The organism is Sphingopyxis sp. 2PD (genome assembly GCF_005503695.1).
Taxonomy (GTDB): Bacteria; Pseudomonadota; Alphaproteobacteria; order Sphingomonadales; family Sphingomonadaceae; genus Sphingopyxis.
The window spans coordinates 1-55,967 of record NZ_SCMU01000006.1; the positions used below are offsets into that span (position 1 = coordinate 1).

Here is a 55,967-nt window from a genome sequence, read left to right on the forward strand (position 1 = left end):
AGCAGAGGCAGAATGTCGCCTTCGGCTGCTACCCACCCCCAGCCCCTCCCTAAAAGGGAGGGGAGAAGACACGTCCGCAATCGGTCGAAACTGGACAAAGCGTTTTTCATCGTCCCCCCCCCACCTCGCGCAAGCCCACCGATGCACGCCCGATTGTCGCGGCCTCGCCGCATCGCTATGGGAACGCATGTGACCGCGCTCCTCCCCCGCATCGCCGCTTTCGCCGACCGCTGGCCCAAGCTTGTCGCCCTTGCGCTCGGCGCCGTTTCGGCAACGGGTTTTGCGCCGCTCAACCTCTGGCCGCTGACCCTGCTCGCGTTCGCGGGCTGGATGGCGCTCGTGGCGCGCAGCCCGAGAGGCTGGCGGACGTTCGGCGTCGGCTGGGCGTTCGGAGTCGGGCATTTTGTCGTCGGACTGAACTGGATCGCGACGGCGTTCACCTATCAGGCGGCGATGCCCGCGTGGCTGGGGTGGATCGCGGTCGTGCTGCTGGCGCTGTATCTGGCGGTGTATCCGGCGCTGGCCGCGTGGGGTGCTTGGGCGATGACCAAATTCGTCGCCCCCGCGAAGGGTGTCGGGAGGCACGTGACTCCCGACACGGCCGCTCGCAGTTTACACAGCAGCCAAGGCCCAACACTGACAACGGCCCCCGCATTCGCGGGGGCGACGCTGTCCTTCTTCCTCGCCTTCGCCGCGCTTTGGACGCTCACCGAATGGCTACGCAGCTGGGTCTTCACCGGCTTTGCTTGGAATCCGCTGAGCGCGATCCTTGCACCGATGACGCCGATGCTCTCACCGACACGGCTGGTCGGCACCTACGGAATGTCGGCGATCGTCATGCTAGCCGCCGGGTTCATTCTTGTCCAAGCGATGCGATGGCTTCCAGCATGGCGGCGAGCGCTCGGCCCGTCACTGAGGGATGGCACATTTCCGACCATCATACTCGGCGGCATATTGGTCGCAGCGGCAGTGATCACTCTGGTTTTTGCCCAAGCGAGCGCCGTGGGAAATTTCGTCGATACCGCCGTCAACGCTACGGCCACACCGCAACCCAAGGCCGTCCCCATCACCGTCGTCCAGCCCAATGTCGGGCAGGCCGACAAATGGGTCGGTGCCAAGGCCGACGCCAATTTTGCCAAACTCGCGGGGTTGACTGCGCCGAAGGACGACACCCCGCGCCTGATCCTGTGGCCCGAGGCGGCGGTGCCCGACTATCTCGAATGGGGCTATCCCGCGGTCTATTATGACCGCTCGCCCGCCGCGGCGCGGGCGCGGCTGACCGCGCTGATGAACCCCGGCGACCTGATGCTGCTCGGCGCGCTCAAGCTCGAACTCGACAAACAGGGCGACGTCGTCGGGGCGCGCAATGCGGTGATGACTGTCCATGCCAACGGCACCCTCGGCGCGCGTTACGACAAAGCGCATCTGGTGCCTTATGGCGAATATCTGCCGATGCGCCCGATCCTGTCGGCGATCGGTCTGTCGCGCCTTGCCCCTGGCGATATCGATTTCTGGCCCGGCCCCGGGCCGCGCACCCTCGACCTCGGCGCCTTCGGCCGCGCGGGGCTGCAAATCTGTTACGAGATCATCTTTTCGGGGCAGGTTGCCGATCGCGACCACCGGCCTGATTTCATCTTCAATCCGTCGAACGACGCCTGGTTCGGCAGCTGGGGTCCACCGCAGCATCTGGCGCAGGCGCGGCTGCGCGCGATCGAGGAGGGTCTCCCCGTCATCCGCGCCACCCCGACCGGGATCAGCGCGGTGATCGACGCCGATGGCCGCATCCGCGAATCGCTGCCGATGCACGCCGCGGGACGGATCGACACGACGATCCCGCCCGCCCACGCCCCGACGCTGTTCGCACGTTATGGTAATATTCTGCCGGTCGGATTTGCGCTGCTATTGCTTGCCGCAGCCATTGCCTTTCGCCGCCGCGGACGCTAACAGCGCCCTCACATAAAGCTTCCTTTATATCCGATTCACAGAAGGTTTCCCATGCGCAACAGCTTCCTTTTCACCTCCGAAAGCGTGTCCGAAGGGCATCCCGACAAGGTTGCCGACCAGATCAGCGATTCGATCGTCGACCTGTTCCTGTCGAAGGATCCCGAAGCGCGCGTCGCCTGCGAAACGCTGACCACGACGCAGTTGGTGGTGCTGGCGGGTGAAATCCGCGGCAAGGGGATCATGGATGAGGACGGAAACTGGGCGCCCGGCGTTCCCGAGGAAGTCGAAGCGACGGTGCGCGCCACCGTCCGCGAAATCGGTTATGAACAGTCGGGCTTCCACTGGCAGACCTTCCGTTTCGAAAACAACCTGCACCCGCAGTCGGCGCATATCGCGCAGGGCGTCGATGCCGGTGAGAACAAGGATGAAGGCGCCGGCGACCAGGGCATCATGTTCGGTTACGCGTCGGACGAAACCCCCGACCTGATGCCCGCGACGCTCGATTACAGCCACAAGATCCTCGAGCGCATGGCTGCTGACCGCAAGGCGGGGATTGCACCGTTCCTCGAGCCCGATGCCAAGAGCCAGGTGACGCTGCGTTACGCCAATGAACGCCCGGTCGAAGCGACCGCGATCGTCGTGTCGACCCAGCACGCGCCCGGCTATTTCTTCCACAACGGGGACGGCGACGAAGCGAAATATAGCGAGCTGCGCAAATATGTGCTCGGCGTGATCGCCGATGTGCTGCCCGCCGAGTTGCTGACCGCGAACACCGTCTATCACATTAACCCGACCGGCTGTTTCGAGATTGGCGGCCCCGACGGTGACGCCGGGCTGACCGGCCGCAAGATCATCGTCGACACCTATGGCGGCGCATCCCCGCACGGCGGCGGCGCGTTCAGCGGTAAGGACCCGACCAAGGTCGATCGCTCGGCGGCGTATATCACCCGCTATCTCGCCAAGAATATTGTCGCAGCCGGGCTCGCGCGCCGCTGCACGATCCAGCTCAGCTATGCGATCGGCGTCGCCGAGCCGCTGTCGATCTATGTCGACCTGCACGGCACCGGCACCGTCGAAGAAGGCCGCATCGAAGCCGCGATCCCGCAGCTGGTGCGCCTGACCCCGAAGGGTATCCGCACGCACCTCGGCCTCAACAAACCGATCTATAAGCAGACCGCCGCCTATGGCCATTTCGGCCGCACCGCCGACGGTGACGCCTTCCCGTGGGAGCGCACCGACCTCACCGACAAGCTGAAGGCCGCGCTGGCCGCCTGACCGCGATCGGGGGCGCTTGCCGCCCCCGTGTTGCGCGGCTAGGGGCGCCGCATGACTGCTTATAAATCTGGCGATCCGACGACGATCAACCGCCTTTATGGCCGGTCGAAGGGCAAGCCACTGCGCGCCGGGCAGCAGGAACTGGTCGATACTTTGTTGCCGCAGATCGCGGTGCCGGATGCTGGCGAAGTTTCCGCGCAGCGTCTGTTCGGACAGCCATGTCCGCTGCATTTCGAGATCGGTTTCGGCGGCGGCGAGCATATGGCGGCGCGCGCCGACATGCTGCCCGATCATGGTTTTATCGGTGCCGAGCCGTTCATCAATGGGGTTGCGCAGGCGCTGGTCCATGTTGCCGGCGATCATGGCGCGAAACTGCCGCTGGGCAATGTCCGCATCCACCATGGCGACGCGCTGGAGGTGCTGCAGCGAATCCCCGACGGCGCGCTGAGCTTTGCCTATCTGCTCCACCCCGATCCCTGGCCCAAGGCGCGCCATGCCAAGCGGCGAATGATGAACGACGGCCCGCTCGACCTGATCGCAGCCAAGCTGAAGCCGGGCGGCGAGTTCCGCTTCGGCACCGATCATCCGATCTATCTGCAACATGCGCTGATGGTCATGCGCCGCCACCGCCACCAGTTCGAATGGCTGGCGAAGGACGCATCGGATTTCCAGAACCGCCCCGGCGGCTGGCCCGAGACGCGCTACGAAGCCAAGGCGCGGCGGCTGGGGCACGAAGTCTGGTATATGCGCTGGAGGCGTAGATAAGAGTGCTATAGAGTTGAAAAGGCTAGTTTTTTCTAGGCCTTCCCTATGCTATCTTTTCTCCAATTACGCGGCAATTTCCGTCACGGTGATTGCCCGGTGATTGCTGGAAACGCCGTATTGGGAGACCCATTTATGGCACGCGGAAAGATCACAAAACGCTCTATCGATGTTCTCATCGCAAGTAGCGAAAATGACATCCTCTGGGATGATAGCATAAGAGGCTTCGGCGCCAAGCGAACAAAATCGGGGGCCGTTTCATACGTCCTGCAATTTCGAATGGGCGGACGAGAATCAAAGACCCGCCGATATACGATCGGCAGTCACGGCTCGCCTTGGAGCCCAAGCACGGCGAGAGCCGAAGCGGAACGGCTGTTCATTCTAGTCGCCCAAGGCACGGATCCAGGAGAGGCGGAGCGGCAGCGCCGGCGTGAGGCGGTCGATCTGGCATTCGACAATTATGCCGATCGATTTGTCGACTCTTGCGTTGGCAAAGGTTGGAAGCGGCTCGCGGAGCAAGGCCTGAGACTCCATGTGAAGCCGGTGTTGGGCTCAAAGCCCCTGCCGCGGCTTGTTCGGTCCGATATTATTGCGGTGATGGACCGAATGCCGAGGGAGCAGATCGGCAATATCCGAAACGTCTTTGCAGTGATGCGCCGGCTCTTTCGCTGGGCGGTGGGCCGTGGGGACATCGACCGCAGCCCGATGGAAGGGATGGAGACTCCGCCTGCCGTTACCCCGCGCGACCGCTGGCTGTCGGACCAAGAGCTCGCCCGCGTTTGGCTCGCGGCGCCGCACACGCACCATTGCTTCGGCCCAATCATTCGGCTGCTGATCGTCACTGGACAGCGACGAGAGGAAGTTTCGTCGCTCCGCTGGGAGGAAGTCGACCAAGTCGAACGTATGTGGACCTTGCCAAAGGAACGGGCAAAGAATGGCAAGTCGAACCAGATACCACTGAACGATCTGGCCGTAGCCGTTCTGGATCAGGTGGCTGGCGCAGCAAAATGGCCGCGTGCCGGGAAGCTGTTCGCGACGGCGCGCGGAGGCGCTTTCACGGGCTACAGCAAGGGCAAAGACAAGCTGGTTTTGCTCTTATCGCAGGACGGCGGCGAGCCTGTGCCCGACTGGCGTCTGCATGACCTGAGGCGCACGCTCGCAACAGGGTTTCAGAGGCTCGGGATTCGCTTCGAGGTTACCGAGGCTGTGCTGAACCATGTGGGAGGTTCGCGTGCGGGTGTAGCCGGAATATATCAGCGCCATGATTGGAAGGAAGAAAAGCAGGAAGCGCTAAAACTTTGGAATGATCATGTTTCCTCGGCCATCCAGGCAGCAACGAATGCCTTGCGAGCTTTTCCGCAGCCTGCTCCAGCTTCGGACCCGACGGACCGTCAAGATGCTCGCGCCAACGACGCATCGCGCAATGGCGAAATACAACGCCGAATGGTCTCTAACACCAGGAAGGTTGAAAAAGTGCCCGCCCGACGAGGACGCGGGCGGGCAGGAATGAAGGTCTAGCCCTTGCAAGAAAGGCGAGCTCTTCTGGGTCGCCCAGCGCCCTTAGGCGCCGCCCTTGCCTGCCGATTGTATGAAAACGCCAAAAGCGACGCGCATGATGCGGAATGCAGCCCTCAGCGCTGCCGCCGCGCACTCGCGAACCCGCGGTCAGCGGAAATGAAGCGCTCGATCATTGGGACCGCAATCTTCTCGGGCGCCAGCGGCTCGGCGAGGCCCGTGGCCTTCGCGTGGATCTCGGCATAGACAAGCAGATCGCGGTGCAGCCGTCCCGGAACCTCGATCGTCAATTTGACCGGCTTGTCATCGGCGATCGGTCCAAGGCGAAGCGCGCTCATCCTTCGCTGCCCTTGTTCTCGAAGACGAGGTCGCGCGTCACGATGACGCGCAGCGTGTGGCCGGGGCGGATCGTGAGCGTAGGCGGCACCTTCATCTCGCGCTCCACGATCCGCTGACCCGCCTGGTTCACGCTGTCCTGCGCCCCGTCCCGGAGCGCCCGAAGGAGGGCGTCATCGCCGCCCGATCCCGTTTCGACACCGATGCCGAGCAAGGTCGATATCAGCGCGGCGCGCAAGACCCGACCCCAATGATGGTCGGTGCGATCGGCGAGGCCTGCCCGGCCCGACGCGTCGGCCCCTGGCTGGCGATCGAGCGCGAGCGAACGGCCGCCCGGAAGGATGAGCCTCTCCCAGACGAGCAGCACCCGGTTCTGCCCGTCAGCGATCTCGCTGTCATATTCGCCGATCAGCCGAGCACCCTGCGGGATCAGCAGGATGCGCCCGGTGGGGCTGTCATAGACATTCTGCGTCACCTGCGCCGTGACCTGCCCCGGGAGGTCGGAGCGGATGCCGGTGATGAGCGCGGCCGGAATCACACTGCCCGCCTGAACCACATTGGGCGACGAGGGCGCGACGATCCGCGCCGCGCTTTCCGTCGGCCGCGCACTGTCGCCACCGAGGAAATCCCTCCGCTTTCCGGCCAACGTTTGAACGGCTTGGGGATTGCCGGGCGCAGGTGGCAGTGCCGTATCGCCCAAGACCGGCACAGGCGATGGAAGAGATGCCCCGCCACCAAGAAATATCTGGCTGGCCCGAGCACTGTCGCGCTCCTGTGCTACCCTCGCGCGTGCCTGTTCGGCGGCAGCTGTCCGGGAGTCAGTATGCGGCGCGCCTATCGGGGGCATGGGTACCGCCTCGCCTTTCTCGCGCGCCGAGAGAATCGGTCTCCCGAGGTCGCCGGGGAGCGGGTCGCCGAGCTTTGGAATCTTGTCATAAGCACCCGGCGCACCGGTCACGAGTTCGGACCGGTTTGCGCGATCGCTGTTATGGAGGTTTTCTGCTACCTTCGGTTCCGTCGACTGCAGCGCGTAGAGCAGCGCGCCGCCAATCGCGATGCCCGCGGTACCGCCCATGATGGCAAGCGCCTTGCGAGAAAGACGCACGACCTTCGGAGGTTCAGCGCCGAGCCGGAAAGGTTCGGCACCGGAGGGGGGGGCTGCTGCGGGCCCCGTCACAATCGCATCGTCTCGTTCCGGCGCGCTCATGAGCGGCCCCCGCCGCGCGAGGCGCGTTCGATGATCACCTTGCGCGCCGCGCGGCCGGCACCCATCCGCAGTTCGCCGCGCTCGAACAGCCGGTCGACGATCATGTAGCGTCCCTGGACACGGTAGTTGAGAAGCTCCGCCTCTCCTTTCGCACCGGTGGCGAACAGCGGCGGCATCTCACCTGTCGCGATATCGTCGCCGAATTCCACGAAGGTCTGCCGTCCGTCGTCGAAGACCCTTACCGGGCGCCACCCGGGCTTGTCGCCAGAGAGCCGATAGCGAAAGTTGAGGGCGCCGAGGTCGAGCCCCGCCGCGACCGGGGCGGTCCGCTCGCGCTCTGCTTCGGCCATGCGCAGCGCGATGAGCTCGGCTTCCGGATAGGACCAGGACACCGATGCCATATAAGTTGCGGGCGTTGCGCGCAGCTCGATATGATAGGTCCGCCTGCTCGTGTTGATGACGATATTCGTCACGATGTCGGGCCGCGTTGGTTTCACGAGGATATGCACGCGGCGCGCGGAGCCGCTGCCGCTCACCGTGTCGCCGATGATCCAGCGCACCGTATCGCCGGCGGCAACGGGCCCCGGCCCGACGAGCTCCTCACCCTCCTGCAGCACGATATCGGTGACCTGCCCCGGCGATGCGTAAACCTGGTAGAGTGCCCCTTCGGCCCAGGCATATTTCTGGATAGCATTGAGGAAGGTGGCCCGCTCGGGCTGGACACGGGCGGCATCATTCGCGCGCCCGACATTCTGGCGCGGATCGCGGCTTTCAGCGGCAAGCGAAGGCGACGCGAGACCAAGCAAGGCGGCGCCGGCGAGAAGAAATTCGGAGGAAACTGGCTTCATTGATTGAGCTCCTTGGACCATGAAATAGCGGACACAAAAACGCCAAGCGGATTGCGGCGCAGCGCGTCCGGGGTGCGCGGCGGTACATGGGTGACGGTGAGGATGGCGGACCAGCGCGATGTCTCGATCAGGCTGCCGTCCTGATAGCGGCGCTCGGTCCAAGCGATCCGAAAGCTGTTCTTCGAGGCGCGGATCACGCTCGACACATCGACCGCGACCTGGACCTTGCCGACCTCGGCGAAGGGGTCGTTATTGCGCGCATGGTCGTTGAGCGCCTGGGCGCCCGTCGCCGTGGTGAAATCATAGGCCGAAAGCCAGTCCTTGCGCAGCACGACCGGATCGGCGGGGATCGAGCGGACATGCTCGATGAAACGCGCGAGGTGAAAGGCGGTCTGCGGGTCAGTCGGCTTATAATCCCCGTCCGCCGGGGCGACCGCGCGAGCCTCGCCGAGTTTGTCGACTTCGACCACCCAGGGCGTGATCGTACCGCGCGCCGAATGCCAGACGAGGCCGCAGGCGAGACCGCCCGAGAGGAGGAGCGAACCGAAAAAGGCGAGGCGCCAGTTCTTCGCCTGCACCCGCGCCGAACCGATGCGATCGTCCCAGACCTGCGCGGCGCGCTGATAGGGCGTGACGGGCTCCGGCGTGCGGCCATAATGATTGCTGGGTCTTCTGAACATGTTCGATCAGTCCTTTTCGCTGATGTCGGGAGCCGAGGCGCCGCCGTGGCTGTCGCCGCCCTTGAGAGTATGGGCACCGATGGTCGCACCCTGCGTCATCACCTGGCGGCGGCGCATTGTGGCCGCCCATGCGGGAGGGCCGTCGGCAGGCCGGGAAGGCGCAGCGCTCTCGGCGGACCCGCTGCGCCCGGCCTCGAAGTCGGCCCGCAGCTTCTCTGCGGCGCGGCGGAGCGGCGATGCGGCGCCGCTGGCGGCACTGCGCGCGACATTGGCCAAGCCGGAACCGACCGCCCCTGCCCCGCTCTTCCCGGCCTCTCCCGCGGAATAGGCCGCCGAGGCGCTGCCGGCCCCGCGCGCGCTGGCTGAAGCGGCGCCGCGTGCCGCGGTGGCCACCGCGCCGCCGGCGAGCGTCGCGCCGGCCGCACCGGCGGCGAGCGTGGCGCCCGCCGCGACGGCGGTCCCTGCAGCCGCACCGGCGCCGAGCTGCGGCCCGCCCGCGACGATGCCGTTGGCGACGCTGGGGCCGAAGATACCAAGGCCGAGAAGCGTCAGCGCGCCGAGCGCGATCGCCATTGCCTGTTCGATATCGGGTTCAGGGCCGACGCTGGCGTCGAGGAAGCGGTCGAACAAGGTCGTTCCGATGCCGGTGATGACCGCGAGCACGAGCAGCTTGATGCCCGAGGAAATGATATGACCGAGCACGCGCTCGGCCATGAAGGCCGTCCGCCCGAAGAAGGCGAAGGGGATGAGGACGAAGCCCGCGAGCGTCACGAGCTTGAACTCGAGGATCGTCACGAACACCTGCACCGCGAGGATGAAGAAGGCGAGCACGACGATGATCCAGGCGACAAGCAAGATCAGTATCTGCATAAAATTGACGAACAGGCCGATCGGCCCCAACAAATCGGCCGATGCATCGAGCAGCGGCTCGGCGGCTTCGAGCCCGGTCGCCGCGACGAACCCCGGACGCATGAAGTCGCCGATCGCCATGGCGCCGCCGCTCGCTTTCAGGCCCAGCCCAGCGAAACTTTCGAGCATGATCGTCGCCAGGCTCTGGAAATTGCCGATGATGAAGGCAAAGACGCCGATATAGAGCGTCTTCTTGACGAGACGCTGGAGGACATCCTCGTCGGCGCCCCACGCCCAGAAGAGCGCCGCGATCGTTACGTCGATGACGATCAGCGTCGAGGACAAGAAGCCGACTTCACCTCCGAGCAGCCCGAAGCCGCTGTCGATATAGGTCGAGAAGACCGACAGGAATTGATCGATTACCCCGGTGTCGTTCATTTTTCGTCCTTCTCTTGACCAAAGAAGTGGCGGCGCTTCGTTTCCCAAGCCGCCTCGCATTCGGGGTCCGCGACCGTGACGGTTCGGCAGCGGCGGAGCGTCTCGCCAAGCTCGGGCCCTGCATCCGCTCTGGAAATGTGACCAGAAACGGACGCACGCGGCGCGGGCGGGTCGACCGCCGCCAGAAGCGCAAGCGTCAGCGCCATGCCGCCCACGATCGCTCCGGCGACGAGCTTCCCCGCCCGGCCCATCTCAATTGCCCTTGCGGAAGCGACGGAAGCGCTCACGCCCTTCGGCCTCGGCCGCCGCCGCGCGCGCGGCATCCAGCATTTCGGCGCGGCCCTGCGCCGCGATCGCGGCGGCGAGGTCGCCGAGTTGCTGCGACTGGAGCGCGAGCAGTTGGTTGCCCGCCTGCGCCGCCTGCAGCGCGCCGGTCGCCGACTGGCTGGCGGTGACCAGCGTCGAGATCGACTGGCGGGCCGCGCCCATATGGCAGCACAAAAAGGACGGCCCGTCGGACCGCCCTTCGATGTCTTGCAGCGATCGGCTCCGCCCGAAGGCGGAGCCGGGGATCCCGTCAGGCCGGCGGGTTCCAGATGATGACCTTTTTCATCGGGTCGTCGCCAGGGGCGTTGGCGACATTGCCGTAGATGGTCCCGAATTCGGGGGCCGACATCGTCACCGACACATATTCGGCGCCGTTGCTCTGCGAGAAGCGCTTCCAACCGGCGCCCAGTTCGAATCCGTTCTTGCGGCTGAGGATGCGATAATCAGGCTCGTTTTCCTTGATCTTGCGGCCATTCGGCACGATCGCGATCGGCGCGGTGACGTTGAGGGTGGCCAGCGTACCTTCGAAGCTGCCGTCGGCCTTGACGTGGAGATTGGCGATGGTGGGCATGAACTTTCTCCTTCGGTTGCTCGGGGACTTTCCCGATGGCGCCGGAAGAAGGGACCGCGAGCTGCCGTCACCGAGCGGCACGCGAGGGCGAACCCCGCATGGGGTTGACGGCCAGAGGCGAGCCGGGCCCGCAGAAGGGCGACAGGAAGGGACAGGCCTCGAGCGACGGAGACAAATGCCCTCACGGCCATCGAGGGACGGGCACCGACAGAATTGGCGGGCCACTCCCAACTACCGCTCCCGATTCCGTTCGATCAGTCGCAGCGATGCGAGCCCCAATATTTGGCCCACTGCGCCGTGAGACCGCTGCGGACCATCGCGCAGGAGACATCGCCCGAGCGGGGCGACGTGCAGAAGGCGGCGGTACGGGTGCCGCCGGCCCCGCCGCGCGACACACAGCGCATGGCCGGCCCGCGAACAAGAATATGGCCCGTCCGGTTCCGCCCCTGCGGCTCCCCCAGCAGACGGGCGAGATGATCGCGCGCCGCTATGGGGTCGGCATCGGGACAGGGATGGCCTGCGCTGCAGCTGCCATCCATCTCGCGCGCCGCGACGCCCGAGAGACGGACATGCGGCCCTTCGGCGCACCAGATCGGCCCGTCGCCGTCCCACACTGCGAGCGGAGTACATGTGAAGGACTGGCCGGACGGAACGACCGAGGCGAGCAGGAACAGAGCGAACATCAACCCGCCCTAACGCTGAGGATCGACCGATTCAAACGCCCAAACCGACCCAAGCGCCAAAGGATGGCGCGAAGCGCCCACAAGAAACGCGCTCTTGGCGAGCCCGCCGCCGGGCGGCGTGCGCGCGGGCTTGGGGGCCAGCCGCCGCCCGGCAAGGATGGCGAGCCAAGTGCGCTGCGCGGCCAGAACATCGCGCGGCCCCTGGCGCCGCGTGCCGGCGCCAGAGCACGCCCAATCGAGCCGCGCTCGATCCGGCAGCGGCAACTGCCCGGCGTTCAACTCTTGGAGCGAATGACGTGTCGCGGTTCGCCGCACAGGCCGCATGGGGCTTTCAACAATTCGAAGCCGCGAGCACCGCCGGCAGCCTGCGTTGCGGTGCCGGCCTGCGCAACGGACGAGAGATCGAGCCGATCCGCGATGCATTCGTCGCAGAGTGGCGTTCCGTCCATGCGCCGGACCAGCGCCTCGACACGTTCTGCCGTTGTTGATCTTGTAGCCATGCGTGTGCCGTAGAGATGTATCGGGATTCGCGAAAGCCACGAGCGTGCGACTGCTAGTGGCCGGAAGGAGACGGTCTTCTGTGGATGGCTCCCGCGTTGCAAGCATAAATTGACGTTCGGCGTTCTGGTCGGTTGCAGTCGTCTGTCCGGCCTGTTGATGCAGTCGGTAGGGACTGCTGGCCCTGATGGAGTCCGCGAACCGGGTCCCGATCGGCTTATCAGGCTATAGCGCCTTTGACTGTCCATGGGTTGTCCCGGCTCCCGGTCTGACCGGTATCGCCATCACATCGCATCGCGCTTACAACATCGTAAGGCTGATCTCCTCAGCCAAGCTCCTTCTATTATCCTGCCAGCATCGGGGCATGATGGCGCTGATAAACTTGCCCGCGCGTCATGAGCGCCCAAGCGATCCGGGCCATCTTGTTCGCCATGGCGACCGTGGCGACCCTCACCGGCTTGCGGGCCAGCAGGGCGACAAGGCGCGGGTCTGCCGTGTCAGGCTTGTATTTCGCGCGGCGGACCAATGAGGTCGCGCCTATGACCAGCAGTCGGCGCAGATATTTAGCCGTTGACACTCCGCTGGCATGCTAACGGAGCGCCCGGCGCCAACTCGCCCAGACCGAGTTCCGCGGCGAACGAACTTCCCAAGGCGACATATTCAGGGTTTCCGACCGGCTTGCGATGGCCTTGATACATCATGATCCCAAGGACCGCCGTCGCGCCCAGCGCGAGTAACAACGCCGCTCCAACAATCGATCGTTTCAGACCGCGGGGCATGCTCGGTTCTTTCGCCAATACCGGATGTTCGTTCGTCATAGGGCGGCGCGACACGTGCGACGGCGACCTCGGACGCGCCTAGGCTGCTGATAGCGGAGCGACCGAAAGACAATCCGCGTAACGTCCGCGCAAAGCCTTCTTGTCGATTTTGCCCGTAGCGGTGAGCGGAATGTAGTCGAAAATGACCCGGTCGGGCAGCCACCAGCGCACAAGCCTGGGCTCGAGCCAGGCCCGAACAGCCTCCTCATCCAAGACGGATTCGGGCATGCGCTCGATGACGAGGAGCGGCCGTTCCTCCCACTTGGGATGAAACACGCCGACAACGGCCGCGATTTTGACGCCGGGGCAAGCGACGGCGACATTTTCGATGTCAATCGAACTGATCCATTCGCCGCCCGATTTGATGACGTCCTTCTTCCGGTCGGTGATGCGCATAAAGCCATTCGCATCTACAGTGGCGATGTCGCCGGTATCGAACCATCCGTCGGCGTCGAGCGCACTGACCGACTGCCGGTAATACCGTTCCAGAACCCAAGGCCCACGGACGAGCACGTTGCCTGCCGCGACACCGTCGTGCGGCAAGTCCTGACCATCATCGTCGACAATCTTGAGCTCGACGCCGAACTGGAGCCGGCCTTGCCGCGTCCAGATGATGTCGTTCATTTCATCATGGCCTAGCGCTGCAACCTTGGGCGTCGGCGTTGCGAGCACGCCGAGCGGCGACATCTCGGTCATGCCCCAGATCTGGCGAACCTTGACGCCATATTGGGTCTCGAACGTCTCCGCCATCGCGCGCGGCACGGCCGACCCGCCAATCACGACACGCTCGAGCGTCCCCGTGTCCTCGCCCGTGCGGGCGAGGTGATCGAGATACATGGTCCAGATTGTCGGCACGCCGCCCGAGAAGGTGACGCCCTCGGACTTGATCAGCTCTTGCAGGCTCGCTCCGTCGAATTTGTCGCACGGAAATACGAACTTCGCTCCGTTAATCGCTCCCGCGAATGGGAGGCCCCAGGCCGTCGCGTGATAGAGCGACTGGCACGGCAAGATCACGTCGAAGGCAGAGAAACCGAGCGCGCCCGACAGACCGGCGACAAGCGCGTGCAGCACCACCGAGCGGTGCGAGTAGAGCACGCCCTTCGGATCGCCGGTGGTGCCCGATGTGTAGCAGAGAAAGGCCCCGCTGTTCTCCTCGAGGTCGGGCCAAAGGGTTGTCCCGGAAAATTCAGCGATGCGCCGATCATAGTCATCCCCGGTCAGCATCACGAAATGCTCGATCGTATGGAGCGCGGGTTTCAGCCGCTCGACGATCTCGTGCAGATTGGCGTCATAGAGAAGCACCCGGCTTTCGGCATGGTTGATCGTAAATGCGATATGTTCGTCCGGGAGCCTCGGATTGGCGGTGTGGAGAACAAGCCCCTTCCCGGGCGCAGCAAAAAACAGTTCGAAATGCCGGTGCGTATTCCAAGCGAGCGAGCTGATCCGGTCCCCCGGTTCGAGCCCGAGGCTCATGAGCCACTCGGCCCCCGCCGCCGCTCGCGAGAGCGCACCCGCATAATCGTAACGAAAGAGCTTGCCGTCGCAGTCCTTCGATACGATCTCGCGATCGCCGTGCGCTGTCGCTGCAAAGCGCAATATCTGCGAAATGTTGAGCGGCAGGTTCTGCATCAAACCCGGGATTGTCATCTAGCATGTCCTCAACCTGATCGCGGCCAGCCGCAGTCTACCCATTCGCCAGCAAAGCTTGCAGCCGCGCGACGACCTCATCGGTCGCCTCGGCGGCAGCCGGTATGATCCCGGCAAAATGCACGAAACCATGCGTCAGATGATCGAACTCCAGGAGTTCGGAGCGAACCCCCGCATCTCGCAGGCGTCCGGCGTAGGCAACGGCCTCGTCGCGCAGCGGATCGACCGATAGGACGACCGTCAACGCACGCGGCAAGCGCGAGAGATCGTCTGCCTTGAGAGGCGAAAGGCGCGGATCGGCGGTGTCGGCGCCCTGCGCATAATCGGCGACACACACCGTCAGACTCGCGCGGCGGAGCGTCGGATCAGCGTCGCGAACGCGGGACGGATAGTCATTCTCGCCGGCGTCGAGGTCGACGGCCGGGTAGAGCAGGAGCTGTGCATCAAAGGGCCGTCCCTCTTGGGGCTCGTCGCGCATAGCGATGCAGATTGCGGCCGCTAGATTGCCGCCGGCGCTATCGCCGCCGATGATCGCTGGCAAACTATCACCGCCGAGGGACGACCGATTGGCGGCAATCCAGCGCGCGGCCGCGAGGCTGTCGTCAAATCCCGCCGGGAAGGGATGCTCGGGGGCGAGACGATAGCTGCTGGCCACCACCACCATCGAGAGATCCCGGCATAGCCGGCGGATGGTATGATCGACGGTGTCGAGGTCGCCGATGGCCCAGCCGCCGCCGTGAATATAGTGCAGCGTCCCCGTCGGCTCGGTCGATGGACGGTAAATCCGGAGTGGGACCTTGGCGTCGCGCGTTTCGATCTGCCGGTCTTCGATCGAAGCAACGTCTATGCGGCCGCCCGGCCCAACGATCATCGGGATCATCGCGGCAGCCTGCGCCCGAAGCGTCGGATAGTCGACGGGCCCCGGCGGCACGGAAGGCAGTTGGTCGACAAGTTGCTGCAATACTGGGTCGAGCGCCACGATAAACTCCGTCAATAAGTTGGAATGGAAAGGCCGAGGATGCGCGCCAGCGCATCGACGACGCGGTACACTTGTGGGTCCCTGACGCCGGGTTGGCCGGTGCGGTTGCGGACATAGGCAAAGCTGACACCCGAGGATGGGTGGGCAAAGGCGAGCGAGCCCCCCGCCCCGTCATGGCCGAACGATCCCTCGCCGAGCATCGGCTGGATCGCCCATGGCAGCATGAGGCCCGCGCCCCAGGTCGGACCGGCGAAGTCCTGACCGAAAGGCGTTCCCGAAGACACGGTACGACAGGCGTCGCGAAGGCAATCCTCCGAAACAAGCGGAGCCTGGCCGACGCTACCGATCGCCTTCGAATAGAGCCGCGCGAGCGAGCGCGCGTCGGCGACACCATTTGCGCCCGCCAGTTCGACGCGCTGCACGGCGGGATCGTTCATGGCGTCGGCGAGACCGCTCATCCGCGCGGGGAAAAGGCCATTCAGCGATATCGCGCGCGCTGCGATCGATGACGGGTCAAGTTCGGGCGTGTCATATTCGGCCGGAACCTCGACGGCGGCAATGGGCGACTGCGCGTCGCCGCTGCGGCCAATCTGTATGTTGAGTTCCAACGGCCCAGCAAGATTGGCGCGGAACCATTCTCCGATGGTCTGGCCGGTCACCCGCCGCATCAGTTCCGACGTGATCCAGCCCACGGTGATCGCATGATAGGCGTGTGCCGTGCCCGGTTCGAACAGCGGAGCTTCCGCCGCAAGCCTTGCTGCCATCGCGGCTATATCGGCCAGGCCTGCGATCGTGATCGGTCCGCTTATCAGGGGAACGCCAGCCTGATGTGCGAGCGCCTTGCGGACACTGATATCGCCCTTGCCGTGCGCCGCGAACTCGGGCCAGTAGTGCGCGAGCGGCAGATCGAGATCGATCCTGCCGTTCGAGACCTGCGACAGGACGCACAGTGCCGATATTCCCTTGGTGACCGAGAAAACGGGGACGGCGGTATTGCGATACCAGGGGGTTTGATCGCTGGCATCTGCCGAGCCGCCCCAGAGATCGAGCACCGGCTGGCCGTCACGATAGATGGCGCAGGCGGCCCCGCGTTCGCCGCCCTCCTGGAAGTTCGCTTCGAATGCGTCGCGGCACGCCGCGAATTGCGGATCGACGGTGCCCTGAATTTGGGAACGGTTGGTCAAAATTTTCCCTCCTTGGTTCGGGCATCGATCAACACGGCTTCGCCGAGCGCGACGGCGCCAAGCGGCCCGGCCCGGTCTCCGAGCGCCGGAAGCGTGACCAGATCTTCGGCCGCGTCGCCCGGGACGAAGGGAAGATAGCCAGCCAGGTCCGCGACGACATGCTGCCAGGCGCGTTCGAGCAGAAAGGAGCGGCCCATGCCGATCCCGCCGCCTATCAGGATTTTCTGCGGGCTCGTTACCAGCAGAAGAGCACCGATCAGCTGGGCCAGGTCGTGCGCGACAAACGACCAGCGCGGATCATCTGCCCGTATTTCCTCGCCCGCCCTGCCGAACCGCGCCTGCAGCGCAGGACCCGACAACAGGCCCTCGATGCAGTCGCCATGAAACGGGCAGCTACCCGAAAACTCGTCGCCGTTTGCGCGCCGCAATCGGAGATGCCCGATCTCGGGATGGAGCGCCCCGTGCACGGGGCGCCCTCCGAGCAGCAAGCCCCCGCCGACGCCGGTGCCGAGCGTCAGATAGCAGAGGCTGTCGAGGCCCTGTCCAGCGCCCCAGCGCCATTCGGCAAGGGCCGCGGCATTGACGTCGGTATCGATACGCCACGGGCAATCCGCGACCGCGCCCAGCGCACCCGCGATATCGGCTCCGCTCCAGCCTGCCTTGGGCGTGGCGAGCATTGTGCCAAAATCCGTTGCACCCGGATCAAGCCGCAGCGGACCGAAAGAAGCTATTCCGAGCGCGGCAAATCCTTCGCGCCGCTTCCACCCTTCGAGCGTGTCGACGAGGGCGCCGAGCGTTTCATTTGGCGTCGTCGTCGCAAATCGCGCGCTCGCCAGAATTTCGCTCCCGCGGGCAAGGACAGCCAGCGCTTTCGTCCCCCCCAGTTCGATGCCGGCGATTGTCTTCATAGGGACCATAGCTATCGCGCGATCCCTGCCTTGTCGCCTGCCAGCCACAGATGAACGAACGGCGCAAACGCGCCGCCGAAGTTCCGGTCATCGCCGCCGCTCCAGTCATCGACAAAGCTCGTGACGGACAAGTCGGGCAGTACGAACCAGCTATAGGCCTGCGCCGGCGCGGCTTCGGGATTGGCGAACACCAGCCCGCTACCATTGACCGGGCGCCAGCCCTCGAAGAGCGCGGGGGATACCATTGCGTAGAGCCCGGTCGGGCCGGCAGGCCCCGACGGCGCAAAAACATGACGCTGCGTCGACCAGAAGAGATAATAAAGGCCGGCGTGGAAAATGATGTGCGGTCGCTCGAGTTCGTTGTTGAGCGTGTCTGCGCTGACGATCGGCGGAAGGAGGGTCCAGCCCTGCTCGCCGCATTGTCGGCGAACAATTCCGATGACGCCGTTATATTCGGACCGCGAGCGCGCCTGCGATCCCGCGAACAGCAGATAATCATCGCCTCCCGCCGGATCACGGAAGAAGGCCGGATCGCGGAACGCCTTGATCTTCCCAACCTCGCTCGGGCCGCCGCAGGTGGACATATAATGCTCGAGGTCGATCGGGACGATTTCTTCCAGCTCGCGCCAATCGCCAAGCCTGGGTGCCTCGCCCGACAGGTCGAGCGTCGCCAACGCTGAAAATAAACGCTGCTCGAAGGTCAAAATCTGCTCGCCGCGACGCCCGGTAGCGGTAAAATATAGGGCGACGGTCGCAAGGTCCGCGGAAGCGACGGCCGACCCCGACCATTCGCGGCTACCGGGTGAAAAGCCGTCTGGCATGGCCGGCCCGAGGTGCCGCCATCCTTCCGCGCTGTGCAGCAGCAGGTGGATGCGTGCATGCCCGTGGCGCTCGTCCGGGTCGGCGAAGCGCGGCGCGCCGAGTGCCATCCACAGCTGCCTGCCACCGGCCAGGATGATCGGCTTTCCGGCCTCGTCCTGCACAGGCCAGGCGTCCCAGACGCCGAGATCGGGAGCGATCGGTGCGAAATCTTCCTCGCTGAGCAGCGGCGCCCGCAGAACGGGCGCTGCGTCGATCGCCTCGATATGATCACCCGTCCAGCGAGCCGGAACCATCATGATAATTTCACTCTCAAATATTCGAAAACCGGACGGACGCGCCGTCGAACATCGGAATCAAATGAGGGGGCGAGCGCCGCTGCGCTCGCCCCTCCTGATCAATCGATGGTGGTGCGCAAGCGCAGGCCGATGGTGCGCGGATAAGGTCCGGCGAGCAGCAGACTGTTGCGAACGAAAGACGGACCGCGTTCGTCGGCGAGATTCTCGCCGAAGATCGAAAGTTCCCAGCGGTCCGTGCGGATTCCCGCACTGGCATTGTAGAGCGAGTAGGGCCGGACGACATAGCCGTCGTACATGACCCGGCTGCTGGTGCGGCTGGCCGCACCGTTGAGGAAGAAGCGCAGGTCGCCGCTGCCGAGCGGCCGCTCGAAATCGGCATCGAGACGATAATTATACTTCGCTGTGCTCGAGAGGCGCTCGCCATTGGCGACGTTGGGAAGCGAGGCGGTGACGGCGGGATAGATGTCGCGGAATTCGCTGTCGTTCCAGTTGGCGACCGCGCCGAGATTGAGGCCATCGATCGGGGTGCGCCACCGCGCTTCGAGATCGACCCCCGTCGTGCGGGCTTTGCCGACGTTCGCGAACGCGGAAACGCCGAACGGCGTGAGACCGAATTGCAGATCCTTGAAGTCGATGCGGTAGACGTTGAGCCCGAGCTGGACGCGGCCGTCGGCGAGCTTCGCCTTGATGCCCGCCTCATAGTTGGTGAGCGTATCGGGAGCGAGCGCGATCGAGGACGGAATTCCCGAGGCCTCGACCAGCGAGGCCTGGAACGGCGTCTGGGTAATGCCGCTCCGGAATCCCGTGCTGACCGTCACGAAGGCGGTCAGATCGTCGGTCGGGAACCAGGAAAGGTTCGCGCGCCACGTCACCTTGTCGGGTTTGGTTTGCCCCGAGCCCGTTCCGGTCAGGATCGAGTCCGCATCGAAGCGTCGATTGTCCTTGTAATAGCGGATGCCGACCAGCGGCACGAGCTTGCCGCCGAACAGATCGTAGCTGATTTCGCCGAAAGCGGAATAGTTGCGGGTCCGCGTATCGTTGAACCCACTGATGGTGAGCGCGGTCAAGTTGGCATCGAAGCTGAAGAGCGCCTTAGCATTCTGGTAGAAACCGCCGACCAGCCAGTGGAACGGACCATCGCCGTTCGAGCGAAGCTGGATTTCCTGCGCGAAGCTGCGCGCATCATAACCGTTGAAGAGCGCGCCGGTGCCGAGCGGTCCGAAGGTCTGTCCGGTCAGATAGCCATATTCGGCATCGAGATAGCTGGTCGAACTGCTGAGGATCGCGGCGCCGGCGTCATATTCGACCGACACGCTGTAGAGATCGAAATTCCCGTTCTCATATCCGCGCGTGGTTCCGCTGAACCACTGCTGGGCAGGCTCAAGCTGGTTGATGCTCTGCGTATAATTCTGGCGCGGTTCCCAGTGCGCGGCCTGCGCCCGGATGCGCAGCGCGTCGGTCGGCTGCCAGAGCAGGACCGCCCGCACGTCGCGGTTGGTGACGTCGTTGGCATTCTTGAACGACGGCCCACCGGTCGCCGGCGTCTCGCTGAAGATATCGACATAGCCGGCACGCTTGTCATAGCCGCCGCTGATGCGGATCGCGAGCCGATCCTTGATCAGCGGCACCGAGATCGCTGCCGACACCCCGTAGTTCAGCGCGCTCGCATCATCCATCTTCGCGATCGTCGCCTCGCCGCGCATCTCGAAATTGTCGAGATCGGGCTCGCGCGTATGGTAGATGATCGTGCCCCCTGCCGAACCCTGCCCATAGAGTGTACCCTGCGGCCCGCGCAGGACCTCGATGCGGTCGATATCGATGAAGCGGAGCGGCGGCGCGATCGGCGAATTGGGAATCGCGAAGGGAACGTCGTCGATATAGTAGCCGATCGGCGAGTCGCCGATGCCGCCCGCGGCTCCCACGCCGCGCAGCGAGAAGGTCTTGATCACCGAGCCGACCTGTTCGCCCGGCGAAGCACCCGGGATCGAGTTCACAAGATCGGTCGTCTCGCGGATTCCGCGCTCTTCGAGCTGCTCGCCGCTGAAGGCCTGGATCGCGAGCGGCGTGTCGATCAGCGACTGCGAGCCCTGGCGCGACGCCGTCACGACGATGTCGCTGTCACTGCTTTCCGTCGTGGAAGCTGCATCTTGCGCCATCACCGGAGTGATCAATGCGATATGTGCAATGCCGGTAAAGGCGGCGGCGGTCAGGCGGCGTGTCATAGGTCCTCTCCCCATAAGCTGCGAATCCGCGATGGAATACGCAATCGATTGCGTGCGGTTTACGCAATCGATTGCGCAGTTGTCAACTCTCTGTTACCCGGCGGCAACGAATGTAGGTGGAGAGCACGCATGACAGGACCGACCGACCTTCCGAAAGGCGCCAAAGTCGGCACTTCGACGAAGCTTTATTACGGGAGCGGTCAAGCCGTCGACGCCATCGTCCAGGCGATCGTCAACACCTTCCTCCTCTTCTATCTCACCGCCGTATGCGGGATGTCGGGGGCTGCCGCCGGCAGCATTTTCCTGATCTCGCTTGGCGTCGACGGGTTGCTCGATCCGTTCATCGGGCGGCTCTCGGACAATTGGCGGTCGCGCTGGGGCCGCCGCCTCCCCTTCATGACGATCGCGCTTCCGCCCATGATGATCGCCTCGGCGCTGCTGTTCACGCTCCCCGCCAATCTCGCCGGCGGCGCCCTCTTCGCTTATGTGCTGGCGCTCAACATCGTCCTGCGTGTCGGCCTGTCGGTTTTCGCGCTCCCTCATTCGGCGCTGACCGCCGAACTCAGCGACGATTATGGCGAGCGCTCGATTATCAGCACCTACCGGGCCCTGTTCATCGTGCTGGGCACCGCGGCCGCGCTTCTCCCCGCCTTCGGCTTCCTGTTCGCCGAAGACGGCGCGCTCCAGACCCGGCCGCCCTACCAGTGGCTCGGGCTCATGACCGCCTGCCTGATCGGCGGGTTCGGGTCGGTCTGCGTGGGGGGGATCTTCAAGACCGTGCGCAGGCTGCCGATGCCGCCCGGCGAGGCGACGGGCACCGGCTTCCTGTCGGACATGGCACAGCTGTTTCGCAATCCGTCCTTCGTGCCGATGTTCGGCGGCGCGGTGCTGGTGCTGGTCGGCCAGGGCGCGACGACGGCGCTCAACCTTCACGCGTACCGCTATTTCTGGGAGCTGCCGACCGCCTATATGCAGCTGCCGCTGCTCGTTCTGCCGCTCGGCATGCTGCTCGGAACCCTCGCCGCAGGCCTCTTGCTGCGGCGCATCGAAAAGCGCGACGGCGTCGTCGGCGCGATCACGCTGCTCGGCGTCTACCAGATCGTCATCACCCTGCTCGCCGTCACCGGCGTCATTCCCGCGGGGTCGATGATCGCGGTCGTTCTCGTCGCGATCAGCGGCTTGCTCTTCGGCGGCTGCGGCGCGCTCTGCTTCGTCTGCTTCTACTCGATGATCGCCGACGCGGTCGATGAGCATGATCACCTCTTCGGCGTGCGCCGCGAGGCCCTCTATGCCGCGGCGCTGATGGTCGGAGCCAAGGCTGCCACCGGTCTCGGTGCCTTCCTTTCCGGACTCGGTCTCCAACTCATCGGGTTCGTGGCGCCGGCGAAAGCGAGCGGGATCGTCCCGCCGGATATCGCCACGTCGGTGGGTCTCCTATGGGGCCTCGGCGGCGCGCTGGTCGTGCTCGCGGCCATCCCCTTTCTTCGGCGATACAGGATCGATCGGTCGCATCATGCGGCGGTCCTCGAAAGCCTTGCGGCGCGCAACGCCGATCACAACACGGCACCGAATTTGACGCCGGACCTTGCGCAGGCCTGATCGGCGGTGCAATCGATGGCGTAACGCAGACGGGCGAGTGGAATGGAACTGGAAAAGGTGCGCCCAAAGTCGGGCCGGGCAGTCAAGATGACGGACATTGCGCGGATCGCGGGGGTATCCTCGTCGACCGTGTCGCGGGCGCTTGCCGATCATCCCACCATTCCCGAGGCGACGCGAAATACGATCCAGGCGCTGGCGAGAGAGCATGGCTATGTCGTGAACCGCGCCGCGCGGAACCTGCGCCAGAGCCAGACGCAGACGATCGCCGTCGCGGTCCCGCTTGGCCACGAGCGCGAGCAGCTGATTTCAGACCCCTTCTTCCTGCGCCTGTTCGGACATCTCGCCGACGAGATTTCGCAGCGGCGCTACGACATCCTGCTCGTGCGCGAGCCCTCGCCCGACGCGCATTGGCTAGGGCGCCTCGTTCAGTCGCAGCGCGCCGACGGCTTCATCATCGTCGGGCAGAGCGACCAGCATCAGGCCCTTAACCTTGCGGCCCGCGACTACCGCCCGCTGGTCGTCTTCGGTTCAGAACTGCCAGATCAAATCTATTGCTCCGTCGGCTCCGACAATTTCGAGGGCGGCCGGCTTGCCACGGACCATTTGCTCCGATCCGGCCGCAGGCGCATCCTGTTCCTCGGTCCCGCCGAACTGCCGCAGATCGACCTCCGGCTGGACGGTTACCGGCAGGCGATCGGCGATCATGGCCTGTCGGTCGACGAGAGCTTCGTCCTGCCCGCGCATTTTACGGGACCCTCGGCCCATGACGCGGTGCGCGATCTTCTCGCGCGGGGGGTGGAATTCGACGGCATCTTTGCGGCCTCTGACGGCATCGCGCTGTCCGCGATCCGCGCGCTTGAGAGTGCAGGCATGCGCTGCCCTGACGACATCTCCGTCGTGGGTTTCGACGACAGCGATCTCGCCTCGCAATCCCATCCGGCGCTAACCACCATTCGGCAAGATGTCCCCGGTATCGCGGCGACGATCGTCGATCATCTGTTTCGACGGCTGGAAGGGGAAGGCACCTATTCGTCGACGCTGCCGGTGAGCCTCATCCTCCGGGAATCCGCTCCCGGCTGAAAACACAGATGGCCGAAACCAGACTTTCCGCTAAGCGATGAGGCGACGGCAAAAGCGGCCCATAAGCGCTCGCTATCGCGGCGCGTCGAGCTGGATGATCGTCGCCATCCGCACCAGATCGGACAATGTCTTCGCCTGCATCTTCATCATCGCATTCGCGCGGTAGACCTCGACCGTCCGCGCGCTAATTGAAAGATCGAAAGCGATGGCCTTGTTCGCCTTGCCGGCAACAAGACCGTCGACGACTTCCCGCTCACGCGCCGAAAGCGCGGCCATCCGTTCGAGGATTGCCTGCCGTTCGGCCCGCGCACTTTCGCTCCCGGCCTGCACCGTCAGCGCGCGCCGGATGGCGCCGAGCATGACCTCGTCATCGAACGGCTTCTCGATGAAATCGGCGACACCCGCCTTCATGGCCTGAATGGCGAGCGGAACATCGGCATGGCCGGTGATCATGATGACCGGGACTGCCGCGCCTCGCGCCTTCAGCGCCTCGACCAGCTCGATACCGCTCGTGCCCGGCATCCGCACATCGGTCACCACGCACGCGCCTTCGAGCGGCGGCGAGGCTTTCAGGAACGCATCGGCGGACGCGAAACCCCGGACGCGAATTTCGGCACAATCGAGAAGAAACTCGAGCGAGCCTCGAGCGCCGTCGTCATCGTCGATCACATAGACGATCGGATCACTCGCCATCATATAACTCCTCTTGACCCATCCTCGGCAAGGTGAAGCTGAACTGTGCCCCGCCGCCAGGTGCCGGATCGACCCAAATCTTTCCGCCATGCGCTTCGATGATCGTGCGCGAGATCGACAAGCCCACGCCCATACCGGTCCGCTTCGTGGTTATGAAGGGCTGAAACAATTGCGCCGCGACGGCCGGGGCAATGCCGGGGCCATTGTCGGTCACGGTGACCCGGGCCATGTCACCATCGGCCTCGATCGCTATCGTCAGCTTGCGGTCCCCGGCAGCCGTTTCGGCAAAGGCGTCGACCGCGTTGCGGACGAGGTTCAGCACCACCTGCTGTATCTGTACCTTGTCCACGAGCACCAGATCGACGGCGGTATCGAAGGCGAAGCGAATGCGAATATCATGTTCGCGCGCGCCGACCAGCGCAAGCGCGCTCGCTTCTTCGACCAGCTTGGGCAGGCTTTCGACGGCGCGCTCGGTTTCGCCGCGCGCGACGAAATCGCGCAGCCGCCGGATGATGTCGCCCGCGCGTAGCGCTTCCGCGGCCGCTTTTTCGACGGCGTCGGCCAAGCGATCGTGCGGGACATCGTCGCGCGCAAGCAGCATCCTGCTGCCCCTGAGATAGTTGGCGACCGCCGACAGCGGCTGGTTGATCTCGTGCGCCAGCGCCGATGCCATCTCGCCCAGACTGGTAAGGCGGGAGACGTGGACCAGTTCGTTCTGCAGTTCCTGCAATCGCACCTCGGCCTCCTGACGTTCGGTGAGGTCGCGAATGAAACCGGTGAAGAAGCGCTCGCCGCCGGCTCGCATCTCCCCGACCGATAATTCGATCGGGAAGGTCGATCCGTCGCGCCGTTCGCCGACGACCACCCGACCGGTTCCGATGATCCGCTTCTCGCCGGTCCGGTAATAACGATCGAGATAATCGTCATGCGCGGCGCGATAGGGCTCGGGCATCAGCATCCGGACATTCTTGCCCACCGCCTCTTCTGCCCGCCAGCCGAACATGCGTGTCGCCGCCGGACTGAAATCGCGGATCGCTCCCGCCTCGTCGATCACAACCATGGCGTCGGGGACGGTTTCGAGGATCGAACGCAAATGAGCCTCGCGTCCCGCCAGCGCCGCGGCTCCCTCCTCGGTTTCGACGCGGGCGTGTTGGAACCACTCGCCGCCCAGCGAGATCGCGAGCGAGATCACAAAGAAGGATCCGGCGGCGATCAGGCTGCCGCCCTCGACGGGTCCGATGCGGCTGTCGCACCATAGGCCGGCGGCCGCCCCAGCAAGCGCGGCGAGCGTGCCCGCGCGCAGCCCGGAAAGCGCGCCCGCGACCACGACCCCCGGCACGAAAAAGATGAAGGTCGCGCGCTGACCAAGCTCGGCCGCGAATAGGAGGCGAACCGCCATGCCGGCCGCGACGAAAAGCAGGGCGATGCCAAAGGCGGCCAATACCGGAAGGCGCGGAAGAAAGCGGCTCGTCAGGCGGGCACGGCGGACCTCCGGTAAATCCCTTAGGGGAGATACGGTAGGGACATCATCCAAATTTCCGTGCTCCTCGTTCAGGCCTATTTCGTCTCCATCGACGGCATCTATGAACCCCTGCCGCCGGAACGGAGATGTTCCAATGACTGCACCTTTCATCGATCTCAGCGTCCATCACAACCCCAAGGGCATGTCCGATCGCGTCGCTTATGGCTTCACCAAGGTCCTGCGCTGGTGCGCCGACACCTTTTTCGCCGAGCGTTACGGCCACCGCGCTGTCGTTCTCGAAACGGTTGCCGCGGTTCCGGGGATGGTCGGCGCAACGATCAACCATCTCGCATGCCTGCGCCGCATGTGCGACGACAAGGGCTGGATCAAGACGCTCATGGACGAGGCCGAGAATGAGCGCATGCACCTGATGACCTTCATCGAGATCTCGAAGCCGACGCTCTTCGAGCGGGCCGTGATCATCGGGGTGCAGTGGGTGTTCTATGTCTGCTTCTTCGCGCTCTACCTGATCAGTTCCAAGACTGCGCACCGCGTCGTGGGCTATTTCGAGGAAGAGGCGGTGATCAGCTACACGCATTATCTCGCCGAGATCGACGAAGGCCGCAGCGCCAATGTGCCGGCACCGAAAATCGCGAAGGACTATTGGGGCCTCCCCGCCGATGCGACGCTACGCGATGTCGTCCTGGTGGTTCGCGCCGACGAAGCGCACCACCGCGACGTCAACCACGGCTTCGCCAACGAGCTTGCCGGCCTGCCCGTCGGCCCGGTGGCCGAGTGCCCGCCGCACGTGACGCTGGAACCCAACTGGAAGAAGGCTGCCTGACCGCGGCTCCGGGCAACGGAGGAAGGACATGGACCACCCTGTGATACTCTTCGCGAGCGATCCTGCCCTTCTTTCCGCACTCCGGTTTTCGCTGACGCTCGAAGGGTTCGACGTTCGCGGCGACGCCGAACGCCCCACAAGCCGAATGTGCCTGGTCATCGACCAGGGTTTTCGCGGCGACGGACTGGCATGGCTCGCCAGCCTCCGCGCGGAGGGGAACGCGTCGCCGGCCATTCTGCTTGTGACGCACCCTGACCGCACCCTCCGCGCCTCCGCCGCGGCGCTCGGCGCCCGGCTGATCGAAAAGCCGCTGACGGGCGACGAACTGACGGACGCCCTGACCGATATCCTGACCTATCATCCCGCCGCCTGACAGCCGCGGCACCAATCGAGACAAAGGAACACAGCATGCGCACCGCCTCTCCCCATGCCATGACCATCGTCAAATCGACCGCGCCGGCACTTGAGAAGCATGGCGTCGAGATCACTACCGCCATGTACGCGCGGCTCTTTCGGGATCCCGCCATCGAGGCCCTGTTCGACAAGGCCGCGCAGAGCAGCGGCGAGCAGCCGCGACGGCTTGCCGGTGCGATCCTTGCCTACGCCCGCAACATCGACAAGCTCGCGAACCTTGGCCCGGCCGTCTCGCGAATGGTCGCGCGCCATGTCGAAACCGGCGTCAAGGCCGAGCATTATCCCTATGTCGCCGAAGCCTTGCTTCCTGCGATCCGCGATGTACTCGGCCCCGATGTCGCGACCGACGAGGTGCTGGCGGCCTGGGGCGAAGCCTATTGGATGCTCGCCGACATTCTCATCGCCGCAGAGGCGCAAGCCTATGAAGACGCCGTGGCGGCCTGATATGGAAGACAGGATGAGACTTGAGCTCTCGGAGCAGGACCTCACGAAACTCGTTCCGGAATTTTACGCGCGCGTCAGGGCCGATCCGGTTCTGGGTCCAATTTTCGATGGCGCAATCGACGACTGGGACGAGCATATTGAAAAGTTGCAGGCCTTCTGGTCGTCCGTCATGCTCACGAGCGGGCGGTATAGAGCTCGATGCTCTTTTGGGTTCGCATCAGATAGGCTGCATGAACGGTCTTTCCGGGCAGAATGTCACGCGGCGGCCGGAGCCAAGGGTGCGTGGCCCCGGCGGCCCGTGCCACCCTCGCGGCGTCCGGCTGCAGCCCCGCTGCGTTGAACCGGATCTGATGCCGTCCCCCGTGGCGGCGATGGCGATCCCAGGCATGGCGCAGGACCGTGCGTCGGTCGGCGCCGGTCAGCAGGCATATGTCGCGCAGCGTGGTTCCGAGCCGTGCGGACGGGCCCTCCGCCAGGACGCGATCGAGAAGGGGAATGGTGCTCCGCAGGCTGCACAGAACAGCGTCGCCGCCATTGCCGGTAAAATAAGCATCTACCGGCATTTCTCTGGCTAACCGTTCGTGGATCGCCTCGTTCGTCTGGCGCCCGATCGGCACGATCGGCCAGGGATGATTGGGCGCGGAGGCGCGGCCGACGTCGATATCGCCAATTTCGCGCTGCACTTCGCGAATATTGAGCCCGAGATGCGTCGCCATGGCCAGCGCATATCGTCGTTCGTCGCCATCGGCATCGGGCCCGAACAGGGTCAGACACGTCAGCCCGCGCGCGGCAGGTGCGGCGCCGGCGGCGACGATCGATGAGTCGAGACCTCCGGATACGCCCAGCAATATCGACGAGAAGCAGCGCGACCATGTCCCCGCGACCCCGCAAACGATGTTGCGCAGGTCCTCAGCGAAAGTCTCGAAGTCCTTGTTCGCGCGCGGCGTGACATGGTCCCATGGGGTCCACCAGCTCTCGAGTGCCACCTTGCCATCGGCAACGGCAAGGCATTCGCCGGCTATCAGTTCCTCGATCCCCTCGATACATGTGCGACGCCCGCGCGCGTCGCCGCTTGAAAGCACGCGCGCGACTTCGCCCAAATCGACGGCGCCGGAACCCGGCGAAGCGAGTTCCGTGATATCGCCGGCGATGCTTATTCCGTCGGCCTCCCGTTTTACGTAGCAGGGCAGCGCGCCGGACGGGTCCCGGAATATCGTCACCGCCCCGTTCCGGCCGATATGAACAAAAACATAGCCGCCCCAAAAATCCGTCAGCAGCTTTCGTCCTTTTTCGGCCGTGAGGACTTGGCCGGGGCACTCAATGGCAGGCGGCACCGCGCTAAATTTTTCGAACAGGCGACCAATGATGATGCTCCGCGCATCCACGTGCTGCAGCGGCTCGCGCGACCAAACCGCCACATTTCCGCAACTGAAATCAGCCGCACCGCGAGCTTGCGAGCGACGACGCAAACCATCCTCTGCGAAAGCGATCTCGATGCGAAATCCACCGGTCATCAGACCGCCAAGATCGGCTTGTAGCGAAGGATGACATCGAGCGGGTCGGTCAGCACCGCTTCGCCAGCCTGAACCCAGCAATGGGCAGCAAAGGGCAATGTCACGCCAAAGACAAGACGGGCGTCGCACCTCGCGCGCGCAAGGATCCGGCGCATCGCAATGCCCCGCTCGAGGCACCGATCCGTGGCAAGCGCGTAACGCCGGGCACGGTGAAACGCGGCGGCGACACGAATATAGGTCTCTTGCCGACTCTCGGGAGAATGTTTTTCGAGGCGCTCACCCATCCGCCGCGTGATCTCGAAAACCGGAATACGGCCAATGTCAAAGCGCGCTCGCCTTTGGGCCGCAATCGCCCTGAGGGTATCGAGCCAAGGCGTATCGGGGAGAGGCTGGTCGATGAGGCTCGCTGTGACGGCCGGCGGCAGGGGCAGATTCCCGATAGCCAATCCGCCAGCGGGACCGATGAGCTGCTGATCAAGCAGAACAGCCTGTTCGTCGTCGCTGGCGCGCTGGTCGAGGAAATGCGCAAAAGCTTGCGACGTCCGCCCCTGGATCAGGAAATAGCGGCCAGCAGGCAAGTCCAGAAACACATATTCGCTTTCGAAGCGGCAAAAGTGCAGCCCTGGCCGGATGTCGTAAGATGGGTCCATGCGATGGCTGTGCCAGAGGTACGGCGCGCCGCAGCGCGGCGCGCCGCCCTGAGGGTCAGTCTTCAGCGGTGATGCCGCCGACGAGCAGGAAGTGCTCGTTGGTATCTTCATCGCGGGGACCGACCGGTTCGATGCCTCGGGTCTCGACGCCGACGGCGCCGAGGTCGATCAGGTCACTGCTGTCCTGCTGTTTCATCACATCTTCCTTCCGAAATCGCGACCGAAATGAGTCGCACTTGGGAAGTTATGCCTCGGAAATTCCGGCCGCTATTTAATAATCTGAAAATAATCGAGCATCGTTTTCAAAAAAAGAGTGACCGCGCAAAGGAAACGCACATCGGGGCACGAACCGCTACCTTTAGCTTGCGCCTGGACATACGTAGCGGAACCCGGTCACACGCCTGCAAATGTGGCGTGACCGCGATCATGCGTTTGATCGGGAGATGTGCAACTCCAACTGGCACCGGAACTGGATGTATCTTTGCCGCACAGGGTTACGTACAAACGCCGAGGCGCGCATCGAACCTCGGTCCCGAAAACGCCTCTGCGATCATCAAAGGAAGCATGATTTCGGCACAGGCCCGTTTTGACAACGGCCAGTTGCGCGCGTCCTTTCTGACTACCGACGATGGCAAAGAACGCAGTGCTGCCGTCCATCATCGGTACGCCGGCGAACCGGGCGGACATGCCGGATGCTGACCTGAGCGACTGGATTTCGCCCCAGGCGGCCGCTCGCGTCGTCGCCTTTCTGCTTTCAGACGAGGCGGCGAGCATTACCGGAGCCCAGCTCAAACTCTCCATGGGGCAATGAGCCAATCGCACGGCGGTGTGCCGGTTTGGCCGGCGCAGCGGCGCGATCAAGCCGCATCGATCTTGCCGGGAGTGCGAGCCTTGCGCGGCAAGGTCAGAGCTTGGCGGCGATCGTCATCAAAATGGCGCCCCAAACGAGGAAGGTGACGGCGTAAACCGCAATACAGTCAGCCTCTTGGCGCAGTCTGGCGCGCATGATCTTCTCTCCTGCTCCTTGCCCCGCCCTTGTTTCGGGCGGTGGCTTCACACAATGCCGTCATCGCGCGGAATCTGGCTTCGGATGCGGGATTCGAGGCCCGCACCAAAAGCGGTCATCCGGAGATGGATCGGCGGATTTCTTCGCTCTGTTCGCCTATCGCCGGGGCGACCTTGCCGGCTCCTCCCAGCGATACGCCAAAGCGGACAGGATGCCCCATCCGGAAGCACCGTCCTTCGGTGGGATGCTCATAGGCTTCGAAGAAGCCGGTGGCGGCAAGATGCGGATCATTCATGATGTCGGCGAGGTCACGGACAGGCTGAGCCGGGATTTGCGCGGCATGGCAGCGCGCAACGAGGTCGGCGGTCGTGAAGCCTGGCGTCAACCTTGCTATTTCGCGGTAAAGGAGCGGGAGATTGCGCCCCCGCGCCTTGCGGGTTGCGAACGCGTCCTGATCGAGGAAGCCCGGATTGCCAAGCAGTTCGAATATCCGCGACCAGCTTTCGTCGGTGTAAGCGACGATGCTCACGTAGCCGTCGGAGGTCGGGAAAGGCTGGCGATCGGGATCGATCTGGCGAAAATAGCCAACCGGAGCATTGGGAGGGTCGAAGGCCAGACCGCCGAGATGCTCAAGCAGCATGAAATTGGTGAAGACCTCGAACATCGGAATTTCAACGAGCTGACCCTCGCCAGTCCGCATGTGATGGATAATGGCGGCGAGCACCGCGTGCGCCCCATGAAGACCGGCGACCTTGTCGGCGATCAGCGAGGGCAGATAGCGCGCGCGCGGATCGCCATCGACGCGGGGGAGAAGCGTTGCCGTCCCCGACGCTGCCTGGATGACGTCGTCATAGGCCTGTAGATCGGCATAGGGGCCATCCTGACCGAAGCCGACGCAATGCGCATAAATGATATCGGGCTTGATCGCCTTTACCGCTTCATAGTCCAAGCCGAGACGTTCGGCGGCTTTGCCCCTGACATTGAGAACGAACACATCCGCATCCGACAGAAGCTTCTTCATCGTCTCGAGGTCGGCAGCGGTCTTGAGATCGAGGGCGATCGATTGCTTGCTGCCGTTGATTGCCATGAAAGCAGGCGCCATGCCGTGGGTCGCGGCCGCCTTGCCCGACCAGCGAAAAGAGTCCCCGCTTCCCGGCACTTCGACCTTGATGACGTCGGCGCCGAGCTCAGCGAGAATATGGGTGCAATAGGGTCCGAAGACGACGGTTGTGAGATCGACGACCTTCAAGCCCGTAAGCATCGCCTTGCCGTCCGCCATTCCCATCATATGCTATTCTCGCTGCCATACCGTAAAGTCACAGCATTTTAATTACCCAATTAATGATGCGCGATCAAGCTGAACCGTCGCGCCTCCCGGCGTGACATGCGCCGAAACATGACGGCACGGAGCGCGACCGACGCTCAGCGAGCGGAGTCGATGGCGCGCCAGACCAGATTCTTCTGAATTTCCGTGGTCCCCCCGTAGATCGTTTGCGCGCGCTCGAAGAAATAGGAAGCCGTGGCGACCGCGGCAAACTCGGGAATGAGCGGCGTCGCCTCATGCCAGTCGGAACGAGAGCGATCGAAAAAGGGCGCCGCATGCTCCCCTGCCCGGTCGATATACAGCTCGGTGATCAACTGCGCGGCCTGCGTGCAACCGATCTTCAGACTTGCGACGGTGGCCGCATCGCTTCCATGCACAAGCGCCTTCAGAACCTGCTGTTCGAGCACCATCACCGTAAATTCTGCATCGGCAAGCCGCCGGGCGAAGGCGCGGTCGCCCGCGACCATCGTGCGGAGGGTCGCAAGGTCGCGCTTCTTGCGGCCAACATGCGCGTAAGAGAGGCGCTCATTCTTGAGAAGGACGTTTGCATAATGCCACGCGCGCCCCTCCTCCCCGATGCGGTTTGCGGCGGGAACACGGACGTCGGTAAAGAAGACCTGGTTCAGCTCATGCGCGCCATCGATCGAAACGATCGGCCGCACGCTGATGCCTTCGCAATTCATCGGGGCGCAGATGAGCGATATGCCGTCCTGCTTTCTTTCTTCGTGCGAAGTCCGGCAGAGGCAGAAAATCCAGTCCGCGATGTGGGCGCCGCTTGTCCATATCTTGGAGCCATTCAGAATATAATCGTCGCCATCGCGTACCGCCGAAAAGGCGAGACTGGCGAGGTCGGACCCCGCGTCGGGTTCCGAATAGCCTTGCGCCCAGAAGGAGCGCGACGAGAGGATGTCGGGCAGCCAGCGCTGCTGTTGTTCGGGCGTGCCGAACGCACAGATGATCGGCCCGATATAGATGAGGCCCATCGGAATCAGGTTCGGCGCGCCCGCCAGCTCCATTTCCTCTTCGAACAGATAGCGTTCGACCGGCGTCCATCCCGTGCCTCCGAACTCGCGGGGCCAGCTGGCAGCCAACCAGCCACGGGCCTGGAGCGCCTGCTGTGCGGCTTCATAATCCTGACGGCGGAGAAACTGACCGGTGCGAACCTTGTTCAGGACAGAAGGCGGGAACTCGGTTTCGAAGAAGCGGCGAACCTCGGCCTGGAACGCCCTGTCGGCGCGGCTGAACTGCAGGTCCATGGCCTCACTCTCCTCACTTTTTCAATTGCGATGGACCATCAATTAATCGCATAGATAATTTCAGGCAAGCGTCGCGCAGGCCATCTATATCTGGCGAACGCTGTGGAGGTTATCGCCTGGACCGGCTGGCAAATAGGACCAGCGCCGCCGCCACAGGGCGTGGGAATATATTGTTCAATCAATTAATTTACGCCATATCCGAACGGCTAGCCGCAAGCTGCGGCGGGCCGATTGCAGGGGATGGTCGTGCCGGGACGACCACAGGGAGTGACGAATGAAGGTGCAGATCGAGGCGGAAGGCGGTTCGTCGACAGCGGAGTCTCGCGAGCGACTGCTGGAAGCGGCGGGACAATTGATGGCCGAGCGGGGTACGACCGATATTTCGTTGAGCGAAATTGCTGCGCGGAGCGGGGTCAATTCTGCGCTGGTCAAATATTATTTCGGCAACAAGGCGGGCATGCTGATGGCGCTGCTTCGCCGCCGGCTGGGTCAGGGAATGGCGGACCTGCAGCAGCTGCTGAAAATGGATATTTCGCCGCAGGACAAGTTGCGCATCCACATCAGCGGCATGGTCAACACCTATTATCAATATCCCTATGTCAACCGGCTGATGCACGAGCTGGCCAACGAGCCGTCGGGCGATTATGGCAAGCAGATCGCCGAGGAAATCAGCCTGCCGGTCGCCAAGGCGCAGCGCGCGATTCTGGAAGAAGGCCGGGCCAAGGGCATCTTCCGCGAGGTCGATCCTCTGGTCTTCTATTTCATGATCGTCGGGGCCTGCGACCAGCTGTTCCATTCACGCCACCAGGCGCGACATGTGTTCGGCCTTGAGGAGATCAACGACGATCTCAAACGCCGCTACGTATCGGAGCTCTGCAACAACCTTATCAGGGGAATCTCGGCCGACCCGCGCGCGAACTGACGGCGCGCCGCCCCGGTTGAGCTGCGCGGGAAGGACGCAAGGCGCCGCGGCCCAGGCGTGGCGCCTCCAGCCGCAGCCGCACGATTCTGCCCCCTCGCGCCGAGACCGACGCCAAGCTCCGCTGGACCTATTTGGCGATCGTAATCGTCTGGGGCACCGTGAACTCGAGCAGTCCCTCCTTGCCGTTCTCGACGCCGATCCCCGATTGCTTGTGACCCGCGAAGGGCGTCCAGGGCATGATGTAGAGCGTGTCGTTGATCCACACGGTTCCCGTCTCGAGACGCGACGCGATGTCCGCTGCGGCCTCCGTGTCGGCTGACCAGATCGAGCCGCCGAGACCATATTCGCAGGCGTTGGCACGAGCGACCACCTCGTCGATGTCGCGGAACTTCAGCAGCGGGAGGACCGGGCCAAAAGCCTCCTCCTGCACCACGCGGCTATCCTCGGGTGGGTTGTCGACGATCGCGAGTGGAACGAAGAAGCCAGTTCCTTCGGGAACGTCGCCGCCGGCAAGGAAGCGCAGCCCCTGCTGCTTGGCGTCCTCGATGAGATTCTTGACACGTTCGAACTGGGGGCGGTTCTGGATCGGTCCGAAATTGCTTCCCTGGTCGAGCCCGTCGCCGACCTTCGCGGCGCGCGCGCGCGCGACAAGTGCATCCGCCACCTTGTCATACACATCTTCGTGCACATACATCCGCTTCGTCGCGATGCAGATCTGGCCGCTGTTCGCGAAGGCCGAGAAGAAGAGCTTGTCGGCCACCTCATCCAGCGCCACATCGGGCATGACAATTGCCGCATCATTGCCCCCGAGCTCGAGGGTCACCCGCTTGAGGCCTTTGGACGCGGTTTCCATGACGCGCTTGCCAGTCGCGGTCGAGCCTGTGAAACTGATCTTGTCGATGCCCTCATGCGCGGTCAGCCAAGGGCCAAGGCGATCGCCGCCGCTGATCACGTTGAACACGCCTGGCGGAAGATGCTCGCGAAGAAGCTCGGCCAACTTGAGCATCGTGAGCGGTGTAAAGGGCGAAGGCTTGAGCACCAGGGTATTGCCGGTAAGCAGCGCCGGTGCGATCTTCCATACGGCGAGATTGACCGGGAAGTTCCAGGGTACGATGCCCGCGACCACCCCGAGCGGGACGTGGCGCGTTTCGGACCGTTTTGAAGCGCTATCCTCGGTGACGGTAACCGGAATGTCCTGCTTCGATACCTCATTGGCCCAATAGGCGGCGAAGGCGATCTCCTGCGCCGCGCCGTCGAGCGGGCGTCCCTGCTCAAGCGTAAACAGACGGGCGAAGTCGGCCTGGTGCTCGGTCAGAACCTCGCCAATCCTGGCCACCGCGCGCCGCCGCTCCTCGATCGGTGTAGCACGCCAGCCGGGAAAGGCCGCGCGGGCGGCGGCCACGGCGTCATCCAACTGCTTTTCCGAGCAGTCGGGAGCTTTGGCAACGATCTCCTCGGTTGCCGGATTGATGACATCGATCGTCTCGCTCGACGAGACGGCCTTGCCGCCGATCGTCATCGTGAAGCTATCGAAAAAGCTCATCCGGATTTTCTCCCATCAGGTGGCCGCAAACAATTGGCTCTATTTAATCATTCAATTGATTATGCGACGAGGCAAGCGTTTTTTGCATGCAGCCTCGCTGCCGGTCGGGCTCCCGAGCCCTCCGTCCGCACCGACCAATTCGCTTGATCGAAGCGAGGGATTAAATTAATCGCTCGACTAATTCTGGATCGGACCAACTTCTTGCAAGGATGCTTTCATGACTGAAGCCTATATCATCGACGCCGTCCGCACCCCGCGCGGGATCGGCAAGCCCGGCAAGGGCGCGCTTTCGCACCTTCACCCGCAGCATCTTGCCGCGACGGTGCTCGCTGCGATCCGCGACCGCAATAATCTCGACACATCAACGGTCGACGACATCGTCTGGTCGACGTCGAGCCAGGTCGGCAAGCAGGGCGGTGACCTCGGCCGCATGGCGGCGCTTTCGGCGGGCTATGACATCAAGGCGAGCGGCACGACGCTCGACCGCTTCTGCGGCGGCGGCATCAGTTCGGTGAACTTCGCGGCGGCGTCGGTGATGTCGGGTATGGAAGATTGCGTGATCGCCGGCGGCACCGAAATGATGAGCTTTACCGCCAGCCACGCCGCTGAGCAGGCCAACGCCGGCCTTGCCCCCCAGATGATGGGATCGGGTCATGAAGCGCTCGACACGCTCCACCCGCAATCGCACCAGGGAATTTGCGGCGACGCGATCGCGACGATGGAAGGCATCAGCCGCGAGGCTCTCGATGCGCTCGCGCTCGTCAGCCAGCAGCGCGCCGACAAGGCGATCAAGGAAGGACGTTTCAGCAAGTCGGTCGTCCCCGTCCTTAACCCAGACGGCAGCGTTGCGCTCGACCGCGAGGAGTTTCCGCGCCCCGAAACGACCGCCGAAGGGCTTGCCGCGCTGAAGCCCAGCTTCAGCGGCCTGGCCGATTTCGATCTTGGCGGCGGGGTGACCTTCCGCAAGCAGATCAACCGCCGCTATCCCGACCTCGAAATCCAGCATTTCCATCATGCGGGCAATTCGTCGGGCGTCGTCGACGGCGCCGCGGCGATCCTGCTCACGTCGCAAGCCTATGCCGAGAAGAACGGCCTGACCCCGCGCGCGCGCATCGTCGCTTATGCCAATATCGGCGACGACCCGACGCTGATGCTCAACGCCCCGGCCCCGGCGGCGAAGAAGGTGCTCGAAAAGGCGGGGCTGACCAAGGACGACATCGACGTCTGGGAAATCAACGAGGCCTTCTCGGTCGTTGCCGAGAAGTTCATCCGCGACCTGGATCTGGATCGTGAAAAGGTCAACATCAACGGCGGTTCGATGGCGCTCGGTCACCCGATCGGCGCGACCGGCTCGATCCTGATCGGCACCGCGCTCGACGAACTCGAACGCTCGGGCGGCCGCTATGGCCTGGTCACCATGTGCGCCGCCGGCGGCATGGCGCCGGCGATCATCATCGAAAGGCTTTGACGTCGAAGCTTTGGCTGACGGATTGGAGCCGATAACAAATAGCGGCGGGCGGCGCATTCGCCCGCCGCTATCCATTGCTGATGATGTCGTGCCCCTGAACCCAGAAGATGGGCGAGTTGGGAAGGTCGATGAACCTTTTCTCGTCGGCGAGCAGCAGCCTGCCTGCGGCGCGTCCTGCCTCGGTCATACCCGCCGCTCGCACGGCAGCCGCGCTATCGTACCAAAGCTCGGCAATACCGTCGTAGGGCGGAAGCTCGCAGCCGCGGCCAGCCAAAGCACGGGTAAGCCCGTCGTCGTCAAGGGCGTGCGACTGGACATAGCGGCGGATGCCAAGCGTCTCGGCAACGCTGCGAACAAGCGGTGCATGTTGATTGAGCCAATAGTCCTGAAATTCGGACAATGTGAGAGCGGGCAACCGCCGCAGGCAGAATTTGATGGCAATCATGGTCAGACTTTCTTGTGAAAGGGTCGCCGCGCGCCCCGGATGGGAATTGGCTCTGGTCGCTGTCCCGCGCTTAAGGAGATAGGATATGAAGAACCGCCAATGGATATTGAAGCGCCGTCCGCAAGGCGCGCCTGGCGCTGCGGACCTGGAACTGCGGGAAACGCCCATAGGCCCGCTCGCGGACGGAGAGATATTGGTTCGCAACCTCTATCTTTCGCTTGATCCGACGAACCGGCTCTGGATGAGCGATCGCGACCAATATCTGCCTCCGGTCGGTGTGGGCGACGTCATGCGCGGCGGCACGATCGGGGTCGTCGAGGCTTCGCGCTCGGACCGCTTTCGCGTCGGGGACCTCGTCCTGCCATCGACCGGCGGTTGGGAGCTTTACTCGATAGCGAATGAGCGCGGATCGCGTCGTATCGCGCCGCAGGCTGGAGTTCCGCTGACGGCCTATTTGTCGGTCCTCGGGGCGACGGGACTGACGGCCTATTTCGGGCTGCTGGACATCTGCAAGCCTCGGGAAGGCGAAGTCCTGGCGGTGTCCGCGGCGGCGGGTGCCGTCGGCTCGATCGTCGGTCAAATCGGCCGCATCAAGGGCGCGCAAGTGGTCGGGATTGCCGGCGGCCCGGAAAAATGCGGCTGGCTTACCGAGACGCTGGGGTTTGATTCGGCGATCGACTATCGCAACGAGGATGTCGGTGTCGCGCTCGACCGGCTGTACCCGACAGGTATCGACATGAATTTCGAAAATGTCGGCGGTCCGATCATGGATGCCGTTTTCTCGCGTCTCCGCAAGGATGGCCGCATGGCGCTGTGCGGAATGATCTCCGCCTACAATGAGGACGGGCCAATGCCGGGGCCGCGCGACTTCGGGCGAATCCTCATGCAGCGCCTGACCGTTCGAGGCTTCATCGTGATCGATTATCTTCGCCAGGCGCCTGGAGCATTCGCCGACCTCTCGTCGTGGATTGCCGAGGGCCGGCTTGCCTGGAAGGATCATGTCGTCGACGGGCTCGAGGAGGCGGTGGCCGCGCTCGACCTGCTGTTTACAGGGGGCAACGACGGAAAGCTCGTCGTCAGAGTTTCGCCGGAGCCCTGACGCCTGACGCCTGACGCCTGACGCTGCGCACAGCCCCTTCATCGCATCGCTTCAAGTCCGACATCGCCTTCTGCGAACTGGAAGAGCGCCTCCGGCAGCACCTCGCCGGTGAGGCCAAGCTCGCCAAACCGGCAAGCTTCCGCGGCCAGCCTCTCCCGGTCTTCGTCAGTGGCCGTCAGGCGCAGGATCGCGGACACCGCGGCGGTCGAACGGCCGGCGAACATGCCGGCCAATTCGAGGGCACGATCGAGCGCACAGGGGACCACTTCATCGACAAGGCCGGCCGCCAGCGCCTGGCTGGCCGTCATGACGTCGCCGCGGAGCATGAACAGGCGGGCCCGATGGCGTCCGACCAGTCGCGACAGCCGCTGCGTTCCCCCTCCGCCGGGGAAGATGTCGAGGCGAATTTCGGGAAGGCCGATCGCGGTGGCGGCGGGCGATGCGATCCGCATGGTGCAGGCGAGTGCAATTTCGAAGCCGCCGCCCATGCACAGGCCGTCAATCGCGGCGATCACCGGCTTTTCGGCGGCGTCGAGCATCGCGCCGAGTTCGGCGAATGCGCTGGTCGCAAAGGCTTGCGGATCGACGCTTCCCATGCCTACGCGTTCAAGCGAAGTTGCAATTTGCCGGACGTCGGCGTGGCGGATGAAGATGCCGTCCTGACCGCCTGTGAGAATGATCGCTCGTGTTTCGGCCGCCGCGAGGAGGGGCCTGATCGCCGCGACAAGGTCCGCCGCACCGCCGTTCGAGACGGTGCCGTGCGGCGGATTGGCGAAGCGCACGACGGCTACGTCTTCGGCGCTTTCGACCTGAACGCGAAGCGGCTTGCCTGTCATCCGCGGACCTTTTCCATTGCTGATCCGGTGAGCTAGCATCCCCCGACCGGGTTGCACAATCAATTAATCAATCACATAATAAGGCTGGGGCGGGTTCTTCCGGTCTAGCATGAGCGGGGATGGAGCCCGGGCACCGGGCGATGACGCCAAAGTCGAAGGGAATGGCGTCACAGATTGGAAACCCGAGACTGGTTGATAAACGCGGCGCACGGGCGCACCTTTTTGTGGGATATCATATGACCGAGACTGTCGTGATCGAAGAGGACCGGCTGGTCGCACTTGCCGGCGGCCAGAACTTTCGGGAGGTCGGCGGCTATCCGGCCCGCGATGGCAGGGTTTTGAAGCGACGGCTGATATGGCGGTCCGCCCGGCTGGACGAGTTGACGAGCGACGATATCCGCAACGAATCGCTCGACGCGATTTCCACGATCGCAGACCTGCGCCTGGCCAGCGAGCGCGCGCTCCATCCGACCGTTCCGGCTTTTGCGGAAAAGCGCACTACCTTGGTCTGGGACGAGGGCGATATCGATCTTTCAGGCGATCAGCGGTTGTTTGCGCGCGACCTCAAGCCCGATGATTATGCCGAAGCAGTGCGGCATTTCTACCGAAGCCTGGCCGACAGGCACGCGACGCATCTCGCCAGCCTGTATCGCCATATCGCCGCAGGCAGCCTGCCGGTGCTCATCCACTGCTCGGCCGGGAAGGACCGCACCGGCATCGCCATCGCACTATTGCTCGATCTCATCGGAATTCGCCGGGAATATATCATCGCGGACTATTGCAAGACGGCCGAACTGCTCGACTGGAAACGCCTGACCGCGAGTGCGGCGGCGGCGGGCATGCAAGGAAAGTGGATGGAACGCCTGGCGCCCGATGCGCTCGAAATCCTTATGCGCGCCGATCGCAGCTATATCGAGGCTGCCTTTCGCGAACTGGAGTGGCGGCATGGCTCGATATCCAGCTTCGCGAAGGACGTCCTCGGCCTCTCGGATAGCGATCTTGGCCGGCTACAGGACAACCTCCTCGAAGGCTGAGCGGTCCTTGCCTATCGCGGCGGGACAGTGAGGGCGTCTGCCGACGCGTCACCGAGCACAGAACCTCCGTCACAATCGAGAATTGCTCCGGTGATATATTTTGCATTGGGGGTGCAAAGAAATACCGCGAGATCGGCGATGTCGCGCTTGACGCCATAGTCGCGCAGCGGAATCCGTTTCTTCAACGCCGCGGTCGCAGCCTCCGATGCGGTCAGCCTGCGCATGCCTTCAGTATCGCCGATCGGCCCCGGAGCGATGGCGTTTACGCGAACGCCGGTTGGCCCCCACTCCATCGCGAGCGTCTGGGTCAGATTGTTGATCCCTGCCTTTGCCGCGCCGGCATGCGCCTGGAACATCGTCGGGCGAATGGCTTGTCCCGCCGTAATCGAGATGAGCGACGCGCCAGGTTTGCGCAAATGGTCGAACGCAGCGCGCATCACGTTGAAAGTGCCCAGAAGGTCGATGTCTATGACCGTCTTGAATGCGTTTGCGGACATGCCAATCACCGGTGCCAGAAAATTTCCAGCAGCACCGGAAACGACGAAGTCGATCTCCCCGAACCGTTCGACCGTCGCAGCGAAGGCTGCGTCCACCGCCTCGAAATCGCGAACATCGGCGGCGAGCCCCATTGCGCGCGCACCACCCGGATCAATGCTCCTGGCGGCTGCACACACCCGCTCGGCATCGCGGCTTATGAGGCTTATGTTCGCCCCGAGTTCGGCGAATCGCTCGGCAATCGCGAGATTGATGCCACCTGACCCTCCGGCGACGAACAATGTCCTGTTCTTGAAAATATCCTCACGAAACGCGTCCCCGGCCACTGTCACTCTCCCTCACACTCTTCGCGTCAGCGCCCATCACGAGCATCAGAGAATTTCATTAGTTGATTGATTATTTTTTTGCCAATTGATAATTCCACGCGAGCAAGGATCGCCGCTGCCCCTTTCGACAATGGACGAACGGCGACGGCGCATGGGAGATGGAGCATGGCCAAGCAAGCATTCGCCGCGGTAGCCCGCACCCCGGGGGGGCGGTGGGATATCGAGGATATCATGCTCGAAGATCCGCGGCCGGGCGAGATATTGGTCCGCATCGCGGGCGTCGGCCTCTGTCATACCGACCTTGCCTTTGGCGGAAGTCTCCAGATCATGAAGGCGCCGGCGGTGCTTGGCCATGAAGGGTCGGGTATCGTCGAGCGCGTCGGCGAGGGGGTGTCGAAGGTGCGCCCTGGCGATCATGTCGTACTGACCTTCAACAGCTGCGGCGAATGCCCCCGGTGCGATGAGGGCCGGCCGGCCTATTGTGTTCGCTTCGCACAAATGAACTATGGCGGCTGCCGAGTGGACGGAAGCCGGACGCTCTGTGTCGGCGAAGAACCCGCAAGTGCGAACTTCTTCGGCCAGTCGTCATTCGCATCCTATGCACTTGCCAATGAACGCAACACCGTCCGCGTCGACCCAGCGCTGCCGATCGAGTTGCTTGGCCCGCTGGGTTGCGGTGTCCAGACGGGCGTGGGCGCGGTGATGAACTCGCTCGCCTGCCCCAAAGGCTCGTCGCTTCTTGTGATCGGCGCCGGCGCGGTGGGGCTGAGTGCGGTCCTCGGCGCCAAGGTCCAGGAATGTGCCACCATCCTCGTTGTCGAGCCGCGGGAGGAACGCCGGGCCCTGGCGCTCGAACTTGGTGCGACGCACGTCATCGATCCGGCCTCCGCCGACTTTGCGACGGCAATCCGCGAAATCGTCCCGGTCGGGGTCGATTATGCGTTCGACACGACAGGCCGGCGAGAGGTCATCGAATCCGCGATGACTGCATTGGCGCCGCGCGCGACCTTCGGACTTGTCGGAATCGCAAGCCCCGCCGACGATCGGCTGGGTCTTTCGATCAACCAACTGGTCGGTGCGGGTCATATCGTGATGGGCATCATCGAAGGCGATAGCCTACCCGATATGTTCATCCCCCGCATGATCGAGCTCTACAAGGCGGGAGAGCTGCCTTTCGACCGTCTCGTTCGCAGATATCCGCTATCGCAGATCAACGAAGCCATTGCCGACCAGCACGCCGGACGGTGCGTGAAGGCCGTGATGATCCCCTGAGAGGACGGACACTATGCATCCCTCGATCCATGCCCGCTCGACGCCCCACAAGCCCGCCCTGATCATGGCCGAAACGGGCGAGGCGCTGCGCTATTCCGATCTCGACCGCCGCTCGAACCAGGGCGCGCAGCTATTTAGGGCCCTCGGACTGGCTCCCGGCTCGACGATCGCGATGTGCCTTCCCAATTCGCCCGCTTTTTACGAGATCGCCTGGGCTGCCCAGCGTGCAGGCCTCTACTTCGTCACCATCTCCAACAAGCTCCAGGCTGACGAAGTCGAATATATATTGCGCGACAGCGGCGCCCGGATCTTCATCATTTCGGCCGCGCAAGGCGAGGTCGCGGCGGAAATCGCGCGGCGCGACCTCGATATCGACCTGTTCGCAACAGGCGGCCGGATCGCGGGCTATCTCGATTTCGAGTCCGAGCGCAGCGCAATGCCCCCAGTCCCGGTCGCCGACGAACAGGCGGGCTATGACATGCTCTATTCGTCGGGCACGACGGGACGGCCGAAAGGCATCAAGCCGAGCCCGATCTGCGGCGAGCCCATCGACAAGCCGGACTCGGTCGTCATGGTGGCGACGCAACTCTACGGCGCGTCGGCGGACAGCATCTATCTCTGCCCTGCCCCCATTTATCATGCGGCACCGCTCCGCTGGACGATGGCGATGATGCGCCTTGGCGCCACCGTCGTTCTCATGGAGCGCTTTGCCCCCGAGACGGCGCTCGCCGCCATCGCGCGATACAAGGTGACGATCGCGCAATTCGTGCCGACTCATTTCATCCGCATGCTCAAGATGCCGGAGGGCGAGCGCGCCGCCCATGACGTCTCGTCGCTGAGCACCGTGGTCCACGCCGCCGCCCCCTGCCCGGTCCCGGTCAAGGAAGCGATGATGGACTGGTTCGGTCCGATCATTCATGAATATTACAGTGGATCCGAAGGCAATGGCGGGACCTTCATCGGGCCTCAGGAGTGGCTCGCTCACAAGGGCTCGGTCGGCAGGCCCCTGACGACGAAGCTCCACATTTGCGACGAAGAAGGACAGGAGCTTCCGCCTCGGCAGGAAGGCACGATCTATTTCAGCGGCGGGCCGCGGTTCGAGTATCACAACGACGCTGCCAAGACCGACGAGTCGCGGCATGCGGAGGGATGGACGACGCTCGGCGACATCGGCTGGGTCGACGAGGAAGGCTATCTCTATCTCACCGACCGCAAGAGCTTCATGATCATCTCGGGTGGGGTGAACATCTATCCGCAGGAGATCGAGAATCTGCTGGTGACACATCCAAAGGTCGCGGACGTCGCCGTGATCGGCGGACCGGACGAAGAGATGGGCGAGCGCGTGATCGCGGTCGTTCAGCCCGTCCACTGGTCCGACGCCGGTGACGCGCTTGCGGCTGAACTTACCGCGCTCGCGCGCGAGAAGCTCAGTCACGTCAAGGCACCTCGTCAGATCGACTTCTCGAAAGCGCTCCCCCGGCTCGACACCGGCAAGCTCTACAAACGCCTCATCCGCGACGAATATTGGGCCAGGGACAAATCTGCCGGAGCCACATCGCGATGACCGCCGCGCCGAAGGATGCCTCGCTTCTCGCGGGCCAGTCTGCGATCGTCACCGGGGCCTCGTCGGGGCTCGGCCACCGCTTTGCCAAAACGCTCGCAGCGGCGGGTGCCGCCGTTACGGTCGTCGGCCGACGTATCGAACGCCTCGAAGCGCTGGTCGCCGAGATAGAGGCGGCGGGCGGCAGAGCGACCGCCGTCGCAGCCGATGTCGCTGACCCGGGGCAAATCGTCGAGGCTGTCGATAAGGCGCAGGCGGCTTTCGGAACAACCGGGATCCTCATCAACAACGCCGGCATTCCCGATGCGCAGCTCGCAACGCGCATGCCGCTCGATCTCATCGATCGCGTGCTCGACGTGAACGTGCGTGCGCCCTTCCTCTTCGCGCGCGAGGTTGCAACGCGGCTCATCGAGGCCAGGCAACACGGGCGGATCGTCAATATAGCCTCGATAGCGGCCTTTGTGGCGCCCAGGCAGGGTGCCGCCCTTTATGCGACGAGCAAGGCTGCGGTCGTGCGGATGAGCGAAGCCCTGGCGATCGAATGGGCGCGCTTTCATATCAACGTCAATTGCATTGCCCCGGGCTCGTTCGATTCCGAGATGATGGACGGGATGCGGTCACGGACCGGCGACGCCTTTATCGGCACCTTTCCGCGCAAGCGGCTGGGTTTGCCGGAGCAACTTGATTCAAGCTTGCTCTATTTGGTGTCGCCCGCCTCGGAAGCGGTCACCGGGACGATCCTCAAGGTCGACGACGGCCAGTTTCTGCGCTGACCGGAGGCTAACGCCCCCTCCGGAGCCAAAGCGGGAGAGGCAAGTCGCAAGGATGTCTTATAGCGATTGTCCATCATCGACGGTGATGACCGTACCGGTTATCCCGAGCGATGCGTCCGAGCAGAGAAACAGCAGCGGCGCGTGGAGATCGCTCGCCGGGCGCAAGCGGGCGCGCGGAAAGGAAGCGATATAGGCCTGCCCCGCTTCACTTCCGACCATCTCCGCCGTCATCTCGGACTCGAAATAGCCAGGCTGGATGACATTCACATTGATGCCGCGCCGCGCCCATTCGCGCGCAAATGCCTTGGCCATATGGCGCGCAGCGGCCTTGGTCGCGCCGTAAACGGACGCCGCGGGCAGCGCCCGCTCGGCCGTGATAGAGCCGATGATGACGACTCGGCCATGCTCGCGCTCGCGGCTTCCCGCTGCCACGAGCCGCCGCGCTCCTTCGGTGGCGGTCAGGAAGGCGCCCCGGACGTTGACAGCGAGCAGATCGTCGACATGCGAGGCGGTGAGGTGCAGGGCGGCGTTGTCGCTCGCGATACCCGCATTGGCGACAATCGTGTCGACAGTTCCGAAAGCTGCCTCGGCTGCATCATAGGCCGCTATTGTCGAGGCTTCGTCCGTGACATCGAGGGCCACGGCGAGCGCCTCGCCGCCCTGCCCCCTGATCGCATCGACCTCTGCCTCGAGCCGGTCGACACGCCGCGCCGCAAGGACCACCTTAGCGCCGGCCTCAGCGAGCACGCGCGCAAAGCCCGCGCCAAGTCCGGACGAAGCGCCGGTCACGAGCGCCACGCGCCCGGTCAGATCAAAAGCTGTCGCCACACCCATTCCCCCTCTCCTTCCCGGCAGACCCCGAGAAAACCTATCGGCCCTTCCAGACCGGTGGCCGCTTCTGGGCGAACGCGAGCGGCCCCTCGCGCACATCGTCCGACCGGAAAAGCGCTCCGATCGCCGGATATCGCGTCTGGTTCCCATAGGCGGCCGCGAGGTCGCTTTCGTCCAGGCCTTTCATGACGGCCTCCTTGGAAGCCCGGATCGACATCGGGCTGCACGCGGCGATGTCATCGGCCCAACGCCGCGCCGCTGCGAGCAGTTCGTCTTGCGGCACCACTTCATTGACGAAGCCAAGCGACAGACCTTCAGCGGCCGATACGCGGCGGGCGGTGAGGATCATGCCCATGGCCTGCTTGAGGCCGATCTGCCGCGGCAGACGGTGGAGCCCCCCCGCAAGAGCGGCGAGGCCAACCTTGGGCTCGGGAAGAGCGAAAACGGCGCCTTCGGCCGCGATGATGAGGTCGCAGGCCAATGCAATCTCGAAGCCGCCACCCATGGCAATACCATTTACCGCGGCGATCACGGGCTTGTTGTTGTCCCAGCGCGCGGTGAGGCCGGCAAATCCCTTGGTCGGTGTCTCGAGCGGCAACCCCGCAGCCATCGACTGCGCGGTGAACTTGAGGTCATTGCCCGACGAAAAGGCTTTGTCGCCGGCCCCCGTCAGGATGGCCACCCACTGATCGGGATCAGCCTGGAAGTCGTCGAAAACCTCGGCCAGCTCCTCGTTCGCATATGGCGTCAACGCGTTCATCGCGTCGGGGCGATTGATCGTGACCAGAGTGATCGGCCCGTCGCGTTCGACGAGACAGAAGCGGTGCGGCGCCGCGCGCCGGTCGCGCTTCTCGCCTACCTCCCATATTCGGGCGCCAAAGGCATCGATGCGAATATGGCCGGACGTGCCGATGGGATTGGCGTCGAGCGAGGAGAGGACCAAGATCGATCGATCATCGTCACGCCGTACCTTCGCGATCGTTCGCTGGCCATCTGCGGTGCGCGCGATCACGACGCCGTGGAGGACCTCGCCCTTCGGCGTATAAATGATCGTGTGCGTTTCGACGGTGGCAGCGCCCTCATAGGTCTCTGTAAATTCGGGCACGGAGCCGCGCAACGCGTCCGCCCTGGCCTGAACCGAATAGTCCGGCCTCAAAGTCTTCTCCGGTGGCCGCGTCGAGATCAACAGCGCATGATGTTTGGATACGACGCCGCCCTGGCCGTAGAGAAGGCCTGTGGTTCCCTTTCCGGCCCGCATCTCCCGGACCATCGCGCAGACGCCGTGGCTCATATAATTGTTCATCGGGCCGCCAAAGAAGGTCAGCCCGCCGGTCACCGTCGGCTTGACGTCCGGCCGCAGCTTCAGCGTCTCGAGCGCCATCTTGGGCACAATCGGAAAGCAGCTGTACATTTCCGCCAGATCGATCGCGGAGGCATCGCCGCCAGCGATCTCGACTGCCTGCTCCAGAACCACGCGCTGCGCGGTCGACTGGTCATAGCGGTCGCGTTCCAGATAATCCCCGGGCTCCTGCGCTGCCGCGCCATCCCAGATATAGATCAGCCGCTCTTCGGGAATCCCGTTGGCGAGGGCCCATTCGAGGCTTGCCACGACGATCGCGGCCGCTTGGTTGACCGAAGGGTTCGCGACCATCAGCTTGGGATAGGGAAAGGCCACCAGCCGGTTGCTCTCCGAAGGCGTGCCGATCTCTGCCGCTCCCGGCGCGGAACGCAACCATGCGGTTTCATTGGACGCGGCTACCTTGGCATAGTCCGCCCAGAGTTCGGCGGCAGCGGCGCGGCCCTCGGCCGGGGTCTGCCCGCGGGCGGCTTGGAAGGCGTTCTCATAGAGCGGGTAGATATGAACGGGCGCAGTCATTCCGAGCTTTTTCGAGGCCTTGCGCATCGGAAGCGAGGCGAAGTCGACCGCGACGGTTTCCTCTTTGGGAGCGAGCGGGGTCCAGTCGAGCTTCGCCTTGGCCTTGCGCGCCTTGCCCATCGCATTGACGGCCTCACCGCCGACGATCGCGGCAACGGCGCTGTCACCCCGCGCGATACGGAGTGCTGCCTCGTGCAGGAGGCGAATAGGCGTTTCGCCGCCCATGCTGGCATTTTGGGCACGGGCGGGGCCGATCGAGAGCTTCTCGCAAAGAAGAGCTACGGGGTCGCGGTAGCGCCAGGTGACCTGTCCGACGAGATCGATCGAGTCCAGCGCGCCGAGAACGGCCGGCGTTTCCGCCGCCGCGCGGCGCAGCGCTTCTGCCATCAGCGCCACAGGTTCGAGCGCCTTGCCCGGGTCATCCGGGCGGTCCACAATCTCGCCGACGGCGATGATCACGGGCGTCTGCGCTGCTGCTGTCCCTTTCATCTCAGCTGTCTCCCATCCTTATACGTCCGGCTCGCCACTTGCGCGCGCAGCGTCTTCCTAAAACCGATCGATAGGCAAGCGGACGTCAGGTGGCAAGTTAATTGGTCAATTGATTATTATCGCGGCCCGTCTTAGGATACGACGCTGCCCGCTTCCAAACGACAGCCCGTAGCAGCCGAGCATTCCAACTTGATGGAGAAGAGCATGCACCTTGAACCCCTGCTGCGCATGCGCGTCGATCTGGGCAACCGCTATCCGATCGGACCGATACCAAAGGGTCGCCGCAACGTGTGGCAGCTGGGCGGCGGCACCGTCGAAGGCCCACGTATCAAGGGCACGGTCGCGCCTGTCGGAGGCGAGTTCGAGTTGATCGACCAGGAGGGCGTCTTTCACATCGACGTTCGGCTCGTCATCGTCACCCACGACATGGCGAACATCTTCGTCCAATATTTCGGGGTCGCCAACACGACGCCGCAGGCTGCGGCCAAATACAAGGCCGGCGAGACGGTCGATTTCGGCGAGACCTATTTTGCGACGCAGCCCCGCTTCGAAACCAGCCACGCGCGCTATTCCTGGCTGAACCATGTGATGGCGGTCGCCGAGGGTCGGGGGGACGGGAGGGCCGTCGAATATCTCATGTACCAATGCGTCCCCGATCAGTCGATTGGTCTGGCGCGCGCGGACAGCGTGTTCAAATTCGACGGCTAGCTCCTTCTACCGGGCGCCCGCTCCGATCTGCTTGTCGACGAAGGCGCGAAGCTTGGCGCCATAGGGCGGCCTGAAAAGCTTCATCGGCCCCAGATCCCTGCCGAGCTGAGTGTGGATCGCCTTGCGATGGCTGAATTCGCGAAAGCCGTCGATCCCGTGATAGGCACCCATACCCGAAGGCCCGATGCCGCCGAAAGGCAGATTTTCCTGCGCGCAATGCATGATCACGTCATTGACGCACACACCGCCCGAGGTCGTGGCATCGATGATGCGATCGCGTTCGCCCGCTTCCGATCCAAAATAGTAAAGCGCAAGCGGCCGGTCGTGCGCATTGATCTCCGCCACAACCTCCTCGGCGCTGTCATATGCAACGACCGGCAGAAGCGGCCCGAATATCTCGTCCTGCATCACCGCCATGTCGCGGGTCGCATCGAGAATGAGTGTCGGAGGTATCCGGCGATGCTCCTGCTGTTCGAACGTCTCGCCAGCGGGGTTGATCTCGACGATCGTGGCACCCTTCTCACGCGCGTCCGCGACATAGCCGCGCACGCGCTCGAAGTGCCTGTCCGATATCATGGCCGTGTAGTCAGGATTATCCTTGAGGGAGCCGAACATCGCCTCGGTCGCCTGCCGTGCCTCGGTGACAAAGCTGTCGCGTAGCCCACGAGGCACGAATATATGATCAGGCGCCAGGCATATTTGACCGGCGTTCAGGGTTTTTCCGGCCATGATCCGCGCTGCGGCGACGGGCATGTCCACGCTCGCACCGAGGATCACAGGGCTCTTCCCGCCAAGCTCGAGCGTCAGGGGCACGAGATTCTCCGCGGCAGCGCGCATCACATGCTTTGCGACCGAGCCGGCGCCGGTGAATATCAGGTGATCGAAGGGCAACGCCGCGAAGGCGGCCCCCACATCGGCACCGCCTGTCACGACCGCGACCTCGTCAGGCGCGAAATATTCGGCGATCGATTGCTGGAGCAGATCCGACGTTCGCGGCGTGAATTCCGACGGCTTGATCAGCGCCCGGTTCCCGGCAGCCAGAACGCCGGCAAGCGGAGAGAAGACGAGACCCACCGGAAAGTTCCACGGCGCGATGATGCCGATCACGCCTTTGGGCTGGAACCGGATTTCCGACCGGGCGCCGAAGAGGCCGAGCAACCTCGGTTCGACCGGCCGTCGTTCGCTGCGCATCCATTTGCGCAGATTGGCCCGACAGTCGCGCAGCGCGCCAAGCGGACTCATGATGTCGGTGATAGCCGATGCGTGGCGCGACCGGTTGCCGAAATCGGCATTGATTGCCTCTTCGAACCGCGCGGAATAGTCGCGAAGCAAGGCAGCACAGCGATCGAGCCGGTCAATTCGCAAATCCGCGCTCGCCTGACCGTCCGCAATATGGGCCTTGCGCTGACGCTGCAGCAACTGCTCGAGAGCAGCGCTATCGGTGGCCATCGTGTCAGCGCGTAAGCTCTTGGTCATTTTTGGTACCTTCCATAGCTTCTGAAACGGGAAGCTGACGCTTCCCCCCTGTTCACGCAGCGGCGACTACCCTGCCGATTTCACGCAGATGATAGTCCGTGTTGCCGAACAGACCGTCGATCGTGAGAATATGTTTGAGATAATGACCGACCGGAAGCTCGTCGGTCATGCCGATGCCGCCGTGGATCTGTACGGCCCCCTGCGCGGTCTCGCGCCCCAGCCTGCCAACCTGCGCCTTCAATACCGAAATATCCCGGCTCGTTGCCCGTCCGCTGTCGGCCAGCGCCGCGATATAGAGAAGCGACGCTCGCGCCTTGACATAGGCAATCTTCATATCGGCGAGCCGGTGCGCGATCGCTTGAAAGCTTCCGATCGGCCGACCGAATTGCTCGCGCGTGCCCGCGAAGTCTGCGGTGGTTGCCATCAGGACGGCCATGGCCCCGACGGCTTCGGCGGCGAGTGCGAGCCGGGCATCCGCGAGCAAGGCCTCCAGCTCCGCATCGGCGCCCGCCATGATGGCAGCCCTGTCGACCGCGACGTCATGGAGCAGGATATCCGCAACGGGCCTGCCATCGAGCGCGCGATATCGCCGCACTTCGATGCCTTCGGCATCGGCGGGCACTGCGGCCAGGCAGACCGCCTTCGTCTCCGAGAGCGCCGAGATGAGCAGCACCCCTGCTTCTCCGCCTCCAAGAACGAGTTTTTTGCTACCCCGGATGCGCGGACCGGCCTCACCTTCATAGAGTTTGGTCGACAGCGTCGAAGAGGCGCCGGTGCCGCTACCTTCCTCATGGGCGAAGGCGCCGCGCAAAGCTCCGGTGCCAATATCGGCAATCCATTGCGGCACCGGTCCCGCGGGATCGAAGCGAGCGAGCGCCCGGCCCGTGAGGATCACCGAGGGAAGCAAAGGCTCGATGACCAGATGGCGACCGAAGAGCTCCGATATCGCCACAATGTCGGAGGCCGAACCGCCCAGTCCCCCGCAGGCTTCGGGAAGCGGCATCGCGACAATCCCCATATCGACGAGTTCGCTCCAGATTCCGGTTTCCGCCTGACCAGCCATGATGCGTCGGCGCAATTCAAAGGCGTAACGCTGATCGAGCAGCCGGGAGAGGCTGTCGCGGAGCATGACCTGCTCATCGGAGAATTCGAAATTCATGGGCTCTGCCTCAGGCGCGAAGGGTCTGGAGATTGCGGGAGATGAGGTCCCGCTGGACCTCGTTGCTGCCGGCATAGATGGAAGCGGCCCGGGTATTCAGATAATAGGGCATCGCCACGAGGCTGAAGGGATCGCCCAGGGGTTGAACGCCGGACCCGACCTCAAGGGCTTCCAATTGCAACGGCAGCGCGTCGATCCCGGCAACACGCGTCATCATGATCGACAGCAGCTGCGAGAGTTCCGAACTCATCACCTTGTTGAGCGACGGCATCGCGGGATCGTCGGCGAGGGCGTGGCCGCTTAGCACCAGCTTCTCGACATGCTCGAAGGACGCGACTTCGGCTTCGAGTTCCCCAAGGTCGCGCTGGAATACCGGATCCTCGCTGAGGGGTCCGCCAAAGGACGCCGTTGCATCCCTCGCCGCGGCCCGGATCGCATCGAGTTTGCGCCTGATCGCCGGGCTATGCGCAGCGCCGCCCCGCTCATGCTTGAGCAGCGCCTTGGCGACGCTCCAGCCTTCATTCTCGGCGCCCACGCGGCCCGCCTGGGGGACGCGGACGTTATCGAAAAATACTTCGCATTGCTCGGCCACACCATCGAGGCCGATGATGGGACGGATGTGCATGCCGGGATAGTCGGTCCGGTCGAGGAGGAGAAAGGTAATGCCCTGCTGCTTCTTGCCGTCCCGGTTCGTGCGCACGAGCATGAACATCTTGTTGGCCTTGTGGGCGAGGGTCGTCCATGTCTTCTGGCCGTTGATGATATAATCGTCACCGTCGGCCAGGGCCGAGCATGACAGGGCGGCAAGATCAGAACCGGCACTCGGTTCGGAATAGCCCTGGGTCCAGTAATCCTTGCCCGAAAGGATCCCGGGGAGATGCCGGCGCTTTTGTTCGGGCGTGCCAAGCTCCATGAGCAGGGGGCCGACCATGATCAGGCCGTTGGGCAGGAGCGGCGGCAGATCGCGCTTCCAATGCTCCTCGGAGAAAATATAGCGTTGCTCAAGCGACCAACCGGTCCCGCCATATTCGACGGGCCAGGCCGGGGCGGCCCAGCCGCGCGCATATAGAAGGCGGTGCCATTCCATTGTCGCCTCGAACGGCGCGAAAACGCTTGTGGTCTTCCGCCCCGCCTCGCGGATCGCGTCGGTGGGTGCCGTATCGAGAAACGCGCAGACTTCCTCGCGAAACGCTTCGAGCGATGGATCGAAATCGACGTTCATGACGTGAGCGCTCCAGGCATCATCGCCGCCAGCCGCTTCGCGATGATCGACTCGGCCTCGCCCATGATCCGGTCGATGAGTTCGTGACACGTCGGGATATCATGGATGAGACCCTGAACCATGCCAGCCGTCCATATCCCATGATCGGGATCGCCGCGGTCCAGCCCTTCCTTCCCGCGCGCGCCCTTGACGAGATGCGCGATCGCTTCGAAGGGCTTTCCTTCCCGTTCGGCCGCAATGACTTCGGCTGAAACGCTGTTCTTTGCGACGCGCGCGGTGTTGCGATAGCTGCGGAAGATCAGGTCGGTCCCCCTCTCGTCGTTATCGACCATGGCGCGCTTGATATCGTCGTGGATGGGGGCTTCCTTGGTCGCACAGAAGCGCGTCCCCATGTTGATACCGTCAGCGCCGAGCGCCAAGGCTGCCACCAGCCCGCGCCCATCGCCGAATCCGCCCGATGCGAGCATAGGAACCTTGATCTTGTCGGCAGCGGCGGGAATCAGGATAAGCCCGGGAACATCATCCTCGCCCGGATGCCCGGCGCATTCGAAGCCATCGATCGAAATGGCATCGACGCCCATGCGTTCGGCGGAGAGGGCGTGCCGGACAGCCGTGCACTTATGGAGCACGATGATGCCATGCGCCTTGAAATCGTCGACATGCTCTTGTGGCTTGTAGCCTGCGGTTTCGACGATCCTGGTGCCGCTGTCGATGATCGCCTTGCGATAGTCGGCATAGGGCGGGGGATTAATCGACGGCAGGATCGTCAAATTGACGCCGAATGGCTTGTCGGTAAGCTCCCGGCATCTCTCGATCTCGGCGCGCAGCGCATCGGGAGACGGCTGGGTGAGCGCGGTGATGATTCCGAGGCCACCGGCATTGGAAACCGCCGCAGCCATCTCTGCGGTTCCCACCCACATCATGCCGCCCTGGACGATCGGATGCTCGATCCCGAGCAAGTCGGTTATGCGTGTTCTGATTCCCATTCCCGTATCCGTCCTGCGAATATGCTGTCGTCTCTCTGCCACGCCGCCGCGCGTCGACCCGCCGATCAACTCTGAGTGAAGCGGATCGGAAGGCGTTTCGGCCCGCTGACCAGCGTCGCCTGGGTCCAGGCCGGTTCGCCGGCGATTTCGAGCGATTCGATCCGGGGCAGAAGTTCCTCGAACAGGGTCTTCATCTCGAGGCGCGCGAGATGCTGGCCGACACATAGATGGGGCCCGTAACCGAATGCGATCTGCTTGTTTGCCGGGCGGTCGAGCCGGAACTCGAACGGATCGTCGAACACCGCCTCGTCACGGTTTGCCGACATATAGGACAGCATGACCCAGTCCCCGGCCTTATACTGGTGGCCATTCACCTCATGATCCCGGGCAACGGCGCGCATGAAATGCTTCACCGGCGTGACCCAGCGAATCGCCTCATCGACGAGAGCCGGGATCAGGTCGGGATTGGCCTTCACCTCGGCGAGCAAGGCGGGCCGCTCCGCGAGGGCCCAGATCGCACCGGCCGTCGAGGCGGAGGTGGTGTCGTGCCCGGCGGTCGCGACCAGGATGTAAAAGTCGTTGGCAGCGCGCTCGTCGATCGGCTTGCCGTCGATCATGGCGTTCGCGATGATGGTCGCTAGATCGTCGCGCGGCTCGGCGCGGCGGCTCGCCGTGATATTGGAGAAATAGGCGTGGAAGTCCGCCACGACGGCCCCGAACACCTTTATGGCGGTATCCGGATCGGCCATGGCATCGGCTTTTCGACTGAGTTCCGGATCGCGGGCGCCGAAAAGTTGCTGGGTCAGCATCAGCATGCGCTGTTCGTCCTCTTCGGGAACGCCAAGGATGCTCATGATGACGTGCAACGGATAATGCAGGGCCACATCGGCGACAAAGTCGCATTCGCCGCCGAGCCCCATCATCCGATCGACATGCGCGCGCGCGATCTCGCGAATGTCGTCCGTGAGCTTCTTGACATTGCCTGGCATGAACCAGGATTGGACCAGCGATCGATAGGCACGATGCTCTGCTCCGTCCATGTTGACCATGTTACGGGTGAGGTGCGGACAGCCGGTCGCATTCTCCACCGCCTTGAGCATCGGACTTCCGATGAGAACCGTCGAAAGATCGCCGTTGCGGAAAATGTCGGGCTGGCGCTCTATGTCCATGATGTCGCCATGTCGGCTCACGAGCCAGAAGGGATCGACACCGGCGGTATCGACAAGCGAAACGGGCTGGTGGCCACGAAGCCAGGCAAGGTCGGCGTGCAGGGTCGCGGGGTCGCCGAACGACGCCGGGTTCACAAGCCGGGCCGCCATTTCGGCTGGCGCGGCCAGGTCTTGGGTTTCATTGCTCATCGTCACTCACTCCCGATCGACCAGCGCTCCAGATGGCGCGGTCATGCTTTGCGTTTTGAAAAGGCCGCGATACGTTCGCCCATGTCGGGTCCGACGCCTGCGCTGTTGCGGACTTCGTGTGCGAGGCCGAGATGCAGCGGGACATTGTCCGTTTCAGCGAGCAGTCGCTTATAGGCGGCAATGCTGAAAGCCGAATTTTCAGCGATCATCGACGCGATCGCATCGACCCGCTCCAGAAACTCAGTATCCTCGAAGCAGGACGCCGCCAGTCCGATCTCCGCCGCCTCCCGGCCATCGATCGTGCGTGCGGTGAACATCATCTCGCGCGCCTTGGCCTGGCCCACCAGACGGGGCAGCCGCTGGCTCATTCCCCACACAGGCGTGAGCGCCCATTTGGCGTGCGTGTCCGCGAACCGCGCGCTCCGGGCGGCGAGAATGAAATCACTGGCCAGCGCCAACTCGAGCGCGCCGGTGTAACAATGACCGTGCACCGCCGCGATAACCGCCTGGGGCAGATTCGCGAGACGCTCGAGCACCGAAGATTGAAAAGAGACATCATGCGCTGCATCGCCAGACGCGATGTCCTGCAGATCATGCCCCGCAGAAAAACATTTTCCCGCGCCACGCACGATGACGCTGCGAACAGTTTCGGCCTCGCCCGCGAGCCGCGCGACATGATCTTCAAGCCGCCGAAACATGTCGTTGTTGATCGCGTTGAGCCGGTCCTCACGGTTGAGGATGATATGTGCGGTTGGCCCGTCGACCCGCAACTCTACCGACAATCCCGATGCCATGGCGTCCTCTCCGCGAGCGATTCGACAATTAATTAATTGCTCGATTATTAGATACACAAATGCGTTCGCCCGATCAACTGCATAGCTCTGCGGTCAATGCGAACGGTTTTGCCGGCGAAGCGCCGCAAGCAGAGGCGCGCATTTTTTGCCGTGTCGCCCCCCCCTTTCCGCGTGCGGTCAGCAGGGGCGCGCCGGACTC

Annotated in this window: 51 protein-coding genes and 5 pseudogenes; 21 read left to right on the forward strand and 35 right to left on the reverse strand. The window is 63.8% G+C overall.

Going from position 1 to position 55,967, the window contains the following annotated elements; genetic code table 11:
* Positions 1–189 precede the first annotated feature (189 nt).
* From lnt to FFS18_RS07025, 4 genes are read left to right on the forward strand one after another with little or no spacing between them, the layout of a single operon-like run.
* Entirely contained in the window at positions 190–1,944 is a 1,755-nt protein-coding gene (lnt, locus tag FFS18_RS07010; protein WP_502704169.1) for an apolipoprotein N-acyltransferase, read from the forward strand.
* Positions 1,945–1,995: 51 nt separating this feature from the next.
* Positions 1,996–3,219 carry a methionine adenosyltransferase gene (gene metK / locus FFS18_RS07015; protein ID WP_120215224.1) on the forward strand — a complete coding sequence of 408 codons (1,224 nt, stop codon included), beginning with the start codon at positions 1,996–1,998 and terminating at the stop codon, positions 3,217–3,219.
* 51 nt (positions 3,220–3,270) lie between these two features.
* Positions 3,271–3,984 carry a tRNA (guanine(46)-N(7))-methyltransferase TrmB gene (gene trmB, locus FFS18_RS07020; protein WP_137870334.1) on the forward strand — a complete coding sequence of 238 codons (714 nt, stop codon included), beginning with the start codon at positions 3,271–3,273 and terminating at the stop codon, positions 3,982–3,984.
* A gap of 45 nt (positions 3,985–4,029) precedes the next feature.
* On the forward strand, positions 4,030–5,499 hold the full coding sequence (locus FFS18_RS07025; protein ID WP_234715715.1) for a tyrosine-type recombinase/integrase: 1,470 nt from the start codon (positions 4,030–4,032) through the stop codon (positions 5,497–5,499).
* Positions 5,500–5,612: 113 nt separating this feature from the next.
* Here the strand turns inward: FFS18_RS07025 and FFS18_RS07030 are convergent, their stop codons facing one another.
* From FFS18_RS07030 to FFS18_RS07070, 9 genes and pseudogenes are all read right to left on the reverse strand, one after another.
* Positions 5,613–5,834 carry a DUF2274 domain-containing protein gene (locus FFS18_RS07030; protein ID WP_054586779.1) on the reverse strand — a complete coding sequence of 74 codons (222 nt, stop codon included), beginning with the start codon at positions 5,832–5,834 and terminating at the stop codon, positions 5,613–5,615.
* Positions 5,831–7,039, reverse strand: coding sequence for a TraB/TrbI/VirB10 family type IV secretion system protein (locus FFS18_RS07035; RefSeq protein ID WP_054586778.1), 1,209 nt, complete (start codon positions 7,037–7,039; stop codon positions 5,831–5,833). The genes FFS18_RS07030 and FFS18_RS07035 overlap by 4 nt, the downstream gene beginning before the upstream one ends.
* Positions 7,036–7,887 carry a P-type conjugative transfer protein TrbG gene (trbG, locus tag FFS18_RS07040; protein WP_084758132.1) on the reverse strand — a complete coding sequence of 284 codons (852 nt, stop codon included), beginning with the start codon at positions 7,885–7,887 and terminating at the stop codon, positions 7,036–7,038. Before trbG ends, FFS18_RS07035 begins: the two co-directional genes overlap by 4 nt.
* Entirely contained in the window at positions 7,884–8,567 is a 684-nt protein-coding gene (gene trbF, locus FFS18_RS07045) for a conjugal transfer protein TrbF (RefSeq protein ID WP_054586777.1), read from the reverse strand. Before trbF ends, trbG begins: the two co-directional genes overlap by 4 nt.
* 6 nt (positions 8,568–8,573) lie before the next feature.
* On the reverse strand, positions 8,574–9,854 hold the full coding sequence (gene trbL, locus FFS18_RS07050) for a P-type conjugative transfer protein TrbL (protein WP_054586776.1): 1,281 nt from the start codon (positions 9,852–9,854) through the stop codon (positions 8,574–8,576).
* Positions 9,851–10,141: a putative entry exclusion protein TrbK-alt gene (gene trbK-alt, locus FFS18_RS07055; RefSeq protein ID WP_158500036.1), complete on the reverse strand. Its 291-nt coding sequence runs from the start codon at positions 10,139–10,141 to the stop codon at positions 9,851–9,853. Before trbK-alt ends, trbL begins: the two co-directional genes overlap by 4 nt.
* Positions 10,107–10,316: pseudogene (locus FFS18_RS07060) on the reverse strand (P-type conjugative transfer protein TrbJ); the annotation flags it as partial. The gene trbK-alt and the pseudogene FFS18_RS07060, both read right to left, overlap by 35 nt.
* Positions 10,317–10,431: 115 nt before the next feature.
* On the reverse strand, positions 10,432–10,752 hold the full coding sequence (locus FFS18_RS07065) for a DUF736 domain-containing protein (RefSeq protein ID WP_054586768.1): 321 nt from the start codon (positions 10,750–10,752) through the stop codon (positions 10,432–10,434).
* Between the two features lie 254 nt (positions 10,753–11,006).
* Positions 11,007–11,438: a hypothetical protein gene (locus FFS18_RS07070; RefSeq protein WP_054586767.1), complete on the reverse strand. Its 432-nt coding sequence runs from the start codon at positions 11,436–11,438 to the stop codon at positions 11,007–11,009.
* A gap of 293 nt (positions 11,439–11,731) precedes the next feature.
* On the opposite strand from FFS18_RS07070, the gene FFS18_RS07075 reads away from it, so the two are divergent.
* Entirely contained in the window at positions 11,732–11,923 is a 192-nt protein-coding gene (locus FFS18_RS07075; protein WP_054586765.1) for a hypothetical protein, read from the forward strand.
* A gap of 353 nt (positions 11,924–12,276) precedes the next feature.
* Here the strand turns inward: FFS18_RS07075 and FFS18_RS07080 are convergent.
* From FFS18_RS07080 to FFS18_RS07110, 7 genes and pseudogenes are all read right to left on the reverse strand, one after another.
* Positions 12,277–12,498, reverse strand: a pseudogene (locus FFS18_RS07080) (IS110 family transposase); the annotation flags it as partial.
* Between the two features lie 292 nt (positions 12,499–12,790).
* A complete protein-coding gene (locus FFS18_RS07085; RefSeq protein ID WP_054586762.1) occupies positions 12,791–14,380 on the reverse strand; it encodes a long-chain fatty acid--CoA ligase in 1,590 nt (529 codons plus the stop codon).
* A gap of 55 nt (positions 14,381–14,435) precedes the next feature.
* On the reverse strand, positions 14,436–15,392 hold the full coding sequence (locus tag FFS18_RS07090) for an alpha/beta hydrolase (protein ID WP_058814572.1): 957 nt from the start codon (positions 15,390–15,392) through the stop codon (positions 14,436–14,438).
* Positions 15,389–16,561 carry a serine hydrolase domain-containing protein gene (locus tag FFS18_RS07095; RefSeq protein WP_054586760.1) on the reverse strand — a complete coding sequence of 391 codons (1,173 nt, stop codon included), beginning with the start codon at positions 16,559–16,561 and terminating at the stop codon, positions 15,389–15,391. The genes FFS18_RS07090 and FFS18_RS07095 overlap by 4 nt, the downstream gene beginning before the upstream one ends.
* A complete protein-coding gene (locus FFS18_RS07100; protein WP_054586759.1) occupies positions 16,558–17,478 on the reverse strand; it encodes an ROK family protein in 921 nt (306 codons plus the stop codon). The genes FFS18_RS07095 and FFS18_RS07100 overlap by 4 nt, the downstream gene beginning before the upstream one ends.
* Positions 17,479–17,480: 2 nt before the next feature.
* The gene (locus FFS18_RS07105) at positions 17,481–18,587 is read right to left on the reverse strand and encodes a glycoside hydrolase family 68 protein (protein ID WP_234715714.1); all 1,107 of its coding nucleotides are present in this window, start codon (positions 18,585–18,587) and stop codon (positions 17,481–17,483) included.
* 98 nt (positions 18,588–18,685) lie between these two features.
* Complete coding sequence (locus FFS18_RS07110) at positions 18,686–20,809, reverse strand: TonB-dependent receptor (RefSeq protein WP_054586758.1); 2,124 nt, start codon at positions 20,807–20,809, stop codon at positions 18,686–18,688.
* Here FFS18_RS07110 and FFS18_RS07115 point away from each other — a divergent pair.
* From FFS18_RS07115 to FFS18_RS07120, 3 genes and pseudogenes are all read left to right on the forward strand, one after another.
* Positions 20,735–22,408: an MFS transporter gene (locus tag FFS18_RS07115; RefSeq protein WP_137870335.1), complete on the forward strand. Its 1,674-nt coding sequence runs from the start codon at positions 20,735–20,737 to the stop codon at positions 22,406–22,408. The two genes, FFS18_RS07110 and FFS18_RS07115, sit on opposite strands and share 75 nt — an antisense overlap.
* An 87-nt stretch (positions 22,409–22,495) precedes the next feature.
* A pseudogene (locus FFS18_RS17890) lies at positions 22,496–22,618 on the forward strand (helix-turn-helix domain-containing protein); the annotation flags it as partial.
* 6 nt (positions 22,619–22,624) lie between these two features.
* Positions 22,625–23,488, forward strand: a complete 864-nt coding sequence (locus FFS18_RS07120) for a substrate-binding domain-containing protein (RefSeq protein ID WP_411342304.1) — start codon at positions 22,625–22,627, stop codon at positions 23,486–23,488.
* Positions 23,489–23,560: 72 nt separating this feature from the next.
* On the opposite strand, the gene fixJ is transcribed toward FFS18_RS07120, so the two are convergent.
* Positions 23,561–24,181: a response regulator FixJ gene (fixJ, locus tag FFS18_RS07125; protein WP_054586755.1), complete on the reverse strand. Its 621-nt coding sequence runs from the start codon at positions 24,179–24,181 to the stop codon at positions 23,561–23,563.
* Positions 24,171–25,580, reverse strand: a complete 1,410-nt coding sequence (locus FFS18_RS07130; RefSeq protein ID WP_234715713.1) for a sensor histidine kinase — start codon at positions 25,578–25,580, stop codon at positions 24,171–24,173. Before FFS18_RS07130 ends, fixJ begins: the two co-directional genes overlap by 11 nt.
* Before the next feature lie 217 nt (positions 25,581–25,797).
* Between FFS18_RS07130 and FFS18_RS07135 the strand changes: the two genes are divergently transcribed.
* The 4 genes and pseudogenes from FFS18_RS07135 to FFS18_RS17705 all read left to right on the forward strand — a co-directional run.
* The gene (locus tag FFS18_RS07135) at positions 25,798–26,487 is read left to right on the forward strand and encodes an alternative oxidase (RefSeq protein ID WP_054586753.1); all 690 of its coding nucleotides are present in this window, start codon (positions 25,798–25,800) and stop codon (positions 26,485–26,487) included.
* Positions 26,488–26,515: 28 nt separating this feature from the next.
* A complete protein-coding gene (locus FFS18_RS07140; protein WP_054586752.1) occupies positions 26,516–26,860 on the forward strand; it encodes a DNA-binding transcriptional response regulator in 345 nt (114 codons plus the stop codon).
* A gap of 35 nt (positions 26,861–26,895) precedes the next feature.
* Positions 26,896–27,345, forward strand: coding sequence for a globin domain-containing protein (locus tag FFS18_RS07145; protein WP_054586751.1), 450 nt, complete (start codon positions 26,896–26,898; stop codon positions 27,343–27,345).
* 13 nt (positions 27,346–27,358) lie between these two features.
* Positions 27,359–27,544, forward strand: a pseudogene (locus tag FFS18_RS17705) (group III truncated hemoglobin); the annotation flags it as partial.
* Here the strand turns inward: FFS18_RS17705 and FFS18_RS07155 are convergent.
* The 3 genes from FFS18_RS07155 to FFS18_RS17420 form a co-directional block, all read right to left on the reverse strand.
* Positions 27,519–28,859, reverse strand: a complete 1,341-nt coding sequence (locus tag FFS18_RS07155; RefSeq protein WP_137870336.1) for an asparagine synthase-related protein — start codon at positions 28,857–28,859, stop codon at positions 27,519–27,521. The pseudogene FFS18_RS17705 and the gene FFS18_RS07155 overlap by 26 nt on opposite strands.
* Positions 28,859–29,449 (reverse strand): lasso peptide biosynthesis B2 protein, encoded by a 591-nt coding sequence (locus tag FFS18_RS07160; RefSeq protein ID WP_158213706.1) that lies wholly within the window; start codon positions 29,447–29,449, stop codon positions 28,859–28,861. The genes FFS18_RS07155 and FFS18_RS07160 overlap by 1 nt, the downstream gene beginning before the upstream one ends.
* 115 nt (positions 29,450–29,564) lie before the next feature.
* Positions 29,565–29,705 carry a hypothetical protein gene (locus tag FFS18_RS17420; RefSeq protein WP_158213705.1) on the reverse strand — a complete coding sequence of 47 codons (141 nt, stop codon included), beginning with the start codon at positions 29,703–29,705 and terminating at the stop codon, positions 29,565–29,567.
* A 441-nt stretch (positions 29,706–30,146) separates the two neighbouring features.
* On the opposite strand from FFS18_RS17420, the pseudogene FFS18_RS07165 reads away from it, so the two are divergent.
* A pseudogene (locus FFS18_RS07165) lies at positions 30,147–30,320 on the forward strand (NAD-dependent oxidoreductase); the annotation flags it as partial.
* A gap of 310 nt (positions 30,321–30,630) precedes the next feature.
* Here FFS18_RS07165 and FFS18_RS07170 read toward each other — a convergent pair.
* Both FFS18_RS07170 and FFS18_RS07175 read right to left on the reverse strand, forming a co-directional pair.
* Positions 30,631–31,794, reverse strand: coding sequence for a CaiB/BaiF CoA transferase family protein (locus FFS18_RS07170; RefSeq protein WP_054590046.1), 1,164 nt, complete (start codon positions 31,792–31,794; stop codon positions 30,631–30,633).
* A 143-nt stretch (positions 31,795–31,937) separates the two neighbouring features.
* On the reverse strand, positions 31,938–33,095 hold the full coding sequence (locus FFS18_RS07175) for an acyl-CoA dehydrogenase family protein (RefSeq protein ID WP_054586703.1): 1,158 nt from the start codon (positions 33,093–33,095) through the stop codon (positions 31,938–31,940).
* Between the two features lie 274 nt (positions 33,096–33,369).
* On the opposite strand from FFS18_RS07175, the gene FFS18_RS07180 reads away from it, so the two are divergent.
* A complete protein-coding gene (locus tag FFS18_RS07180; RefSeq protein WP_054586702.1) occupies positions 33,370–34,017 on the forward strand; it encodes a TetR family transcriptional regulator in 648 nt (215 codons plus the stop codon).
* A 127-nt stretch (positions 34,018–34,144) separates the two neighbouring features.
* Here the strand turns inward: FFS18_RS07180 and FFS18_RS07185 are convergent, their stop codons facing one another.
* Complete coding sequence (locus FFS18_RS07185; protein ID WP_088473837.1) at positions 34,145–35,560, reverse strand: aldehyde dehydrogenase family protein; 1,416 nt, start codon at positions 35,558–35,560, stop codon at positions 34,145–34,147.
* A gap of 217 nt (positions 35,561–35,777) precedes the next feature.
* Between FFS18_RS07185 and FFS18_RS07190 the strand changes: the two genes are divergently transcribed.
* Positions 35,778–37,028: an acetyl-CoA C-acetyltransferase gene (locus FFS18_RS07190; RefSeq protein ID WP_054586700.1), complete on the forward strand. Its 1,251-nt coding sequence runs from the start codon at positions 35,778–35,780 to the stop codon at positions 37,026–37,028.
* Between the two features lie 67 nt (positions 37,029–37,095).
* Here FFS18_RS07190 and FFS18_RS07195 read toward each other — a convergent pair whose 3' ends face one another.
* On the reverse strand, positions 37,096–37,473 hold the full coding sequence (locus tag FFS18_RS07195; protein ID WP_054586699.1) for an EthD domain-containing protein: 378 nt from the start codon (positions 37,471–37,473) through the stop codon (positions 37,096–37,098).
* A gap of 106 nt (positions 37,474–37,579) precedes the next feature.
* Here FFS18_RS07195 and FFS18_RS07200 point away from each other — a divergent pair, with 106 nt between their 5' ends.
* Positions 37,580–38,572 carry an NADP-dependent oxidoreductase gene (locus FFS18_RS07200; RefSeq protein ID WP_249340336.1) on the forward strand — a complete coding sequence of 331 codons (993 nt, stop codon included), beginning with the start codon at positions 37,580–37,582 and terminating at the stop codon, positions 38,570–38,572.
* Between the two features lie 38 nt (positions 38,573–38,610).
* On the opposite strand, the gene FFS18_RS07205 is transcribed toward FFS18_RS07200, so the two are convergent.
* Positions 38,611–39,447 (reverse strand): enoyl-CoA hydratase-related protein, encoded by an 837-nt coding sequence (locus FFS18_RS07205; RefSeq protein WP_120215217.1) that lies wholly within the window; start codon positions 39,445–39,447, stop codon positions 38,611–38,613.
* Between the two features lie 101 nt (positions 39,448–39,548).
* On the opposite strand from FFS18_RS07205, the gene FFS18_RS07210 reads away from it, so the two are divergent.
* Positions 39,549–40,442: a tyrosine-protein phosphatase gene (locus tag FFS18_RS07210; RefSeq protein WP_171005254.1), complete on the forward strand. Its 894-nt coding sequence runs from the start codon at positions 39,549–39,551 to the stop codon at positions 40,440–40,442.
* Between the two features lie 11 nt (positions 40,443–40,453).
* On the opposite strand, the gene FFS18_RS07215 is transcribed toward FFS18_RS07210, so the two are convergent.
* Positions 40,454–41,263 carry an SDR family oxidoreductase gene (locus tag FFS18_RS07215; protein ID WP_137870337.1) on the reverse strand — a complete coding sequence of 270 codons (810 nt, stop codon included), beginning with the start codon at positions 41,261–41,263 and terminating at the stop codon, positions 40,454–40,456.
* Positions 41,264–41,494: 231 nt separating this feature from the next.
* Between FFS18_RS07215 and FFS18_RS07220 the strand changes: the two genes are divergently transcribed.
* Genes FFS18_RS07220 through FFS18_RS07230 form a run of 3 tightly spaced genes read left to right on the forward strand, consistent with a single transcriptional unit; the run spans position 41,495 to position 44,869 of the window.
* Positions 41,495–42,535, forward strand: coding sequence for an NAD(P)-dependent alcohol dehydrogenase (locus FFS18_RS07220; RefSeq protein WP_349304043.1), 1,041 nt, complete (start codon positions 41,495–41,497; stop codon positions 42,533–42,535).
* Between the two features lie 13 nt (positions 42,536–42,548).
* Positions 42,549–44,099 (forward strand): acyl-CoA synthetase, encoded by a 1,551-nt coding sequence (locus FFS18_RS07225; RefSeq protein ID WP_054586693.1) that lies wholly within the window; start codon positions 42,549–42,551, stop codon positions 44,097–44,099.
* Positions 44,096–44,869 (forward strand): SDR family NAD(P)-dependent oxidoreductase, encoded by a 774-nt coding sequence (locus FFS18_RS07230; RefSeq protein WP_054586692.1) that lies wholly within the window; start codon positions 44,096–44,098, stop codon positions 44,867–44,869. Before FFS18_RS07225 ends, FFS18_RS07230 begins: the two co-directional genes overlap by 4 nt.
* A gap of 57 nt (positions 44,870–44,926) precedes the next feature.
* Here FFS18_RS07230 and FFS18_RS07235 read toward each other — a convergent pair whose 3' ends face one another.
* Entirely contained in the window at positions 44,927–45,703 is a 777-nt protein-coding gene (locus FFS18_RS07235; protein ID WP_054586691.1) for an SDR family NAD(P)-dependent oxidoreductase, read from the reverse strand.
* A 34-nt stretch (positions 45,704–45,737) separates the two neighbouring features.
* Positions 45,738–48,065: an enoyl-CoA hydratase-related protein gene (locus tag FFS18_RS07240; protein ID WP_054586690.1), complete on the reverse strand. Its 2,328-nt coding sequence runs from the start codon at positions 48,063–48,065 to the stop codon at positions 45,738–45,740.
* Between the two features lie 204 nt (positions 48,066–48,269).
* Here FFS18_RS07240 and FFS18_RS07245 point away from each other — a divergent pair, with 204 nt between their 5' ends.
* A complete protein-coding gene (locus FFS18_RS07245; RefSeq protein WP_054586689.1) occupies positions 48,270–48,773 on the forward strand; it encodes a DUF3237 domain-containing protein in 504 nt (167 codons plus the stop codon).
* Positions 48,774–48,779: 6 nt separating this feature from the next.
* On the opposite strand, the gene FFS18_RS07250 is transcribed toward FFS18_RS07245, so the two are convergent.
* From FFS18_RS07250 to FFS18_RS07275, 6 genes are all read right to left on the reverse strand, one after another.
* Positions 48,780–50,249, reverse strand: coding sequence for a coniferyl aldehyde dehydrogenase (locus tag FFS18_RS07250; protein ID WP_054586688.1), 1,470 nt, complete (start codon positions 50,247–50,249; stop codon positions 48,780–48,782).
* A 52-nt stretch (positions 50,250–50,301) separates the two neighbouring features.
* Positions 50,302–51,408, reverse strand: a complete 1,107-nt coding sequence (locus FFS18_RS07255; RefSeq protein ID WP_054586687.1) for an acyl-CoA dehydrogenase family protein — start codon at positions 51,406–51,408, stop codon at positions 50,302–50,304.
* Between the two features lie 10 nt (positions 51,409–51,418).
* Positions 51,419–52,630, reverse strand: a complete 1,212-nt coding sequence (locus FFS18_RS07260; protein WP_054586686.1) for an acyl-CoA dehydrogenase family protein — start codon at positions 52,628–52,630, stop codon at positions 51,419–51,421.
* Complete coding sequence (locus FFS18_RS07265) at positions 52,627–53,616, reverse strand: NAD(P)H-dependent flavin oxidoreductase (protein ID WP_054586685.1); 990 nt, start codon at positions 53,614–53,616, stop codon at positions 52,627–52,629. The genes FFS18_RS07260 and FFS18_RS07265 overlap by 4 nt, the downstream gene beginning before the upstream one ends.
* A 65-nt stretch (positions 53,617–53,681) precedes the next feature.
* Complete coding sequence (locus tag FFS18_RS07270) at positions 53,682–54,974, reverse strand: cytochrome P450 (RefSeq protein WP_054586684.1); 1,293 nt, start codon at positions 54,972–54,974, stop codon at positions 53,682–53,684.
* Positions 54,975–55,015: 41 nt separating this feature from the next.
* Positions 55,016–55,768 carry an enoyl-CoA hydratase/isomerase family protein gene (locus FFS18_RS07275; protein WP_054586683.1) on the reverse strand — a complete coding sequence of 251 codons (753 nt, stop codon included), beginning with the start codon at positions 55,766–55,768 and terminating at the stop codon, positions 55,016–55,018.
* Between the last annotated feature and the right edge of the window lie 199 nt (positions 55,769–55,967).

What these genes read in the sequence shown, in the direction of transcription:
- metK (WP_120215224.1), top strand. Translation starts at nt 1,996, where the DNA reads ATGCGCAACAGCTTCCTTTTCACCTCCGAAAGCGTGTCCGAAGGGCAT.
- trmB (WP_137870334.1), top strand. Translation starts at nt 3,271, where the DNA reads ATGACTGCTTATAAATCTGGCGATCCGACGACGATCAACCGCCTTTAT.
- FFS18_RS07025 (WP_234715715.1), top strand. Translation starts at nt 4,030, where the DNA reads ATGCTATCTTTTCTCCAATTACGCGGCAATTTCCGTCACGGTGATTGC.
- FFS18_RS07030 (WP_054586779.1), bottom strand. Translation starts at nt 5,834, where the DNA reads ATGAGCGCGCTTCGCCTTGGACCGATCGCCGATGACAAGCCGGTCAAA.
- FFS18_RS07035 (WP_054586778.1), bottom strand. Translation starts at nt 7,039, where the DNA reads ATGAGCGCGCCGGAACGAGACGATGCGATTGTGACGGGGCCCGCAGCA.
- trbG (WP_084758132.1), bottom strand. Translation starts at nt 7,887, where the DNA reads ATGAAGCCAGTTTCCTCCGAATTTCTTCTCGCCGGCGCCGCCTTGCTT.
- trbF (WP_054586777.1), bottom strand. Translation starts at nt 8,567, where the DNA reads ATGTTCAGAAGACCCAGCAATCATTATGGCCGCACGCCGGAGCCCGTC.
- trbL (WP_054586776.1), bottom strand. Translation starts at nt 9,854, where the DNA reads ATGAACGACACCGGGGTAATCGATCAATTCCTGTCGGTCTTCTCGACC.
- FFS18_RS07065 (WP_054586768.1), bottom strand. Translation starts at nt 10,752, where the DNA reads ATGCCCACCATCGCCAATCTCCACGTCAAGGCCGACGGCAGCTTCGAA.
- FFS18_RS07085 (WP_054586762.1), bottom strand. Translation starts at nt 14,380, where the DNA reads ATGCAGAACCTGCCGCTCAACATTTCGCAGATATTGCGCTTTGCAGCG.
- FFS18_RS07100 (WP_054586759.1), bottom strand. Translation starts at nt 17,478, where the DNA reads ATGGTCCCTATGAAGACAATCGCCGGCATCGAACTGGGGGGGACGAAA.
- FFS18_RS07105 (WP_234715714.1), bottom strand. Translation starts at nt 18,587, where the DNA reads ATGATGGTTCCGGCTCGCTGGACGGGTGATCATATCGAGGCGATCGAC.
- FFS18_RS07110 (WP_054586758.1), bottom strand. Translation starts at nt 20,809, where the DNA reads ATGACACGCCGCCTGACCGCCGCCGCCTTTACCGGCATTGCACATATC.
- fixJ (WP_054586755.1), bottom strand. Translation starts at nt 24,181, where the DNA reads ATGGCGAGTGATCCGATCGTCTATGTGATCGACGATGACGACGGCGCT.
- FFS18_RS07130 (WP_234715713.1), bottom strand. Translation starts at nt 25,580, where the DNA reads ATGGCGGTTCGCCTCCTATTCGCGGCCGAGCTTGGTCAGCGCGCGACC.
- FFS18_RS07135 (WP_054586753.1), top strand. Translation starts at nt 25,798, where the DNA reads ATGACTGCACCTTTCATCGATCTCAGCGTCCATCACAACCCCAAGGGC.
- FFS18_RS07140 (WP_054586752.1), top strand. Translation starts at nt 26,516, where the DNA reads ATGGACCACCCTGTGATACTCTTCGCGAGCGATCCTGCCCTTCTTTCC.
- FFS18_RS07145 (WP_054586751.1), top strand. Translation starts at nt 26,896, where the DNA reads ATGCGCACCGCCTCTCCCCATGCCATGACCATCGTCAAATCGACCGCG.
- FFS18_RS07155 (WP_137870336.1), bottom strand. Translation starts at nt 28,859, where the DNA reads ATGACCGGTGGATTTCGCATCGAGATCGCTTTCGCAGAGGATGGTTTG.
- FFS18_RS17420 (WP_158213705.1), bottom strand. Translation starts at nt 29,705, where the DNA reads ATGAAACAGCAGGACAGCAGTGACCTGATCGACCTCGGCGCCGTCGGC.
- FFS18_RS07170 (WP_054590046.1), bottom strand. Translation starts at nt 31,794, where the DNA reads ATGGCGGACGGCAAGGCGATGCTTACGGGCTTGAAGGTCGTCGATCTC.
- FFS18_RS07175 (WP_054586703.1), bottom strand. Translation starts at nt 33,095, where the DNA reads ATGGACCTGCAGTTCAGCCGCGCCGACAGGGCGTTCCAGGCCGAGGTT.
- FFS18_RS07180 (WP_054586702.1), top strand. Translation starts at nt 33,370, where the DNA reads ATGAAGGTGCAGATCGAGGCGGAAGGCGGTTCGTCGACAGCGGAGTCT.
- FFS18_RS07185 (WP_088473837.1), bottom strand. Translation starts at nt 35,560, where the DNA reads ATGAGCTTTTTCGATAGCTTCACGATGACGATCGGCGGCAAGGCCGTC.
- FFS18_RS07190 (WP_054586700.1), top strand. Translation starts at nt 35,778, where the DNA reads ATGACTGAAGCCTATATCATCGACGCCGTCCGCACCCCGCGCGGGATC.
- FFS18_RS07195 (WP_054586699.1), bottom strand. Translation starts at nt 37,473, where the DNA reads ATGATTGCCATCAAATTCTGCCTGCGGCGGTTGCCCGCTCTCACATTG.
- FFS18_RS07205 (WP_120215217.1), bottom strand. Translation starts at nt 39,447, where the DNA reads ATGCTAGCTCACCGGATCAGCAATGGAAAAGGTCCGCGGATGACAGGC.
- FFS18_RS07210 (WP_171005254.1), top strand. Translation starts at nt 39,549, where the DNA reads ATGACGCCAAAGTCGAAGGGAATGGCGTCACAGATTGGAAACCCGAGA.
- FFS18_RS07220 (WP_349304043.1), top strand. Translation starts at nt 41,495, where the DNA reads ATGCTCGAAGATCCGCGGCCGGGCGAGATATTGGTCCGCATCGCGGGC.
- FFS18_RS07225 (WP_054586693.1), top strand. Translation starts at nt 42,549, where the DNA reads ATGCATCCCTCGATCCATGCCCGCTCGACGCCCCACAAGCCCGCCCTG.
- FFS18_RS07230 (WP_054586692.1), top strand. Translation starts at nt 44,096, where the DNA reads ATGACCGCCGCGCCGAAGGATGCCTCGCTTCTCGCGGGCCAGTCTGCG.
- FFS18_RS07235 (WP_054586691.1), bottom strand. Translation starts at nt 45,703, where the DNA reads ATGGGTGTGGCGACAGCTTTTGATCTGACCGGGCGCGTGGCGCTCGTG.
- FFS18_RS07240 (WP_054586690.1), bottom strand. Translation starts at nt 48,065, where the DNA reads ATGAAAGGGACAGCAGCAGCGCAGACGCCCGTGATCATCGCCGTCGGC.
- FFS18_RS07245 (WP_054586689.1), top strand. Translation starts at nt 48,270, where the DNA reads ATGCACCTTGAACCCCTGCTGCGCATGCGCGTCGATCTGGGCAACCGC.
- FFS18_RS07250 (WP_054586688.1), bottom strand. Translation starts at nt 50,249, where the DNA reads ATGACCAAGAGCTTACGCGCTGACACGATGGCCACCGATAGCGCTGCT.
- FFS18_RS07255 (WP_054586687.1), bottom strand. Translation starts at nt 51,408, where the DNA reads ATGAATTTCGAATTCTCCGATGAGCAGGTCATGCTCCGCGACAGCCTC.
- FFS18_RS07260 (WP_054586686.1), bottom strand. Translation starts at nt 52,630, where the DNA reads ATGAACGTCGATTTCGATCCATCGCTCGAAGCGTTTCGCGAGGAAGTC.
- FFS18_RS07265 (WP_054586685.1), bottom strand. Translation starts at nt 53,616, where the DNA reads ATGGGAATCAGAACACGCATAACCGACTTGCTCGGGATCGAGCATCCG.
- FFS18_RS07270 (WP_054586684.1), bottom strand. Translation starts at nt 54,974, where the DNA reads ATGAGCAATGAAACCCAAGACCTGGCCGCGCCAGCCGAAATGGCGGCC.
- FFS18_RS07275 (WP_054586683.1), bottom strand. Translation starts at nt 55,768, where the DNA reads ATGGCATCGGGATTGTCGGTAGAGTTGCGGGTCGACGGGCCAACCGCA.